This is a genomic window from Pseudomonas sp. Marseille-QA0892 (assembly GCF_054950135.1).
The window spans coordinates 2,733,232-2,789,789 of sequence record NZ_CM143104.1; the positions used below are offsets into that span (position 1 = coordinate 2,733,232).

The following is a 56,558-nucleotide window of genomic DNA, read 5'->3' on the forward strand; positions in this document are numbered from 1 at the left end:
AATCCGCCCGCGGGGCTCCCACCTTTGCGGTCTGTACAGGGGCCGCGGCAGCAGCGACCGGGGGCGCTTCACTGACCTGCGCAAATGGGTTCTTGCGACCGGTCTGGTCGGCAGACTTGGTCATTTGGCGCTCGAGCACATCCGCAAGGCCAATGCCGCCGTTCTCGCGAGAGAGCGAGACGGACATCTGCTGGTCATACATGTCCTGGTATTGCTTGACCGCACCACTGGAGAATGGGCTGTCTTCGTCCGCGAGCGCCTGGTTGGCCTCACGCATGGACTTCATCATCTGGTTCAGGAACAGCGACTCGAATTCCTGGGCAACCTTCTTCACGTTTTCCGGGCTGTCCTTATCCTTCCCTTTCATTTGGGAAAGACGGTTCAGATCGGTGAAGACACCCGAATCGGGTTTAGCGCTGTAAGAACCGCCCAGACGTGAGTCCATGCCGGTCTCTCCCTTCGTTTCTTAAATGACGATCAAGTCGGCCTGCAGTGCGCCTGCCTGTTTCAATGCTTCGAGAATGGCCATCAGGTCACTTGGGGCTGCGCCCACTTGATTGACGGCTCGGACAATTTCATCAAGAGTCGTGCCAGGTCCGAACTTGAACATCGGTTTCATTTCCTGATCCGCCTTGACCTTGGAATTGGGCACAACTGCCGTCTGGCCGCCGGAAAGCGGGTTCGGCTGGCTGACGATCGGGTCCTCGCTGATGCTCACGGTCAGGCTGCCGTGGGTCACTGCAGCAGGCGAAACCTTGACGTTCTGGCCGATCACGATCGTGCCGGTACGCGAGTTGATGATGACCTTGGCAATCGCCTGCCCGACGTCTACATCAAGGTTTTCAAGGATCGAGATGTAGTCCACGCGCTGGCTTGGATCGAGCGGTGCCGTGACACGGACGGAGCCGCCGTCTACTGCCGAAGCCACGCCTGGACCAAGCAATTCGTTGATCTTGTCGACGATGTGCTTGGCGGTTGTGAAGTCTGAACGGTTCAGGTTGAGTGTCAGGGTATTGCCCTGGTCGAACCCACTCGGAACCGGGCGCTCAACCGTTGCACCACCCGGAATACGGCCTGCCGACGGAACATTGACGGTAATCTTCGAACCATCACGGCCTTCAGCGTCAAAACCACCGACAACTAGGTTGCCCTGGGCGACCGCATAAATGTTGCCGTCGATACCTTTCAACGGCGTCATCAGCAGGCTGCCACCCCGCAGGCTCTTCGCGTTACCGATCGAGGAGATGGTCACGTCAATGGTTTGGCCTGGCTTCGCGAACGCTGGCAGGTCGGCATGGATCGCGACCGCCGCTACGTTCTTGAGCTGGATGTTCGTGCCCTGGGGTACGCGAATACCGAATTGCGCCATCATGTTGTTGAAGGTCTGCACGGTGAACGGCGTCTGGGTGGTCTGGTCACCGCTGCCACTAAGCCCGACGACGAGGCCGTAACCAATCAACTGGTTGGAGCGTACGCCCTGGATGCTGGCGATGTCCTTGAGCCGCTCGGCATGAACCGAAGGACTCAGGATCACAGTCACCAGCAGCAGGATAAGCATCAGCCAATCCGTAGACAGACGACGGCCGCGGTAGCCGCGACGGCTGGTCGCGAATTGCTGGCGGCAGGAAACGGTAGTTGCACGCATGGCAAGCGCCTCAGAACGGGAACAGCGGACTGGTAAAGAACTGGCTCAGCCAACCCGGCTGGCTGGTATCGGCAAAAGCGCCGGTACCCGAATACGTGATGCGCGCGTCTGCCACTCGTGTGGAGTTCACGGTGTTGTCGGTGGAAATGTCATCTGCACGTACAAGCCCGGTGATCCGCATCAGCTCGTTGCCGGTATTAAGCGTCAGCCACTTCTCGCCGCGGATCGCCAGGACACCGTTGGGGAGAACGTCAGCGACCGTAACAGTCAGCGAGCCGGTCAGGCTGTTGCCTTGCGCAGCCTTCGATGCCCCGTTGTTGCTACGCGAGCCGCCGAACTCGGCGCCCAGGTCTACAGCGTTTCCAGTCAACGGGTTCGTGCCACTAACTGCGCCACCGAAGAGCGACGTCAATCCGATATTGGCGTTACTGGACTTCGACAGGTCAGAGCTGGCGTTCTTGCTCGCCTGGGTACGCTCCTGCAGCGTGATGGTGATGATGTCACCCACGCGATATGCCTTGCGGTCGGTGTACAGGTTCTGGTCGAACCCCGACTGGAAGATCGCACCGTTTGCCTGCGCTGCCGGCAACGGCGTGCGCGGCAGGACCGGTGCGTAGTAGGGGTCGTTCGGCTTCGGAGCCGGTGCCATGCATCCTGCGAGTACGACCGCTCCGAGCGTAGGGACGAGAGCAAAAAGGCGGTTCATGGAGCGCTACCTCGCAGGGTTACACGTTCTGGTTCAGGAAGCCGAGCATCTGGTCGGCGGTGGAAATCACCTTGGAATTCATTTCGTACGCACGTTGGGTGGTGATCATGTTCACCAGTTCTTCCACGGTGCTGACGTTCGAGTTCTCCAGGGTGTTCTGCAGTACGGTGCCTAAACCGTTAAGGCCCGGCGTGCCCGTGTTGGGCGCACCGCTGGCGCCGGTCTCGACGAACAGGTTCTGGCCGACGGCCTGAAGGCCGGCCGGATTGATGAAGTTGGCCGTCTGAATGTTGCCGATAATCTGCGGCTGCGGGTTGCCGGCAGTCACGACCGAGACCGTACCGTCCTCGCCAACCGTGAATGTACGAGTCTCGGCGGGCACCACGATTGCGGGCTCCAACGGGAAGCCGTTCGCAGTGACGACTTGGCCGTCGGAATTCAAGTGGAACGTGCCGTCGCGGGTATAGGACAGGCTGCCGTCGGGCATCACGATCTGAAAGAAGCCATCGCCATTGATGGCCATGTCGAGCGGCTGCCCGGTCGTCTGCAGGCTGCCTTCGGTGAACTGCTTCTGCGTACCGACAATGCGCACACCGGTACCGAGCTGCAGGCCTGAGGGAAGCTGGCTGTCCTGAGTGCTTTGAGCGCCGGGTTGACGGTGAACCTGGTACAGCAGGTCCTGAAATTCGGCGCGATCACGCTTGAAGCCTGTGGTCGAGACGTTAGCCAGGTTGTTGGAAATGGTGGTCAGGTTGGTGTCTTGAGCCGAGAGACCGGTCTTCGCAACCCAGAGTGCCTGCATCATGGTGGAATTCTCCTCGGGCGCCGGATTCGTGACGCCTTACTTAGTCAATCAGCTGAATTGCAAAACCTTGGCCATCGCGGCCGAACCGTCTTCCGCCGTCTTCATCATCTTCACTTGAAGCTCGAACTGGCGAGACAGCGCGATGATGGACGTCATCTCCTGCGCGGCGTTGACGTTGCTGGACTCGGTAAACCCCGACACCAGCCGAACGTTGGCATCCTCGGGAGGCGGCGGTGTGCCGTCCTTCATGTGAATGAGGCCGTCTTTGCCCTTTTCCATCTGCTTTTCATCCGGGTTCACCAGGCGGATACGGTCCACCTGGGCCAGCACGGAGGCGCTCTGCCCTTCGGCGCGAATGCTGATGGTGCCGTCCTGACCAATCTCGATCTTGCTGGCCGGCGGAATGGCAATGGGGCCGCCGTTGCCGAGCACAGGGAAGCCGCTTGCTGTACGCAGCATGCCGAGCGCATCGACCTGCAGGCTGCCAGTGCGCACATACGCCTCGCCGCCAGTGGGATCCTGCACGGCCATCCAGCCCTTGCCTTCAATGGCCACATCGAGATCCCGACCGGTCTGCTGCAGCGCGCCAGGCGTGAAGTCCGTAGCAGGACGTTCGCTCATCGAATACACGCGAGAAGGGTTGGTCTCACCGAATACCTGCATCGAGCGGGCCTGCTCGAAGTCCCGGCGGAAACCGGTGGTGGAGACGTTCGCCAGGTTGTTGGCGTGGGCCGTCAGCGCCTTCTGGTTTTGACTCGCGCCGGACATGGCGACGAAAAGCATCTTGTCCATGGATAACCTCGAAGTGACGGGCTTTTGCCGTCGTGGCATCGTTTCAAAGGTTATCTAGCAAGCGGCGTGCCAGCGAATTTTTACTCGCTAAGTCATTGAAAATAAAAAGAAAGCCTCGAAAGAGGCTTTAAGGAGGGAATGAAACGGCAGAAAACTGCCGCTTCGAGGAAGCGAGGGCCGCGCCTTATATAAGCTCAGCCGTGGAGCAAGAATAAAATCCAGCAGGATCCGCCTGCTCTGAGTCGAGCGAGTAAAACCGCGCTCGATCAAGAGAACAGGCGGGTTACACCTGCCCTACTGTTTAACGCAAGTTGATGATGGTCTGAGTGACTGCGTTTTCAGTCTCGATCGTCTTCGCGTTGGCCTGGTAGTTACGCTGCGCGACGATGAGATCCACGAGTTCCGTGGAGATATCCACGTTCGACGACTCCAACGCTCCCGCTTGCAAGGCACCCAGTGTTCCCGCGCGTGGCGTACCAATGACCGGCTGACCCGACTCTGCGGATTCGACCCAGGACGTCTTGCCGATCGGCGTCAGCCCCTGCACGTTGGTGAAGTTGGCGAGGATGACCTGGCCCTGTACCTTCGACTGACCATTCGTATAGCGGGCGAAGATCTGGCCGGTGTCACTGATTTCGAGGCCGGACATCATCCCGGTCGTGTAGCCGTCCTGATTCACCGCATTCACTGCGAAGGCGCTGTTGTATTGGGTCGAGCCACGCAGGTCGAGGCCGATGGATGGCGACGCCGCGGCTCCATTCGCTACAAAGGTCGGCGGCGTCTTGCCATCGGACTGCATGGGTGTCCAGCCAGAAAGCGTGAAGGTGCCATCGCCGGTGGCGGTCAGGCCAGCCGGGCCAGAACCCGCCGCATTGGGGATCAACAGGCCTTTGTCGGTGAAGGTCAGCGGCACACTCAATGGGTCCGACCCAGTCGCAGTATTGGTGCTTGCCCCGTTGAGCGGGTTACGGCCATCAACCAACACATGCATCGTCCACTGGTTGGCATCAGACTTGACGAAGTACTGGCTCATCACATGTGAGTTGCCTTCGGCGTCGTAGATGTTAACCGACGTCGACGAGTTGTAAGTCGTCGGATCGCTCGGATTGAACGGTGTATTCAGTGGCGATGTATTGGTGGAGTTCAGGTTCAACGTCTGAGCGATGTTCGTTGTCGCCTTGGGCGCCTGGTTGCCACTCTCCAGCCGCAGGTCACCCCGCACGCCTTCCTGCAGCAAACCGTCAGCGTTCACCGGATAACCCTGCAGCTTGTAGCCGTTGTTATCGACGATGAAGCCTTCCTTGTCGGTGCCGAAGTAACCGGCGCGGGTGTACTGGATCGCGCCGTTGTTGCTCGTCACGAAGAAACCGTTGCCGTTGATACCCATATCCAGAGCGTTCTGGGTGTAGTCGATCGTGCCCTGGTTGAACAGCTGACCGACGTTGCCCAGCAGCACGCCGCTGCCGGTCTGGTTACGGCCCGAGCCGAGCATGGACGCCGCGTACAGGTCCTGGAACTCTGCGCGAGACTGCTTGAAGCCGACGGTGCTGGCGTTGGCGATGTTGTTGCCGGTGATGTTGAGGTCTTGAGATGCAGCCCGAATGCCGCTGAGACCGATATTGAAAGCCATGATGAACTCCTATGCCGGTGACAGCCGGCGTTACTGACCGACTACCTGAACTTTCGAAAGCGCGATGCTGCCCATCCCCGTGAGGTTCAGAAGCATCTCGCCGCCGTTTTGACCCAAGGTCACACTTTCCACATTGGCCGGGAGGCTCGTGGCGAATGCCTTGTTCTCCCCACCCACATTTGCCTGCGCTTCGAAGGTATAGGCCCCCGAAGGCACCTTCTCGCCATTGGAGTCCGTGCCGTCCCACTTGAAGGAAACCAGGCCGGATGACTGCTGCCCGAGATTGATGCGGTTCACCTGCTGCCCCGACCCGTTGTAGACGTTCACCCACACGTTATCGCTGGACTGCGTGAGGTTGATCCCGCCCTTGAACGGTTCGGTTTCCGCTTTTGCCGTATCAACGACCGCGCGATTGGTATCGAGGATCACAGTCCGGCCTACCAGAGACGACGCCTGCAGTGCCTGCGCCGATTGCGCACCGGAGACAATCGAATTCACCGTCGTATTGAGGTTGCTGATCCCTTCGACCGTACTGAACTGAGCGAGCTGAGCGATGAACTCGCCGTTGCCCTGGGGCTCGAGCGGGTTCTGATTGTTCATCTGGGCAACCAGCAACTTGAGGAACTGGTCCTTGCCCAAGTCCTTGGTTTTCGTCGTCTCGGACTCGGGCTTCTTGATCGCATATTGATCAAGGACCGAGCTGGCGGTGTTTGTAGCGTCAATGGTCATGGCGGCGAATTATCCTTACTGACCCAGCGTCAGCACTTTCTGCATCATCTGCTTGGCCGTATTCATGATCTCGGCATTGGTTTGGAACGACCGGCTCGCGGCGATCATGTCGGCCATCTCCTCCACCACGTTGACGTTCGGGTAGTAGACATACCCCTCTTCGTTCGCCATGGGATGGTTGGGCTCGTAGCGGGCCTGAAGCTCGCTCTGGTCCTCGACGATACCGGTCACCTGAACGCCGACGCCGGCCTGCCCCTGATCATTGAACAAGCTCTGGCTTCCGCCACCCTGCGTGTTTTGCATCATGGTCTGGAACACGGCGTGACGCGCCCGGTAGGTCTGGTCCACGCTGGAGGAGACCGATTCGGCGTTGGCAATGTTACTGGCGACCGTGTTGAGGCGAGTGTTCTGGGCGCTCATCCCGGTGCCGGCGATGTTGAACAGGCTACTGAGAGACATCGTCATTCTCCTCGGATGGCCGTGATCAGGCCCTTGAACTTGCTATTGAGTAGCGTGAAGCTCGTCTGGAACTGCAGTGCGTTCTCGGCGTAGTTCGCCTGCTCGACCTGCGCATCGACCGTGTTCTGGTCAAGAGCGGGGTTGGTCGGGATGCGGAAACGCAGCGCAGGGTCCGCAATATTCATCTCGGCCCCGTCCATGGCGATGTGCCTGGCATTGGTGGTAGAGGCGGCAAAGTGGCCGGAACGACCCGACGCCTTGTCGGCCTCCTGAGCAAGCACGGCCTTGAAGTCGAGATCGCGCGCCTTGTAGTGCGGCGTGTCGGCATTGGCGAGGTTGTTGCCGAGTACCTCGGCGCGCTGCGCGCGGAAGTGCAGTGCCTTTTCATGAATGCCGAGTGCGCTATCGAAGCTGATAGTCATGGCGTCAGACCTTTGACTGAACGGGTGGACACCATGGACAGAGCAACGAGCGTGCCAATCCTGGAAACCCATGCTGATCAAGGGTTTAACGTATTAACGACTTTCTGACGGCAAGGCATTACCGCGAATTTGAAACAGAGCGGCAATCCCGTTCCGCCGCAATCCACGCAACACCTCCTGCTCTGCGGGGGATCAGCTTGGGAATGAGGATTGATTCAGGCGGGCACATTGCGTGCCGGCTCGGTTAGGAGCAGATCACTGGACCACGCGCATCGCCGCTACAGCGGTACTCCGGGCACTAGCCCAACGAAAAAGGCCCGCCTGTTTCGAGGCGGGCCTTCATGGAGCGATCTAGCGCTTAGATGTTCGCTTCCTGATATTCCTTCTCGGCTGCATCGAAACGTGCACGTGTCGATGCAGACGCCGGTGCGCCTACCTTGCTGAACAGCACGATGGCAATGCTCGCGAGAATGAAGCCAGGGATGATTTCATACAGGCCAAGCCCGATGAAATTCTTCCAGACGATCACCGTGACGGCGCCTACGACCATACCAGCCAGCGCACCGTTACGAGTCATGTCCTTCCACAGCAGCGAGAAGAGCACAACCGGACCGAACGCCGCGCCAAAGCCTGCCCAGGCGTACGAGACGAGCCCCAGAACCTTGCTTTCCGGGTTCGACGCGATGGCGATCGCAACCAGGGCAATCAGCAGCACCATCAGGCGACCTATCCAGACTAGCTCCTTCTGGGAGGCACCCTTACGCAGGAAGGCCTTGTAGAAATCCTCGGTCAGCGCGCTGGAGCAGACCAGAAGCTGGCAGCTAAGCGTGCTCATGACAGCTGCGAGAACACCGGAAAGGATGATGCCTGCGATCCATGGGTTGAACAGCAACTGGGTCAGCTCCAGAAAGACCCGCTCGCCATTTTCGCGCACCGGACCTGCAACGCCCGGGTTATCGGCAAAGTAGGCAATGCCGAAGAAGCCGGCAGCTACCGCGCCCCCCAGGCACAGGATCATCCAGGTCATGCCGATACGACGTGCAGCCGGGATGGTACGCACAGAGTCGGCCGCCATGAAGCGCACCAGAATATGCGGCTGACCAAAGTAGCCAAGGCCCCACGCCAGTAGCGAAATGATCGCGATGAAGGACAGCCCGTCGAACATGTCGAATGCCGCCGGCACGTTTGTCTGGATCGTGGTGAGTGCCGCGTCGTAGTCACCAATCGAGAGGATGACGAAGACCGGAGTGATCAGCAGCGCGAAAATCATCATGGTCGCCTGGACCGTGTCGGTCCAGCTGACAGCCAGAAAGCCACCGATGAAGACGTAGACGATCGTGGCAAGTGCGCCGACCCATAAGGCGGTGCCGTAGCTCATCTGGAAGGTGCTTTCAAAGAGACGTGCACCGGCCACGACGCCCGAAGCGCAATAGATGGTGAAAAACACCAGGATGACGAGCGCCGAGAAAATGCGCAGCAGGCGGCTGGTATCTTCAAAACGATGGGTGAAGTAGTCAGGAAGCGTCAACGCGTTGTGATTGTGCTCAGTATGCACACGCAGGCGGCCCGCTACGAACAGCCAGTTCAACCAGGCGCCGGCGATCAATCCGATGGCGATCCAGCTCTCGGACAGCCCTGCCGCAAAAATGGCACCCGGCAAGCCCATAAGCAGCCAGCCGCTCATGTCAGAAGCGCCCGCCGACAAGGCCGTCACGTAGCTACCCAAGCTACGGCCGCCAAGAATGTAATCGTCGAAGTTTTTAGTGGCGCGATAGGCGGCGAAGCCAATCAACAGCATCGCTGCGATGTAGATCACAAACGTGACCAGTGTTGGATTGCTCCAGTTCATGGATGACCCTTCCCTTCTTGTTATGAGCTCGGCAAGGCATCGCCGGCCTGATAAATACGGACGCAAAGCCCGAATGTGGCTGTTGCAAGGGCTGGGCACCCTGGCACCACGTTGAATGAAGCGCCGGACTGTAGTGGCAGTTCGCAGCCTCTTTCTTACAAAACCCTATGGAGTTTTTTCTGAAAACTATGCCCGACATCCACGCAGCGCAACCAGCGCGCGCCACGCATCGCGCCAAGGTTGCACCTTTTCGATGTCGCGATCAATACACGGTATCACCCGATCATCGGTAGCTATCATCATGGGTTGCAAGAGGTGCAATCGAACGGATAACCGACCGGTTGAGCTTTCAATAGGCTCTGAATGACGGAGCCGTCATGCAGCTTTCATTCCGCACACGGCTACATGATCGGCTCTGCCGCTACAACGTGCGGCGGGCAAGGGCCACGCATGCGTTTGGGCGTCAGTCCCATGTACCGGCGCATCGCGGTCGTAAGTGCACTCTGGCTGGAGAACCCGCATTCTTCTGCTATTCGCACGAGCGGTAGTGGGCTCTCGCGCAGCATCCTCGACGCTCGGTCCAGACGAAGCTTGAGAAGGTATTGGTGGGGTGTAAGCCCGACGCTGTCCTTGAACTGTGCATGGAAATGGCTCGGGCTCAGGCATACCACCTGCGCCATTTCAGCCACGCTAATACGCCGTGCAAGGTTTCCCTTGATATGCATATCAAGCCGCTCGAGGTCCAGCGCGGCCTGCCGCTGAGGGGCCGGTTGGCCAAAGAGCCGCACATGAATTGCACGCAGCAATACACCCCCGAGCGCTTGGGACAGCAGAGGATCGCTGCCAAAACGAGCCAGTTCGGCGCCTGCATAGCCCAGCAGATTGTGGAAATCAGCATCCAGGTTCGGATATCGCGGTACGTCGAATAGACGTTCCAGTGACGCCAGATCGCTTTGCCCGTGGCCCTCTTCATCGATATCCACGATGAGCATCTGGTTGTCTCCGACACCGGCGAACGCATGCTCCGCATTGCCCGGTACCAGGCAAGCCCGCATGCGGCACACCTCGCCCCCGTGTCCATTCACGTCGAACTCGGCGCGCCCCGCGAGGGAGAGCACCAGTTGATGATAGGGGTGAGCATGTTCGTGGCGTTGCGCGTCAAGGCGCATGAGGCGGGCGTTGAGCATGAGGCGGGAGGGAAAATATTTCGCGCACTCTACTCCACGGCACACTGTTTTTACAGCCTGATACGACGCAACGCGTGCGCCTGAGCGTGGTATCGCTCATGCCCAATATGGCCACCTATCTTCGAGCAGCTGCAACCAATCGACGCTTCCTGCGTTGCAGGATTTGTCAGGTCAACACCAGCGTCCTCGCCCCGCTGTAGCCGCCTGACGCCCTTTCGGCGAAGCATTTGGACGCGACGAAACCCGAAAGAGCCCCTAGGGTGAAAAGGCCGCCATTGAAATCATCACGCGGACGACGCATCTAAGTAGCAACCATGTCGAAAGGTGCCTCCATGAGCGATCAGGACATCAACCCCGAATTCGTTGAAGACGTCATTACCCAGCCCAGCACCGGGCTGGCATTGCCGGGCCAATCCTGGCCGGACAAGCTGTATGTGATCCCGATCCAGAACCGGCCCTTTTTTCCAGCGCAGGTGCTGCCTGTAATCGTGAACGAAGAACCGTGGGCCGAGACCCTGGAGCTGGTGGCCAAGACCGATCACCACTCCCTCGCCCTGTTCTTCATGGAGAACCCACCCGAGGATCCTCGCCATCTCGACATCGATGCGATGCCCGAGCACGGGACGTTGGTGCGCGTGCACCATGCAACCCGGGAAAACGGCAAGCTTCAGTTCGTGGCGCAGGGGCTTTCCCGGGTGCGCATTCGTGGCTGGCTCAAACGGCATCGGCCGCCCTACCTGGTGGAGGTCGACTATCCGAAGCACAACTCCGACGCCAGCGATGAGGTGAAGGCCTACGGCATGGCCCTGATCAACGCGATCAAGGAATTGCTGCCGCTAAACCCACTTTACAGCGAGGAACTCAAGAATTACCTCAACCGGTTCAGCCCTAACGACCCCTCGCCGCTGTCCGACTTCGCCGCTGCGCTGACCAATACGCCCGGCGCCCAGTTGCAGGAAATCCTCGATACCGTTCCGATCCTGCAGCGCATGCAGAAGGTCCTCCCGCTGTTGCGTAAGGAAGTGGAAGTCGCTCGCCTGCAGAAAGAGTTGTCCGCTGAGGTCAATCGGAAAATCGGCGAGCGCCAACGTGAGTTCTTCCTGAAGGAGCAGCTCAAGATCATCCAGCAAGAGCTCGGCATCACCAAGGATGACCGAAGCGCCGACGCCGATGAATTCCGCAGTCGGCTCGAAGGCAAACAGTTGCCGCAGCAGGTCGAGAAGCGCATCGAAGAAGAACTCAACAAGCTCTCCATTCTTGAAACCGGGTCGCCCGAGTATGCGGTGACGCGCAATTACCTGGACTGGGCGACAGCCATGCCATGGGGCGTCTACGGCGAGGACAAGCTCGACCTGAACCATGCGCGCAAGGTGCTGGATTCCCACCACGCCGGGCTTGATGACATCAAGGACCGCATCATTGAATTCCTGGCTGTCGGGGCCTATAAGGGCTCAATCGACGGCTCCATCGTCTTGCTGGTAGGCCCGCCCGGCGTGGGCAAGACGAGCATCGGCAAGTCAGTGGCCGAATCACTGGGACGCCCGTTCTTCCGCTTCAGCGTAGGCGGAATGCGAGACGAAGCCGAGATCAAGGGGCATCGTCGTACGTACATTGGCGCACAGCCTGGCAAGTTGGTGCAGGCACTGCGTGAAGTGGAAGTCATGAACCCGGTGATCATGCTCGACGAGATCGACAAGCTGGGCCAGAGCTATCAGGGCGACCCGGCGTCGGCATTGCTCGAAACGCTCGACCCGGAACAGAACGTCAACTTCCTCGACCATTACCTGGACATGCGCCTTGACCTGTCCAAGGTACTCTTCGTCTGTACCGCCAATACCCTGTACTCGATTCCGGGACCTCTGCTCGACCGTATGGAAATCATCCGCCTCTCCGGGTACATCACCGAAGAGAAGATGGCGATCGCCAAGAAGCACCTATGGCCTCGCCAGCTTGAGAAAGCCGGGGTTCCGAAACGCGTGTTGTCAATTTCGGATAGCGCGCTCAAGGCGCTGATCGAAGGCTATGCGCGCGAAGCGGGTGTGCGGCAGCTGGACAAACAGCTTGGCAAGCTGGTCCGCAAATCGGTCGTACGGCTGCTGGAGAATCCTGAGGACACCAAGCCGATGAAGATCGGTACGCGAGACCTCGAGGATCATCTGGGCATGCCCTTCTGGCGCCCCGAACAGATTCTTTCCGGCATCGGCATCATCACCGGTCTTGCCTGGACGAGCATGGGCGGTGCGATCCTTCCGATCGAGGCCACGCGTATCCACACGTTGAACCGCGGTTTCAAGCTGACCGGCAAGCTCGGCGATGTCATGAGGGAGTCGGCTGAGATTGCGTATGGCTACATCGCCTCGCACCTCAAGCAATTCAAGGGTGACCCGAAGTTCTTCGATCAGGCGTTCGTACACCTGCACGTACCGGAAGGTGCCACACCGAAGGACGGCCCGAGCGCTGGCATTACCATGGCGAGCGCCCTGCTCTCCCTGGCACGCAATCAGGTGCCGAAGAAGAACATTGCCATGACCGGCGAACTCACCCTCACCGGTCAGGTGCTCGCCATCGGCGGCGTTCGGGAAAAAGTCATCGCGGCGCGGCGTCAGAAGATCTACGAGTTGATCATGCCGGACGCCAACCGCGGCGATTTCGAAGAGCTACCTGATTACCTCAAGGAAGGCTTGACGGTTCACTTCGCAAAACGCTTCACGGACGTGGCCAAGGTGGTGTTCGGTTAAACACTCCAGACGCTCACCTGTAGGCGTAGTTGCGTCAATCACGTGCATTCGCGGTTCCGGCGGAAGCCCTTCGGGATTCCGCCCTACTGTTCAGTGCTGCACATGGATCCACACCGTAGGGTGGATTAGCCGTAGGCGTAATCCACCGTTTACCTCGGAAAACGTCGCGACTATGAGAGATGCATAGGTGCGTCCGTCACACGAATCCGCGGTTCGGCCGAAGCCCTTCGGGATTCCGCCCTACTATTCAGTGCTGCACGTGAATCACACCGTAGGGTGGATTAGCCGTAGGCGTAATCCACCGTTTACCTCGGAAAACGTCGTGACTATGAGAGATGCATAGGTGCGTCCGTCACACGAATCCGCGGTTCCGGCCGAAGCCCTTCGGGATTCCGCCCCACTATTCTGTTCAGAACGTAGGGTGGATTGGCCGCAGGCGTAATCCACCGCTTACCTCAAACGTTCGCGACCTCGCCTGCTGGTGCGTTCTCTGTCGTGACCGCTTGCCGCAAGCGCGGCGAGCAGAAACCTGCGGTCACTCATCTGTAAACGTACAAAACGCATCGACATCCATGCGCTGGCTCACCAATGAGTTCACCGCGGCGTCCGGATCGGGATAGCCGATGGCCATGCCGCAATGGAGCCTGTAGCTGGCGGGCACTTTCAGGAAGGCCGACACGGTATGGTGATAGCGCGTCCAGCACGCCTGCGCGCAACTGCCCAGGCCGTTCTCAGCCAGCAGCAGCATAAGACTCTGTTCGAACATCCCCAGATCCGCCCATTGCCCCGGGCCCATACTGCGCTCGACGAAGAAGAATGCCGCGCAGGGCGCATCGAAGAACTGAAAATTTCGGGCAAACCAGGCCCGCCGGGCCGCCTTGTCATCGCGGCTGATGTCCAGCAGACGGTACATGTCTTCCCCGATCGTATACCGATGGGTTCGGTAGGGTTCCTCCAGGGGGGCGGGGTATACGGCGTAGTCCGGCGCATCGGCTTCGCGGTCGGTTTCGATCCGACTGGCGATGACGGACTTGAACCGCTCGAGTGCGTCGCCCGACAGGATATGCACACGCCACGGCTGGAGATTGCCGCTCGATGGCGAACGGGCGGCGCGCCCTAGAAGTTCGCGAATAAGGGTCGTGTCGACAGGCGCTCCAAGAAACACCCGTGTGCTATTGCGGCGCTCGAGCGCTTCGCTGACATCCATTCGTTTGCCTCGCTGGGGCGGCTGACATATTCACGTTCTACCCCCGCTCCCCCAACAATGAAAAGAGCGGACACCGTGCCCGCTCTTTATGCCGTTGCGTGCGTGATCACTGCGCCTGGTTGGATGCCTCAGCCGCCTTGATCAGATCCGCACCAATCTCGCCCTCGAACTTCTGCCACACGGGGCGCATCGCCTCGCGCCATTGATTGCGCTCTTCGGGCGTCAGCTCGATGATCTCGCTGGTTCCGGCCTTGGCGATGGCGTTACGCGCCTCGACGTTCAGCGCGTCGGCTTTCTTGTTCACCTCCACGCTCACCTCCGCCATGATCTTCTCCAACTCACCGCGCACATCATTCGGGAGCCCGTTCCAGAACTTGGTGTTGGTAATGACCATGTAATCGATCAGGCCATGGTTGGACTCGGTGAAGAACGGCTGCACCTCATGCACCTTTTGGCTGAAGTAGTTCGACCAGGTGTTCTCGGTCCCGTTGACGACACCGGTCTGCAAGCCCTGGTAGACCTCGGCGAAGCTCATCTTGCGCGGGTTGGCGCGGACCGCCTTGAATTGCTCTTCCAACACGTTGGACGCCTGCACTCGGAACTTCAGACCGCGCGCATCCTTCGGCTCATGCAGTGCCTTGTTCGCGGACAGGACCTTCAGCCCGTTGTGCCAATAAGCCAGACCGGTGATGTTCTTGTCTTCCATGCTGCGAAGCAGGCCCTTGCCCGCGTCGCTTCCCTGGAAGCGGTCCACGGCAGCCATGTCATCGAACAGAAAAGGCAGGTCGAAAATCTGGATGGGCTTCGAATAGGGTTCGAACTTGGCCAGGGACGGCGCCAGCAACTGGACGTCGCCGAGCAGCAGGGCCTCCATCTCCTTGCCATCACCAAATAGCGACGAGTTCGGGTACACCTCGACTTTTACCCGCCCTGGCAACCGCTCCTCGGCCAACTTCTTGAACATCTCCGCCCCTTGTCCCTTGGGCGTATGCTCCGCAACGACGTGGGCGAACTTGATGACGATGGGGTCTGCCGCGTGAACGAAACCAGCGGCGGACAAGGCCAGCGCACACGCGAACGTGCGAACCAAGGGCTTCAGCATGGGTGGTACCTCATTGTTGTTGTAGTAATCGACACTCACTTCGGGATCGGCGGAAGCAAGCCGATCCCCTGCGTCTTTTCAGAATGCCTACACCACACAGGGCGAGCCATCCGCATTTCGATAAGCAGGCATTCACAGCACGTGAACGCCGAACTGGGTGGCCTAACGCTCCCCCGCCAATGCCAATAGCTGCTGCGCGCGCGCGAGGACGGGTGCGTCGACCATCTGGCCATCGACCGTATACGCCGCTGCTGCGCCCTTGCCGGCATCGATGACGCGTCTGGCCCAGTCGAGCTGTTCAGCATCAGGCGCCAGCGCCTGATGGATGGCATCGACTTGGCGCGGGTGGATACACAGCGCACCGCCGAAACCCATGTCGCGGGCGTGCCGCGTGACAGTCCGCAAGCCTTCCACGTCATCGAATGCCGGATGAACCCCATCGAGCGGCGCCTGCAACCCTGCCGTACGTGAGTGCACGAGAATCTGGTAGCGCGCTTGGTCGAGAATGACGGCCGCTGCGGCGGTACCCGTGTTCAATCCCAGGTCCAGCGCCAGATCAAGCGCACCGAAACTGAGTCGTTCGACCCCTGGGGTGGCCGCGATGTGCGGAAGATTCACAAGGCCCCTGGCGCTTTCTACGATGGGCCACACGGGCTTGCCGCACCCGGCAGCGGTGGCCGCCTGCTCCGATGTTTCCGCCTTCGGGAGCACAACATGGGTAACGCCGGCTTGCTCGCGGCAGAACGCCAGGTCCGCTGCGTGTTCGGCATGGTCCGGTGCATTGACGCGAACAAGGACGCGGACAGCGGGATTGGCCTGTAGGAAGGCACCAAGATCCGTGCGCGCCTGTGCCTTGAGTGACGCTTCGACAGCATCCTCGAAGTCGACGATAACGGCATCTGCACCGCTGGCCAGTGCCTTCGTGAAGCGCTCGGGTCGACTTCCGGGTACGAACAGGGCCGTTCGGATCGTTTTCAGGCTCATGAAGCGTCCTTTTGTCCGGTTGTGCTGGATCGAGATCAACGTCTCCGTCAGATCACGCCGTGGTCTTTTAGTCTTGCGATATCAGCGTCGCCGTAGCCCAGTTCCTTCAACAGCGCCTGACTGTGCTCGCCCAGCGCAGGGACAGGGTCCATACGTGGCGTGAACGCAGCGTTGCGTGCGGGTGGTAGCAACGCCGGAATTGCCCCAATCGGGCTGCCGACCTCCGTCCAGCGTTGACGCGCCTTGAGCTGCGGGTGTGCCCACACGCCGGCCATGTCGTTCACATGCGCGTTCGCAATTTGCGCCTCGTCCAGGCGCGCGATGACTTCATCCGCCGTCAGCGTGGAAAATGTGTCGAGAATGATTGCCTTGAGCGCATCGCGGTTTTCGGAACGTTTGAAGTTGGCCGCGAAGCGCTCGTCTGCCGCGAGCGATGCATCCAGAAGGACCTTCTCGCAGAACAGTTGCCACTCGCGCTCATTCTGCAGGCCCAGCATCACGGTGCCGCCATCCCCCGCCTGGAAGGGTCCGTAGGGGTAGATCGTCGAGTGCGACGCCCCGGCACGGGGCGGCTGCGGTGCGCCTTCGTAGGCGTAATACATCGGGTAGCCCATCCACTCGACGAGCCCTTCGAGCATGGAGACATCTACATGGCTCCCCTCGCCCGTCTTGCCGCGGAGCAGGAGTGCCGAAAGAATGCCACTGTACGCGTACATCCCAGCGGCAATGTCGGCGATCGAGCAACCGGCCTTGGCCATTTCGTCTTCGCCAGGCCCACCGGTTACTGATAAAAAACCGCCTTCACTTTGAATCAGCAGGTCGTAGGCCTTCTTCTTCTCGTACGGGCCGCCCTCCCCGTAGCCGGAAATGTCGCAAACGATCAGGCGCGGGTAGCGGGCGTGCAGGTCGTCGAACGAAAGGCCCATTCGCGCCGCTGCACCCGGCGCCAGGTTCTGCACCAGCACGTCTGCATCGCCCAGGAGGCTGTCGAGAATCTTTCTGGCCTCGTCCTGCTTGAGGTCCAGGCTCAAGCTTTCCTTGGACCGGTTGGTCCAGACGAAATGGGAGGCCAGCCCATCGACGCGCTCATCGTAGCCACGCGCGAAATCGCCTACACCGGGTCGCTCGACCTTGATGACCCGTGCACCAAGATCGGCAAGCTGACGGGTACAGAAAGGCGCGGCGATCGCATGTTCGAGGCTCACGACGGTAATGCCGTCCAGTGGGCGCGGGCTGAGCGAATGGTTCATGTGTTCTACCTCTGCTCCGGCTGGCTCGGTATGCGAGCCAGCGTGAGATCTGTTTGGGTCGATCAAGCGATCGCGTCAAGGTTTGCGCTTTGGCGCAGCTGCCAGACGCGCTGGATCAGCTCACCGGCCTCATCGCCGCTACGGGCACCTGAAAACGCCACCAGGCGGCGGAACTTGTCCTCCAGCTCAGCGCGACTCAGGGTATTGCCGGGATCGCCCTTGGGGTCATCAATGCGCCCAACCAGCGTTCGTCCATCGGTGGTGGTTACCGTGACCCGCCCCAGCCAACGCGCTGGATAAGCACCATCGACCTCCGGATCAAGCTCCATCACGACCTTCTGCCGGAAGGCCGCCACGCGTGGATCGGTCAGTGACTGGTCGCGGAATTCAGTGAGCTGAGCGCTACCATGCACGGCAATCAGGCCCAGCACGGTACCCATCGAAAACTTCGCCTGATGCACCGTTTGCGGCTCGACAACTCGGCCCAGCACGTCAATGGCCCCCTGATGGACACGCGTCACGACGCGTTCGATATCGCCCGCCCGCAAGCCCTCTCGCCCCATGAGGTCGAGCAGTGCATCAGCAGCCGGATGCGTATGGCGGCACGATGCGTGGTATTTGAACGACGTTTCCGGAAGCGCCCAGCGAACGCCCAGGCGATCGGACAACTTGCGTGGATCGGCATCGCTGGACATACCCGCAGCCATGCCCTGGTCACCTTCCAGGATGTTGCGTGCACCAGTCAGCCCTTCCTCGGTCATGTAAGCCGAAAGGAGCCCATCCGCCGCGGCCTTCGCCGTGTGCAGCTGCTTGGAGTCGGCAGCATCGCGGAGGAACTCCCAAAGCCCGGCGGCTTGAGTCCCGGCATTGCCGAGCAAGTTGATGAACTGCTCTCGGTCGAAGTCGAGCAACTTGCCAACCGCAACGGCCGCGGCCAGCGTGCCGACAGTCGCCGTGGTGTGGAAGGTGCGGTAGTGCGATCTGCCAAGGAATTCTCCGATCCGGATGCCTGCCTCATAACCTGCAACAGATGCCAGCAGCAGATCCGGTCCGCTCTTGCCGAGGTCTTGCGCAGCTGCGAGGGCCGCGGGGAACACGACCGTGGCCGGGTGTAGCACCGAGCTGTTGTGCAGGTCATCCTGCTCAACGAGGTGGGAACTTGCGCCATTGACGAGTGCAGCGAAGTAGGCGCTACTGCTCTTGCCATTGACCAGGATGCGCGCGCGGCCCTCGGCAGGCCCCATCTTCCGGGCGTAACGCTCGAACAATGGAATCGGATGAGCCCCCTGGCTGGCCAGCGCCGACCCCAGCCAATCCAGAAACAGATCTTCAGCACGCGCCAACACGGTGTCGGGGATCTGCTCGAACGTAAGGTCCGCCAGAAATGCGGCCAGCTGTTCAGTGTGTTCGCTCATTGTTCTTATCACTCGGCGATGAGATTGGAGAGTTCGATGAGGTTCAGGTCAGGGTCACGCAGATAGACCGAGAGGATCGGCCCGGTGGCGCCGGTGCGCTGGACCGGCCCTTCAAGTACAGCCACACCTTCGTTCTGCAGGTGCTCGATCACCGCCTCGATCGGCGTGGAGGTAATGAAGCAAAGATCAGCCGAGCCGGGTTGAGGTGTCGCAGCCTTGGGCTCGAACTCGCGCCCTGCCTCATGCAGATTGATCTTCTGCTGGCCAAAGACGAGCGACTTGCGGCCCGCGCCAAAGGTAACGGCCTGCATGCCCAGCACGCGTGCGTAGAAGTCGACCGTGGTATCGATGTCCGCGACGGTCAGGACAAGGTGATCCAGATGGCTGATCTTCATGGGCACGTTTGACTCCGGGATTCGCGCAAGACGAAGCAATCAGAACGAGCGTGGCAGCTCGAGCAGATGCTCGGCCACGTACGAAAGGATCAGGTTGGTGGAAATGGGCGCGACCTGGTAAAGACGCGTTTCCCGGAATTTGCGCTCCACGTCATATTCGCAGGCGAAGCCAAAGCCACCGTGCGTTTGCAGACAGGCATTGGCCGCCTCCCAGGACGCCTTGGCTGCCAGGTATTTAGCCATATTGGCGCTCGCCCCGGCGTTCTGGCCGCTGTCATACTCAGCGCAGGCACGCCAACGCATCAGATCCGCCGCTTCAATTTCGATGTGGGACTCGGCGATAGGGAACTGCACCCCCTGGTTCTGGCCTATGGGCCGCCCGAACACTTGGCGGTCACGGGCGTAGGCGCTGGCCTTGTCGACGAACCAGCGGCCATCGCCGATGCATTCCGCCGCGATCAGCGTCCGTTCGGCATTCAGGCCATCGAGGATGTAGCGAAAGCCCTTGCCTTCTTCACCAATCAGACTTTCTGCTGGAATCTCCAGATTGTCGAAGAACAGCTCATTGGTTTCGTGGTTGACCATGTTGGCGATGGGCTGGACGGTTAGTCCGTTGCCGATGGCCTCACGCAGATCGACGAGGAAGATCGACATGCCGTCTACCTTCTTCTTCACCTCCGGCAGCGGCGTGGTGCGCGCCAGAAGGATCATGAGGTCCGAATGCTGGATGCGGGAAATCCAGACTTTCTGTCCATTGATGACGTATTTGTCACCCTTCCTGACCGCCGTGGTCTTGATCTTCGTGGTATCGGTTCCTGTCGTGGGCTCCGTTACGCCCATCGACTGGAGCCGCAACTCACCGCTGGCGAGCTTGGGCAGGTAGAACTGCTTCTGCGCGTCGGTCCCGTTACGCAGCAGCGTGAACATGTTGTACATCTGCCCGTGAATGGTGCCCGAGTTGCCACCGCAACGGTTCACCTCCTCCAGAATCACCGAAGCCTCGGCCAGGCCCAGGCCGGAGCCACCGTATTCCTCAGGGATCATTGCCGACAACCAACCGGCTTCCGTCATCGCGGTCACGAATGCTTCAGGGAAACCTTTTTCCTCGTCGATGCGGCGCCAGTATTCGGCTGGAAACTGAGCGCACAGGCCACGCACGCCCTCGCGAATCGCGCTGATTTCATCATTGTTGTAATCGAACATCGGCCTTGCCTCGCATACGTAGGAAGCCCCGCTTCGCGTGGGCGCTTCAGGATTATTCGAACTCGACTTCGGCCTTCTGCGCGATGCCTGAAGCGTTACCTGCCCAGAGCTCCGCCTTGCCGGGCGAAACGACGCGCCCCGATACGTCGAACGGCGTCGGCGCGATAAGCGGCCGAACGCCACGGTAGGCGAAGCGCAGGACGCGAACCTCGGGATGCGCGCGGCAGAAGGCACGCAGGTTCAGCGTGGCGATCATCGGCCCATGGACGACAAGCCCTGGGTAGCCTTCGGTCTCAGTTACGTAGGGGTAGTCGTAGTGAATTCGGTGACCGTTGAAGGTCACCGCGGAATACCGAAAAAGCAGCGTCGACGACGGCTCGATCGCCTCGCGCCACTCGACGTCGGGCATCGGGTCGGTACCGGAGAGCTTCGGCGGGCTCGGCTCGCGGTAGACAATGTCCTGTTCCTCACGCACGCACAGCTCACCATTCTGGCGATACTCATGCCGTACGGTGACGAACAGCAGCGCACCCGTCCGGCCATGCTTCTCCTCGACGTTCTGGATCGTCGATGTGCAGGTTGCCTCTGAGCCCGCGGTCAGCGGCGATAGAAACTCGACTCGGCCGCCCGCCCACATACGGTTTCGGTTGTCCGCCGGCGGAAGGAACCCGCCTCGCGCCGGGTGACCATCAGCCCCCAGGCCCGATTCTGCAATCGGCTCCTGAAAGAAACACCATTGCCAAAGCGGCGGCAGCGCGCTGCCGTGTTCCGGCGTCGGTTCGCCGAAGGTGGCGGCGATGCGCTTGAGCAGATTGACGCTGAACTGGTCATGCGCCTCGACGGATTTACCAAGCCAGGGCGCGTAGGAAGAATCGGTCATTCGAAGTGTCCGTCGTCTTGTTCTAAGCGGATCATGCAACCCACCGGCCGTTCCGTGAATTTGCAATTTCTTATCCCAGCGTTCATAAGGGACGAACGCTAACGGCTGTCATCAGGCAGTCCGCGGTCAGCGCTGACACGCATGGCCACGCGCCGCATCCATGCCATCGTATCTAATGGACACTCTTGGCCAAGGAGCCTGCATGCATTTCGATCTGGCTGATCTGCGCCTCTTCATCCACATTGCTGAATCGCCGAGCCTGACACAGGGTGCTCGCAAGGCATTCCTGTCTCCGGCAGCGGCGAGTGCGCGCATCAAGGCCCTTGAAGGCCAGTTGGGCACGCGTCTGCTTTATCGCGATAGCCGTGGCATCGAGCTCACCGCGGCCGGGCAGGCCCTGCTTACTCATGCGCGACGAATCATGCGGCAGGTCGATTATCTCAAGGCCGAGTTCACGAATTACGGGGGCGACGACGTCGGCCGCATTCGCATCTTCGCGAACACCACCGCGGTGACCGAGTTTCTACCGGAGGTGCTGTCCGGCTTCCTGGCCGAACGCCCCGGCGTCACGGTGGACCTGCAGGAACGACTGAGCCGGGATATCGTGCGCGGCGTATTGGAGGGGTCCACGGACATCGGGATTATTGCCGGGCCGGTCAATGCTGCGGGTCTGGAGGTTCTGCACTTCAGCACGGATTATCTGGTGCTCGCCGTTCCTGAAGGCCATCCATTGGCAAGCAAGGACAAGGTGAAGTTGGGCGAGACGCTCGATTACCAACACATCTGCTTGCACGAAGGCAGCACCCTTCTCACCTTCCTGCGCGACCATGTGGAGAAGATCGGCCGCGAGCTGCACATGCGTATCCAGCTGTCGAGCTTCGAAGCCATCTGCCGGATGATCGAGGGCGGCGTGGGCATCGGTATCATCCCCGAATCCGCCGCTCGCCGGCACAGCCGGACGATGAATCTGGTGACGGTTCAGCTCGATGAAGAATGGGCATTACGCGAGCGCAGCGTGCTTGTACGTGAACTGGAGGCACTGCCGGGAGTGGTTCGCGCGTTGATCGATACGTTGCGTCGTGGGGAAACTCAATCGAGGTAAACGGTGGAAGCCCTCCGGGATTCCACCCTACGACGCTACGACGCCCACCGAAACGCAGCCTCAGACAGGTAGGGTGGGTTAGCGACGCGTAACCCACCGCAATGATCGACACCGCAACGGGTTGCCATCGGATGTAAGCAACGTTGGCACAGGCGAAGCGCTTCGCGACCTGGCAAATGCGGACGGAGCCGCTCCAGTCGAATATGATGGTTGCGCCGGCACTATCAATACCCAACCGCCGGATCCGCCTGGTTCTGCAAGGGCTCACCCCGCTCCAGTCGACGGACGTTCGCGATGATCTGTGCCGCCACCGCTTCCCGGCTCGCACAAGAGGCGATGTGCGGCGTGACGATGACGCCCGGTGTCGTCCAGAGTGCGTCGTCAGAAGACAACGGCTCCTGTTCGAACACGTCCAGCAATGCACCCCGAACCTGGCCGCTCTCGAGTGCCTGTCGCAAATCCTGTAGCACGACATGCTCCCCTCGGCCGCAGTTGATGATCACCGCACCTCGCACCAGCCTTGCGAAGGCTCGCGCGTCGAGCACGCCGCGGGTCTGCTCCGTCATCGGCAACAGGCACACGACCATGTCCAAGCCTGTCAGGAAATCCGCGAGCGACCGCTCGCCAGCATAGGTTTCCACGCCGTCCAGCTTTTTTGCGGAGCGAGCCCAACCGCGCACGTGGAAGCCCCTTTCTGCGAGCGTCTGCGCTACGTGGCCACCCAGCGCGCCAAGCCCCATTACACCGATGGTGCGGGCCGAGGCGGGCTGCTGTGCCGGCATGTCCCAGATACGGCGCACCTGATTGGCCAATATCCGGTCCATATGACGGTGAAAATGCAGCACGCCCCAAAGCACGTATTCGGCCATACCCTGCCGGTGCTCGGGATCCACGATCCGGCAGACGGGAACATCCGGCAGCGTTGGATCACGGCGCAGGTTATCGATGCCGGCGGCAATCGAATGCACCAAGCGAAGGTTCGGCATCCTCGCGAAGCTGCCGGCCGGGGGGTTCCAGCAGGCGGCCACTTCCGCCTCGAACGCGCCGGGCTCACCCTGGAGACTGACCTGCAGATCGGGTGCCTGCGCCCTGAGCGCATCCCTCACGTCGATCATGTCGATGTCTTCACTGAGCAATACGATCCGGGTCATGGGTAACGGCTCCCTTCTGGTATCCAATTCAGTTCGGCCGCGCTGAGCGTGCGGCTTCGGAAAAGGATCCGTTATCCCTGAGATGTGCGCTGTAGACAAATCCGACGCCGTTATGCCGCGAATAAGCCCTGCTTATGGTGTGAGGGAACCCCGGGCAGGCGAAGCGGGCCAAAGGCTCATGATGCACGCATACGCGAGCCATGAATCGACATCTCCCGGCACGACGCGCCAGGACTCCTGCGGAGTAGCCATGCAGCAACTCGACCTCAAGGTCATCGAACAGGCCCTGAGCTGGGCACGCGACGGGCAGCCCATCTGGCTATGCACGGTGTTGTCCACCTACGGTTCAGCGCCGCGCGCACCGGGTGCTCTTTTGGTCGCGAAGGCAGACGGAGCCCACGTTGGCTCCCTGTCAGGCGGATGCGTGGAAGAAGCGTTCCTGGACAGCCTCGCCGACGGCGCCTTCCGGGCGACCGCTCAAATCGTCCGCTACGGCGAAACCGATGAGGACCGCCAGCGGCTGCGGCTGCCCTGCGGCGGCGTACTGCAAGTGCTCGTCGAGCACCGCGCCGCAACCGATGAATGGCTAACGCATCTGGAAGTGCTTCACGCCACCCTGCTTGGGCAGCGCCGATTGCGTCGCCGTATCGACCTAACAACCGGCGCCATGCGCCTGCTGGAGGATGCAGGCCAGAGCGAGCCGGTCACGCTTGCAGACGAGACGGTGACCATTTCGGTCGGCCCATCCCTGCGTCTCATATTGGCCGGGCTCTCGCCTGTCGCCGAAGCCTGCGCCGGCTTCGCCAAGGCGATTGGATGCGAAGTCATCGCCTGTGATCCGCGGGAAGAGATGCAGAACGTGAAGCTGGAGGGCGTAGAGATGCAGCGCGTCCTGCCGTCCCTGTTCATTTCATCCGGATGTTGCCATGAAGCGACGGCCGTCGTGGCGCTGACCCATGATCCACGTATCGATGACCTCGCCCTGATGGAAGCAGTCCGGACGCCAGCCTTCTATATTGGCGCGATGGGCTCGCGTCAAACGTCGGCCAAACGCGCCGAACGGCTCGCGCGCGTTGGCGGGCTAACGCCCGAGGAGATTGCCCGGATCCACATGCCGATCGGCCTGGATCTCGGCAGCAAATCCCCCGCCGAGATCGCACTCGCCGTAGTGGCTGACGTGCTCCGCGTATACCGAGGACGGGCCCGTGATGCGCTCTGAAGGGACACACCGAGTCGTCGCGCTGGTTCTGGCTGCTGGCCACGGGACGCGGTTCGGCAGCGATAAACGTATCGCTCGATTGCCGAACGGCAAGACCGTACTCGAAGCCACACTGGATCAGCTCAGCGACGCGTTTGACCATGCGTACGTCGTCGTGCGGGAAGGAGACGGTGTTGTGCAACCCGGTCCGGGTGTCACACCCATCGTTTCGCCTCGAGCGGCGCACGGCATGGGCGCGTCGCTGGCTGATGGGACCGCCCACGTCTTCGCGCAGCAGGGTGTCGAAGCGCTTGCCGTGATCCTCGGTGACATGCCATGGACCCGACCGGACACCTATCAAGCGGTGATCGACGCCTCGTCAGCCGACGCAATCGTGGTCCCGTGCTTTCAGGGCCAGCCCGGCCATCCGGTCAGCTTCGGCCGATCCGTATGGCCGGATCTCATGCAACTCGACGGCGATCAGGGCGCCCGCGCTTTGCTGCAGCAACATGCATCGCGCATACGGCGGCTCGCCGTCGATGACGAAGGCATCCTCCAGGATATCGATGAACCGTCGAATATGGCGAAACCTGCCGCGCGTCAACCTTCATTGGCGGACCAGGCCTGCGAGCCGTGCCGATCCGACAGCCCTGCACTGGACACGACCGCACAGCACACATTGCTGGCGTATTTGCCGGGTTGGCAAATACTGCCAGGCGCCCTACCCAAGCTCCAGCGCCGATACCGCTTCGATAACTTTCGCGACGCGCTGGCGTTCACCAACGCGATAGGTGAGCTGGCCGAAGCGGAGAATCATCATCCCAGTCTACTGACCGAGTGGGGCAGCGTAACGGTCACTTGGTGGACTCACGCCATCGCCGGTCTGCACCGTAACGATTTCATTCTCGCGGCCCGTACGGACGCGATTGCTACTCAAGCCAACCTACCGTGATAGGCAGGTGTGAAGGAGACGACCATGACTGAAGCTTCAATTGATTACCAACGCCTGATCGACGATGCACAGGCCACTGTCGATCATATTCACGATGCGGGCCGATCCGTTCCGGAGTGGGCGCTGACCGAGGTTACGTTGGCGAAAAACGTACTGGAAGCCCATGAACGCGGGGAAGACCCTTCCCCTGCACTTGGGGTGCTACGGACGTTCCAAGAGGGCAATCGCGAGGAAAAGGAAGCCTTCCTTGAAGACCCCGCGCTGTAAACGCGACGCTGGCATCAACTGCATGCAGACAATAATCCCGTTTAGGGCGTCTTAATCAACTGATCCGTACTGCATAGACTTTCCCTCACCCGCAGACACATGGTCGGCCTCCGAAGGAAGGATCTTTCATGCGTACCGACACGAATGTACCGCTGCTGGCGGCCGCGTCCTGCCTGCAACACTGATCCTGCTCAGCATATCGGGAAGCGGGCCGCACCGGCGGCCACGCAAGCCTGCATCGCCGCGGTTGGTCTGCCCTTCCCGGTCGTAGCTTGCTGGGGTGCCGTATTCATCGAAGTGGTCTTGGCGTCTTCCTGTTGATCGGTTTCCAGACCCGCCTAATCGCCTGGGCGATGGCAGCGTTTACCTTGATGACCGTGGTCTTTCATAACGACCTTGCAGACCAGAATCAGCGGGTCCATTTTCTGAAGAACCTCTCCATCGCTGCCGGCCTACTTTAGGTAGCAGCGTTCGACGGTGGTGCGCTTGCAGCCGATCGCTTTCGTACTCGCCTGCCGCTTCAAAAGATAAAAACCCGGCGCGCGCTCAGGCGGCCGGGTTTTTTGCGTCTCATGACGCTAGCGGGTTACGACACCTTGAAGCGCCGAACCAGGGTGTTGAGCTGGACCGCGAGGTTGGAGAGCTCGTGGCTTGCCGCCGAGGTCTGGTTCGCACCGGCAGCCGTCTGGATCGAAAGATCCCTGATCCGCACGAGATTACGGTCGACTTCGCGCGCCACGTGAGCCTGCTCTTCTGATGCGGTCGCGATCTGGGAATTTCGCTCGTCGATCTGGCTCACGGATTCAGTAATCTCGATCAATGCCTGACCGGCCTGATCGGCTGCGCGGGACGTTGCGCCCGCTTTCGCGCGGCTTTGCTCCATGGAAGTTGCCGCATCCTGCGTGCCCTTCTGAATGGTCAGGATCATGTGCTCGATCTCCGACGTAGAACTTTGAGTGCGCTGTGCCAGCGCCCGCACTTCGTCAGCGACTACGGCAAAGCCCCTGCCCTGCTCACCGGCACGCGCGGCCTCGATAGCGGCGTTGAGCGCCAGCAGGTTGGTCTGCTCGGCGATGGCGTTGATGACGCCCAGCACTTTGCTGATGTCACGAGATTGCTCTGAAAGCCCGTGAATCTGAGCGGTCGTCTGATCGACCTGAGCATTCAATTCACGGATGGCGGTCAGGGTCTCATCCACGCGGCGCTTACCGACCGACGCCGCTTGCGTCGACTGCCGGGCGGCCTCGGAAGCCGACACCGCGTTGCGGGCCACTTCGTCTACCGCTGCACTCATCTCGTTCACCGCTGTAGCGGCTTGCTCGACCTCTCCGTTCTGCGCCTGCAGCCCGCGGCTGCTTTCCTCCGTTACCGCACTCATCTCCTCCGCAGCGGAGGCGAGTTGTGTCGACGAATCAGAAATCGCATGGAGCGTGTCACGCAGATTCGCTTGCATCGTGCGCAGCGCAACCATCAGACGCGTCGCTTCATCGTTGCCCGACGGCTCCACGGGCTGCGTCAGATCGCCAGCTGCGATGGCTTCGGCCGCCTTGAGCGAAGCGTTAATTGGCGCAACGAGGCTGCGAGTGAGCAACCAGGCCAAGACGACCGTCAGCGCGACCGCGATAGCCATCACCGCGCCCAGAATCGTAAGGCTTTGGCTGTAGGTGGCCTTCGCCTCGAGCCCTGACGCGTGCGCGCCTTCCCGGTTCATGTCACGCAAGGTGGTGAGTTGCTGCTGGAACGCATCGGCGTAGTCATGCAGTCGATGGTTGGCCCAGTCCAGCGCCTCATCGTCGCGCCCCGCATTGTCGAGTGCAAGTAGCGTGTCGAGGCCAGTGAGATAATCACTCATCGCTCGATACGAGGCATCCGCCATCCGGGCTTCAGTCTCGAAACTGACCAGCTCGTCACGATAGCGGTTGGCCTCGGCGACCAGTTGCTGACGCAACGTGGCGATGCGGGCCAAGGTCTGATCCTGCTCGGGACCATTGGGAGATGCCAACACACGGAGGCTTTCGATACGAAGCGCCTGGAGCAGAAGATTGATATTCGCGGACGATTCGATGCTGGGCAGCCAATTTGTCTCGACCTCTTGCTCAGCATCTCGGAGCGCGCCCATTTGCACGAACGAGAATACACCTACCACTATCAAAAGGACGGTGATCAGGGCGAAGAAGAGCGATGCGCGCTGAGCGATGCGAAGGTTGCGTATGGACATGGAAGGAGGCCCAGGAAAGTCGTGATGGCCATTTGACTTATACGGACTTTCCCAACGCCTAGGGAGTCAATCATTACTATCGTGAAGGTTGAATTTCCCTACTCAAGAAAAGACGCGGCATGTCGATGACGCGCATGGATGATCGAGGATGCTATGGATAAGCTGCTGGCAATGCGCTGGTTCGTTGAAGTGACAGACAGTCAGGGGTTCTCTGCGGCCGCACGCAAGCTTGGAGTGGCTACCTCGTCGGTAACGCGCCTGATGGACGCACTTGAGGCCGACTTGCAAACGCCACTCATGAACCGTTCTACAAGGCAGGTGTCGCTCACTGAAGCAGGCCTTCTCTACGTCGAACAGGCTCGCGCGATTCTCGAGTCGGTCGACGCCATGGACCGCCATGTACGTGACCAAACCGGCGAGCCAACCGGCCCGCTGCATGTCTCGATCGCATCTGCGTTGGGTCGAGTGCACTTGGCGCCATATCTGGCCGCCTTTCTCTCCCAATACCCGCACATCGATCTGAGGGTCGAACTGTCTGACGATCTGTCGGACCTGTTCAATGAGCGTGTGGACGTGGCGGTTCGACTGGGATCGCCTTCGGTGCTCGACGCCCTCATTTGCCAGCCATTAGGCAATTTCAAACGGGTAGTTGTGGCAAGTCCTGCGTATCTTGCCGAATCCGGCTCACCCATGACACCGGACGACCTGTTGCGGCATGCGTGCCTGACCTATCGATACGGCGATAGTGTCTCGCCCTGGAATTTCTCCAGGGACGGTCACACACAGCGCGTGGACGTACAAAGTCGGCTGAAGAGCAACAGTGCTGAACTCCTCAAGACCGTTGCACTGGGCGGCGGCGGCATCGCGCTACTGGCCGACTGGCTCGTACGCGACGCGCTGGCGTCTGGATCGCTCGTTCAACTGCTGACCCCATACGAGGCCCAGCCGGGCCAGGCCAGCTCCGCCATTTCCGCGCTGTACCTGCCAAACCGACGTGGCTCACGTCGCGTCAAAGCGTTTCTTGATTTCTGGCGGGCCCATGTTTCGTCGTCGGATACCATCCGTGCAGCCAGCGGGAAAGCGGCGAGCGAACGCTGAATAGCCTAAGTGCTCCACGGTAGTCCTGCGCTTTTCTGGCGCGGCTGGCCATGAGCGAGCGCTGTCGAGCCCTGTACCGCCGCGTTTCTGCAGCGGAATAATTGCTGGCGGCGCAACGCCGTATTGCGGCGCCGGCGGATTCTGAACAACGTCTTACTTCCCTAGCCTATCCGTGCAAGCCGGTCAGCCTACCTGCCGGCATCACGGTCCATTGTCGCCTGGGAGTTTTTCATGAACACATCATCGTCGGGGCCCACGCCCCTTTCCTCAAAGCTCGTGCTCTTTCTAGCGTTCTGTTGTGGCGCGATCGTTGCCAACATCTACTATGCGCAACCCATCATCGAGCTCATTGCACCCTCGATCGCGCTCAGCGATGGCAGCGCCAGCCTCATCGTGTCACTGACCCAGATTGGCTACGCCCTGGGTCTCCTGCTGCTCGTCCCTTTGGCAGACCTGCTTGAGAATCGGCGTCTGGTGATCGCCACGACGCTAGGCACCGCTGTGGCACTGGCTGCTGCCGGATGGGTCGAGCAGCCAGCCGCGTTTCTATTGCTGTCACTGCTGATCGGCGTGACCTCGGTGTCGGTCCAGATACTGGTACCGTTGGCGGCACACCTGGCGCCGGAAGCGTCACGCGGGCGCGTCGTCGGCAACATCATGAGCGGGCTCCTGTTGGGCATACTGCTGGCCCGCCCGCTTTCCGGCGTGATCGCCGACCACTTCGGCTGGCGTGCCGTATTTCTTTCGGCGGCGCTGTTGATGGCACTGATAGCGCTTGCCGTGCGCTGCGTCATGCCAGTGCGGCAGCCTGACCACCGGGCATCCTATGGCGCCCTGTTGCTTTCGCTTGTATCGCTGATCCGGCGCGAACCCGTACTTCGCAAGCGAGCGCTCTACCAGGCACTTTTATTCGGGGCTTTCAGTCTTTTCTGGACGGCGGTGCCGTTTGAGCTGACGCGAAACCACGGCCTGAGTCAGAGTGAGATTGCCCTGTTCGCATTGGTCGGCGCAGTGGGAGCACTTTCCGCCCCCTTGGCGGGACGCCTGGCAGATGCCGGTCACACACAGCGCGCGACGATGTTCGCCATGACGCTGGCAGCTGTGAGCTTCGTGCCACCCCTTCTCGGGACTGACCACGCCATTATCGCCTTGGCAATGACCGGAGTCGTGCTGGACTTCGCGGTCCAGATGAACATGGTGCTGGGTCAACGCGCCATCTATGCACTCGACCCTCAGAGCCGAGGCCGGCTAAACGCCCTCTACATGAGCAGCATCTTCATTGGCGGAGCGATCGGCTCGGCGGCAGCGAGCGCCCTGTATGCCACTTATGGATGGCCCGTGGTGGCCCTGTTTGGCGGCGCATTGGGGATTTTCGCGCTCTTGCTGTTCGTTGTGCACAGCAACCGGCAAGCAGCGGTAGAAATGGCCTGAGCGCGCCCCGTCATGAGCGGCTCGGCCGCTGCGCTGGGTTGCCTGGGACATCCCTGCCCTCCTTCGGCCGCCTGCCTCACCCCGAAGCGCTAGGTATGGCTGTTGCGATCAATCCGGTGGCAGCCATCCTTTACTTCACTCGGGCCAGGGATGCTGTCGCTGCGCAGACGTCCGTCTGACCCCGACCGCCTCTTGCCGCGCAAGGCGGTGACATTGCAGGTCCGTTCTATGTTTGCCTCGCATTCACGTCGGGCTCGGCATGTGTCGGCTGGTCGCGGCATACTGAAGGGCCCGGTATGGAGACAATTACAATGACACCGCCTCGAACGCTGCCTCTTCGACTGACCCGGGGCAAGCCATGAGTATCGCCGGCTTGCTCATTCTGATTGGCGCTTTCCTGCTGGGTGCAGGCATCAATCATTATGCGGTGCCCGGCATTCCAGCCGCGGTCATTGGCATCCTGTTGCTGACCTTCCTGTTGATCGCGCTCGGCGAAGTGCCGGATTATCTGTCCCGCACAGCAACTGCCCTGCTCCCTTACCTACCGCTCATGCTCGTGGTGCCGGCTGCGGGTATCGCGAGCGCAGACCATCTCCCGGCAAACGAGTGGCTGGCATTGCTCACTGCGATTGGCCTCTCGCTGCTCGTCACGGTTCCATTCTGCGGTTGGTTGCTGCAACGGCTCATTCGAAAGCGGACGTCTCGATGAATCAGTTGGCTTCGACCTACCCACTCGCCGCACTTTGGCTAACGCTTGCGGCGTTCCAGCTGGCGCTGGTACTGCAGCGACGGACCGGGGTGCTCGCGCTGCAACCGGTACTGGTGGCGACTGCATTGATCGTCGCCACCCTCTACGTATTCGATATCGACTACGTAACCTATCGGGAATCCAACACGGTACTCGCCGCGCTGCTCGGGCCCACTACAGTCGCCCTGGCCGTGCCGCTTTGCCAGAACCTGGCGCGCGTAAGGCAGCTGTTCGGGCCGCTGATGATCACATTACTGGTAGGCGGCAGTCTGGGTGCTGTACTGACATTGGTATTCGGCTGGTTGCTAGGGCTGCGCCCCGAACTGCTGATGAGCCTGATCCCGAAATCCGTAACCATGCCTATCGCGCTTCCCTTGGCGGACAGCCTGGGCGGCATTGCATCGCTTGCGGCCGTCATGGTCATGTTCACCGGTGTGATCGGCACCGCTTTGGCGCCGCCGCTACTCAACCGACTGGGGGTGTCCGATCCGGCCGCGCGGGGCTTCACGCTGGGGATGAATGCGCACGCTATCGGCACCGCGCACGCGCTTCAGGAAGGCCAGGAGTGCGCTGCCTTCTCGGCGCTGGGCATGATCCTACTGGGACTGGCAACGGCCATTGTGCTGCCCTACGTACTCGGTTGAAGCGATTCGGGCTCGGCGCTGGTCGCGCCCGCCCTTACGTCACCGCCCGGATCGAGTCTGCTCTGCTGCCAGTTTCAATGCCCTTCACGTTTCGGCTTCATGGCAAGGCTGTATCGGCAGCGATGCTACGACCGTAACGGGATGCGAGGATCTGGACGCCGCATTGTGCACTTCGCTTCGATACCGCCCAGTTGCTCACGGCTACCTCCATATTGGGGACAGATTTGAGCTTCATTGCCTTCGCTACACCTAGGACTGGACACGTCAGCACACTTTCGTTGCCATGAAGGAGGTCGTTCGCCTCCATGACCGCCACCTCTTTATCCGTACGGCTCAGGCAGGAAGCTTTTCAGCCACTGCGCGTTAGCTGAATGTATTGCCCGCATACGCGGGTGGTGCGACTCGGCATCTGGAGCGGGGCCGCGGCTTTTCATTCGTTCAACGCGTCGGTTGCGGCGTTCTGATGGCGGCTCGCTTACACCCCCGATCCAGCACCTGCGCCAGTACCTTGTGGAATACTGCGAGGCGTGGTTGAACCAGGGCTAAACCGGCGGACGCCGTCTCCGAATGGACGATACCGCAGGGCCTACCACCCGATCCCCTGTGGCGGGAGTGATCAACCGTAGCCGCGCGGCTTATGCCCGCGGCTATCGCTCATCATCAACAATCGGCTAAGTAGGCTCGTGCAAAAGCATGTCCTATAACGGCGGCACCAGCGCTTGGCCAGCCATCAGATCCACTGATCGTTCCGCTTGCGGCGAACGCGCAGCATCGTTGGAAGTATCAGCCCAGCCACCAGGCCAGCACCCGCGATGCTGCCTCCGTAGACCATATAGCGCATGAGCACTTGCTGCTGCTCCTCGCCGAGCTGTGCCTTGGTTTCGCGCAATTCAGCATTGGCCTGGCTCAACTGGGAATCAAGGGAGGACCGAGCAGCTTCGAGTTCATCGATCAGTGCCTTGCGTGAGTCGAGTGTCTCCTGCATCCCCTGAACGCGTGTTTTCCAGGACTCATTGATGCCTTCCAGCTCGGCGCTCAAATTTGCAGCCCGTTGCTCGAGCGACTCGAGTCGCTCCGCCTTTCCGGGCATCGTCTGCAAGTCACTTGTCGGTATCCAGACAGTGTCACCACTGTCGCCACGTACCTGGCTGTAATCTCCCTGTGTGCGCACAAGCTCTACCTTGGTGCCGGACGTTAGGGTCCCCACAATCCGGTACCCGTCCGTTGGGCCGCTACGGACGTAGGTGCTGAGGCTATCACTGACCCACCGCTCGCTGCTGTCAGCCGCTTGTTGAGCCACCGCACCTACGCTGAATAGCCCGGTGAGCAGAAGCGCGGAGGCGGTACGGATCTTTGGAAACGAAATCGTGGGGAGTAAGCGAAATACGGACATGTGTGATCTTCAAATTCTGGTGAAAGACGGCCAGCGATTGGCGCGAGATGACGGGGCACGTGCTAAGAATGATTAGATGACTTACGCACCCGAGGTGGAACGGACGTTAGCCGAACGGTCCAACAGCGGAGAGACCGCCCTATCGATGCAGAGTTCCCCTACCGCACTGCGTTTCCCGCCTATTTGGGAAGCAGATTCGGCTCCGGCTTTGCGCCTACCGGTAAGGACTTTAGATAAGTTCACAATAGGCAGGCGTAACTGCCCATGGACACGGGCAGGTACCCGTAGCGGGTGAGTCGTACTCAAATCTACGCAGTCGACTGATCCGCTACATTCGAAGTGCATAGATATCAAGAACAAACGAGGCGCCTCGTGGGCACACTCGCCAGTGCTCGACATCGCTTCGTATACGCCGCGTTTTTCCGTACAGGAGTCAGCTGTAAGCAACTAATGGCTTCTGTCGGTTAGTTGATCGGCGAGTGCACACCAACAATATCGGCTCTCTGGGTTCAGCTACACTTGGCCGTAGGGTTGTCGCCGCAGAGACGTTTTCAGCAAAAGACTGATCATCTATCGTCACAGCCCGTACCTGCACCGTGCGATGGCTAATGAAGTCCCAGATACCCGTGACGGCAAGAAAAGTAGAAAAGTCGCCCTCTACTCTTCCGGCTGCCACCTTATAGCGTCGAATGTTCGTGCCCTTTTATTGGGCCCAGCCTTCAACGGCCTCGCTACCGTGTTCGGCCTTCCACTGCTTCAACAGCTTATGGTTGCCGCCTTTGGTCTCGATGACCTCGCCTGAATCGGGATGCACATAACGCTTCACGGCGCGGGGCGCACGGGTTTTCCGGACGTTGTTTGCCGGCGGCTGTTCGAACTTGGAAGCGTCCGGATCAAGAATGCTGATAATGTCCCACAGCTGCATATCATAGGAAGACATCAACCCCTTTAGCTTTTCTTCGAATTCAAGCTCTTTCTTCAATGAGTCACTGCGCTTCATCTCTTCGAGCGCTTGTAGCTGTTCGGCGAGCTGGCGCTCGAGCTCACGGTATTTGGTCAGTTCAGTCATGACTACTCCCATCAATAACAAAAAAGGAAATCTAATTATGAGCGCTTAATAGTCGCTTATTTTTAGTTTTAGTTCCCACTTTTTAGCCGGATCTTTAAGAAATTTGATACTACCAACCGCCGCATCTACGTATAGCGAATGTTCAGGTAGAAATTCTTCGCCGGCCCGCCGCACGAAAGCGGTGCCAATAGCGACAGCGGCAGCGTCCGTCACAGGCTCAGCACCGAGCCGTGTACAGCGATCTCAGACCTCACGGACCCGCCGAAAAACAAACTACAGCCAACGCGCTGAAGCGAGCGAAAAGCGGGGCCTGAACAATACCACCGATACCGTTGATCGCATATGGCCACCACAGACAGATCTGCGCTGGCGTTTCGAGGCGAAACGGACGACCATAGCGGCCCGCACAACACATTGCATTTGTAGGGTGACGTGCACTCACCTTTCCGCTTGGCCGCGGCAAACAGTAGTCGCCATAACGTGCCAAACGCGTATAGATGCCCCGTGACGCTTTTTTCGCACCCGATTTACCGTTAAGGGGCGGCCACTCTTGGGGTCGCTCTGGCTAGCCATTTGGAAGAACACCGCTGCGCCATAGTCATCGTATACGAAACCGCTACTAACTCGGGTCAGCGAATGATAGATGCGGAAACGCTGCTAACCCCGGTTTTCGCAGATCATCCGTGCTTGGCCCTATTCAGCCGTCGAGTTGACTACCAGGACGATCGCAGTGGCCAACCATTACTATGATCGTATGTCTGGCTAGCCGTACGACTTGGAGACGTACCACTTCCTTTCGCGTTATCTGTCTCACGCTCAGGTCGATAGAACGGCTCGGGCAAGCCGTATGGCACTTTGGATCCGCCCGCATTTCTGTGCTTATAAAGGAACGAAGATGACCCAAGTGACGATGCGGGCCGGTCAAATCCAAGACGCTGACGTACCTGTAAGCAAGCAGGACCGTGCGAAGTAGGCTCTGGAGCGCGGGCGCGTCAGGACTGCTCAGACCGACGGCACGCGCTGGTAGCCGCTTGGCTAAAACCTGTAGGTCGCGTCCGCGATCTGAGGGAAAAGCTTGTAAGAGCGCACGTTATGGTTGTGGTGATTGTGGACGATGACAAAGACATCCGGCAGTTGATCTGTGATGCCTTGGAAATACGTAACTATGAATCGACAACGTTTGAAACCGCAGATGATGCGTGGCGCTACCTTACCTCTGGTCGCGTACCGGTTGATCTGCTTATCACGGATGTTCGAATGCCTGGGGAGCTTGATGGCTTCGACTTGGCAAGGCTGGCAACAGAGCAGCTCGGCCTGCCAACCATAGTAGCTTCAGGGTATTGCGACGAAACAAAATACAGCAGCCACACTCCAGAAGTTTTCCTGCACAAACCCTGGTCCTTGGATGCATTGCTCACAGCCTGCGACGTAGCACTGGGGCAAGCCCCCAACCGAACGCAGTAGCGAAACGCTGTTCCAAATACTCGCATGCCCGCAAGACACTGAGTATCGAGCCGTTGAACAGATGAATGTTGCTGCGACTCATGATGCATTACACCCCGAGCGAAAATGGCATAACGCTCGCTACACTTCCTATCTGCTTGGTTTCCAGATCTGAATGCCCGACCTTGAATTTGCAGCCGACTTAGCGGCTGTCGCCCGTATCAAATCGATTCCTACCATTCTCAGAATGATGAGAGAGCTCACCGGCATGCGCGTCGCGACCGTTGCCAGGGTGACAGACCATCGCTGGATCGCATGCGCTGTGGATGATGGTTTGGAGTCAGGCATTTGCCCCGGTTACGAGATTCCGATCGAAAGTACGATTTGTCATGAGATCCGGCAGCACCGAGAGCCAGTGCTGTTTACACACGCAAGCGAAGACCCGGTTTATTCAACTCATCACATACCGAAGAATCACCAACTGGAGAGTTACGTTTCGATTCCCATTGTGCTTTCGAACGGAGACTTCTTTGGCACGCTTTGCGCGCTTGATCGGGTACCTGCAGAGCTCGATGCGGACAAGGTGCTGACGTCGTTCACGCTGTTTGCTGAACTGATCGCCACAAGTCTCGATATGCAGCGAGCCCTTACCACCAGCGAAAATGAACTAGCGGGCGCAAACGAAGCGGTGCGTCTGCAGAATGAATTCGTGGCAGTACTTAGCCATGACCTACGTACCCCGCTTAGTGCAATTCAGATGTCCGCTCAGTTGCTTGAGAAGAAGGTTTCGGATCGGCAGGAACGAAGGTTCGCCTCTACGATCTTGAAGAGCACTCGCCGCATGGGTGCGCTGATTGAAGATGTCCTCGACTTTGCACGCGGCCGGCTGGGCGGTGGAATACCTGTCAACAGAGCCAAGGTGAGCGACCTTCAGGCCTTACTGCAGGGCGTGATCAGCGAGATACGGATATCGCACCCGTCGGTCCTCATCGAGCAATCCCTGGTCATCAAGGGGGACGTCTATTGCGATCCCTCACGGATCGGCCAGCTGCTCGCCAACCTGCTGACAAACGCCGTCACGCATGGTGCGAAAGATCAGGCGGTGAACGTAAATGTTCTTAGGGACGGCGAGTGCATACGGGTAGAGGTACATAACTACGGCTCGCCCATTTCTCCTGAATTGATGCCGCTTCTTTTCCAGCCGTTCACACGATCAGCCGTTGGCAGTCGTGCTGAAGGGCTGGGCCTCGGCCTCTACATCGCGGCGCAGATTGTCTCCGCGCACAAAGGCACATTGACGGTGAGTTCTGCCGAAGATGAGGGGACGCGTTTTGTTGCGAAGTTCCCGTCTCGACCACTGGACTAACAGCGGTAGGTCCGCGCTAGGCGGCAGGCCACTCACGTATCTGAAATCGCCCGCCATAAGCGCGCACAGCATCAGGAAAAGCCCCTTTTACCTGAGGCTTCGCCACTGCTTTAGTCCTAGGCTGATCCGTATCCATTGCCTTGAAGCAATACAGGCGCTACTGCCAGTTTCCCCCAGGATCGGAAAATATCGGGTCGGAAGATAAGAACAAATTCCTCCCGGGCTCTAGCCGCTTTTTTATCATCGGCCTACACGACCGTCGCCTGCGATGCGGTGCGATGCATTGCTGCAGGCGCGTTCAGGGCCGAGCAGAATTGCTCGGCAGTGGTTAGCGTCCGGGCGCGATATCAGAGGCTTCCCTAATCAAAGACAGCGAAGTGAGCTGACCAGCTGGCGTACGCGCTCGCTGAAATCATTCAAGGTAAACGGCTTGGAAAGCAGCAGAGCGTTAGTCGGTAGGCCTTCATCGAACAGATTGCCTGCAAAACCGCTGACGAACAGGACACGCAGGTTGGGATGCAGGGTGGCCAACCTGTCGTATAGCACCTTTCCGGTCATCCCACCGGTCAATCCGATGTCGGTCACCAACAGCTGAATGCCAGGCACGCGTTCGAATGTCGCCAACGCAGAAGCGCCATCTGCAGCCTCGAACACCTGATAACCCAATTCGTTCAGCACCCCAGCCATGGTCTTACGAACGACCATCTCGTCGTCGACCACTAGCACCTTCTCTCCGTTTCCCATGGGGTAGGCGACCGGATCAGGCTGGCCTGTCTTTTCAGCATGCTTGATACCGTTACTCAGCCGAGGGAAAAAGAGACTCACGGTAGAGCCTATACCGACCTGACTGTAAATGCGGATCTGCCCACCCGATTGCTCTACGAAACCAAAGACCATGGATAGGCCCAAGCCAGTACCCTGACCCAGTGGTTTCGTGGTGTAGAACGGCTCGAAGACCCGCTCCAGGACGTCAGGGGACATACCCGTACCGGTGTCGGTCAGGCTAATCTTGAGAAAGTCTCCAACCGGTAGATCTATGGAGTCGCCATCGTGTGGCTCGCTAATCACTCGAGCGATATCGAGCGTCAACTCGCCACCGTCCGGCATGGCATCACGTGCGTTGATGGCAAGGTTCAAGAGTGCATTTTCGAGCTGGTTGGGATCGCAATGAATCAAGCCCGTATCGCCAATAAGCGCTTCGAACCGAATGCCGGGCCCCACCGTACGCTTGATCAGATCTTCCAGCTCACTGACCAAGGCACTCGCTTGCAGATCGCTAGGATCGAGTCGCTGCTGCCGGGAAAAGGCCAAGAGCCGATGGGTCAGACCGGCCGCCCGATTGGCGGACGTCAGAGCCAGGACAACGTAGCGCTCGAGGTCATCCGTTCGGCCTTTGGTTATCCGTAGTTGAAGCAGCTCCAGACTCGAGATCACACCTGCCAACATGTTGTTGAAGTCATGAGCGATACCCCCCGTAAGCTGGCCCACAGCCTCCATCTTCTGGCTCTGTCTCAGCTTCTCTTCCGTGAACGCGCGCCCTATCTGCTCTTGCTCCAAGGCCGAGGTGCGATCTCGCACCCGTTCTTCCAACGTCTCATTCCAGTCCAGCAGAGCCGATTCAAGATCCATGCGCTCCTGGATATCTTCCACTGTGCCGTACCAACGTATGCGCTGTCCGTGCTCACCCGTCTGCGCAAATGCCCTCACTCGGTACCAACCATAGCCACCACTGGCCGTCTGGAGGCGAACACGGATGTCGTAGGCTGCTCCGGTTGTTACGGACTCGGTCCACACTCGCTGCATTTGCTCGAGATCGTCTGGATGCGGAACTCGCGTCCAGCCTTCGCCCATCAGTTCTTGATGGGTCAAGCCGGTAAGCGCCAACCAGCGGTCATCGAAGGAATCCACAAGCCCTTGTGCATCCGCCGTCCAGGGGATTTGTGGATTGAGCACGGTCGCTGCGCGGTAATGAGCATTGAGCTTGCGCAGTTCTGCTTCGGAGCGTTCGAGTTCCTGCTCTTTGCGCAAACGATCCACCGTTGCGCCGAGCAGATTGGCGTAAGTGCGCAGGAAATCGATGTCTGCGCTGGAAAACTCGCGCTCCAAGGTGCTATCGACTTCAAGTAGGCCGAAGGGCGGAGAGCCTTCAGGGCCCAGAATGATGACATTCACTAGGGCCCGTACACCGTGCTCTTTCAGGAAGTCAGGATAGTCGAAGCGGGACTCGGCATTGATATCCTTCGAAATCACCGGTTCACCGGTTTGCAATGCGAAGCCTTCGGAGGACCGTTTCACCGCCCGAACCTTGACCTGCCCCACAATCCCGGGTCGCCAACCGACGCCGTTACGAACGAGCAAAGTGATGCCATCGGCCTGCAGCTCCATGACCTTGGCTAATGGCGTATCAAGCGCTTCGCTGACCAGTCGGCAGGCCTGGTCGAGAATTTCATCGAGGCTTTTACCCTTGAGAGCTAACTCCCCGAATTTCGCCAGGACGGTTTGATGACGAAGCAGCGTCTGCGTAGAGAACATCAATGAATGGCCCTTGCCTGGCAAGGTCGCTGATCGAACATCGGTGTGCTGAGCGCCAGGCATAATGTGTAGGTATACAGGCACGGTTTTTGCCGCGGTAGTTCCCTGGCCGCCACAATTTCGCGACCTATACCCAGGCCAGCCCGGCTTCGTTGACTTTGCAAAGAGTGCGTCTTCGTTATGCCGAGGGCCCTCGTTCGATTGAACGCGAGTCGTATGATCCAGTCATCCAAAGATACGTTGTCTAATAAATGCCTGCACTTCAGCCGCACTGAGCTGCACCTCTACTTAGCCAGCCCAGCAACTATCTACCTGGCTTCCACAGCTATCTAGGGGGAACTCCTACAGCCTGCTGGCCGCATAAACGTAATGAGACTCCCTGGCTGCACACCCTCCACATTCGCCACGAGCCTCGCAGCCCCATATCCTACCGGTTGTGTCTGTTCAAGCTTCCACTTGCTTAATGCCCGCCGAACGTCACTTATTCATGGAGGGCCATTAACGCAGCGACATCGTGGTATCGGCTTGGTCCCGTCTCGAAGGTAATAACGGGGAATGTTCTGCTAGAGCGCGCGCAATTTTCCGGCGACTGCAGCGGCATAGCGGATCGTCTTTCCCGACGTTTGGCCCTGCTTCGCCGGCTTTTTTCTGCTCGAAACTCTGGCGCTCGGTGTAGACTTGCGCGCCATTTTTCTTGATGCGGTTCTGAGTCGTATATACCGTCCCGCCATACGCACGCTACGCGTTCTACAGTTGCCAGGTGGAGTGCCCGCTTCCGGCAGTACAGCTGAACTTCGGGGGTACCGCGTATCCCGCAGCTTTCAGATATCGCCGGAACACTCGTAACACTCGTAACACTCGGAACCCTCGGCGACACTCGCTGGAGACCTCATGCTAGAAGCCCCAAAATCAGAACTTGCGGGAGCTACGCTCTCTCGCCGCTTCTCGGTTGCTCCCATGATGGATTGGACTGACAGGCATTGCCGCTTTTTCATGCGTCTGCTCTCGCGCCACGCGCTGCTTTATACAGAGATGGTTACGACGGGTGCGCTACTGCACGGAGACACGGCTCGCTTTCTTGCATTCGACGAGACGGAGCATCCGATCGCGCTGCAACTTGGCGGAAGTACGCCTGCCGACCTCGCCAGATGCGCCCAATCGGCTGAGCAATGGGGCTATGACGAAGTCAACCTTAACGTGGGATGTCCGAGCGATCGCGTCCAGAACAATATGATCGGCGCTTGCCTGATGGGGCACCCCTCGCTTGTCGCCGATTGCGTCCGGGCCATGCGCGATGTTGTCGGCATACCCGTAACCGTGAAGCATCGGATCGGCATTGACGGCCGGGAAGAGTATGCGCAGCTTCGAGACTTCGTTGGGCAGGTGAGCGAGGCCGGCTGCACGAGCTTCACCGTCCACGCGCGTATCGCAATACTCGCAGGGCTTTCTCCCAAGGAGAATCGCGAGATTCCACCACTGCGTTACGACGTCGCCGCGCAACTGGTCCAGGACTTCCCTCACCTTGAGTTCATCTTGAATGGTGGCATCAAGACACTCGATGAGTGCAGGTCGCACCTGGAAACCTTTCATGGCGTCATGCTGGGTCGGGAGGCCTACCAAAACCCTTATGTACTCGCCGACGTCGACGGAACACTGTTTGGCGATGACCATGGGAGACCGACCCGGACTGACGTATTAGGCGCGCTCAGGCCGTACATTGAGCGCCATCTTGCACAAGGTGGCGCAGCACATCACGTGACCCGCCATGTCCTCGGCCTCGCGCAAGGCTTTCCAGGCGCCCGCCGCTTCAGGCAGATCCTGTCAGTGGATATTCACAAAGCGGACGACCCGATGGAGGTCTTCGATCAGGCCGTGGGAGTGCTCGACGGCCGGTGATTCCGTCGAGGCCAAATACGGTGAACAGCGAGTGTGCGAAGAGTGTATGCGTGGACTGGGGACTCAACTGCGCTCGAGCGCGTTGACGAGATCATGGAAGGCTTCGCGATTGGACTCGTTCAGCCCCATTAGTATGCGGTGGGCCTCCAGCACCTTGCGACGGACAATGTCCTCCGTCTGATCCTGCGGCGGCAAGTCTTCAAGACATTCAGGGCACGGCAACGGCTTTCCCACGATATTGAACACTTGATCGAAGCCCATGGACTCGAGCAAGCGTGTGATATCAGGATTCGTCGTTACCACGGTCGGCAATAGGCCCACCTTTTGACGCGACAAGATAGAGAGCTTGGCTAGCAGCCCGAGCGTTGTGCTATCGATGCTCCGCGCCTCAGTCAGGTCAATGACGATGGTAGAAAAGTTGATCGACGAGAAAATGTTCTCGATCGTGGCATCCAGCGCAGAGCACAACGTCAGGCGGATTTCGCCCACGAATTTGAGGACAAACGTGCCATCCTGCTCGGCGAACTGGATTTTACCAGTACTCATGCAAGGTTCCTGCTCAATACCAACAAGGCGATGTCATCCGGCATTTCGCCCAGCTCAGCCAATCCGAATATGCGGCTCAACCCTTCCAGGCGGCCACCCGCTTCGCCGACGAGGCGAGGCAACACTTGCTCTTTGTCTTTGAGCGTATCGCCTGGCAAAAGGTCCAGAATGCCATCTGACAGCAGCGTCAGGCTGAAAGATGAAGGCAAGGCCAATTCCTGATCCTGATAGGTCGCATCCTGGAACAGGCCGACTGGCAGCCCGCCCCCTTGCAAGTAGCGCCCTTCTCCTTCGCTGAACAGCACCGGCAGCGGAAGATGTCCGCCGATGCTGTACGTAAGGGTATCCGTTGTTTCGTCTATTACGCCGCCGAGCATGGTGACATGCTTTCCCAGACGACAGTTGATCAATCCGCGATTGATATGGCCCAGAACGTCCGACGGCTTGAACTCGGGAAGGCTTCCGCCCCGACGATATTCATACAACAGCCGCGTCGTCATGAACTTCAATAGCACCGTGACGAATGCCGACGAGGCGCCGTGCCCTGATACATCGGCGAGGTAGAACGCTACCCGGTGATCATCGACCCGAAAGTAGTCGACGAAATCGCCCGATAGATACAGTGAAGGCAGAATGTGATGCGCGAAGTGCAGCTCGCCTTCCTGCCACGGCGTCACGGGAAGCATGTTCATCTGTACATGCCGACCCGCATTTTGATCTTCCTGGAGGAGATTCAAACTGGCCTGCAGCTCGCGATTGGCCTTCTCGAGCTTTTCCCGATACCGGGTATTCTCCTTCCGCAACCGCGCCCTGTCCAACGCCCGCTTGACGGAATGTTCGAGGACGGCGAGATCTTCGAGCGGCTTGATCAGGTAGTCAGACGCGCCCAGACGGAGCGCTTCGACCGCGTCGTTCATCACACCCGCACCAGAGAGGACGATCACAGGCGTTTCGACATCGAGCTTTGAGATTCGACGAATCAGCTCCAGTCCATCGACTTGCGGCATACGCAGGTCGCAAATGACCAGATCGGGCTGATTGCTCTCGAAGACTTGCAAACCTTGCAGCCCATTGCTGGCCTGCAATACGTTAAATCCGCTGTCTTCCAGGTAGTCGGCAATGCTTGCACGCACCACCTCGTCATCATCGATTATCAGTAGCGTAGCGCTGGGGGTAGGCATGTATTTTCCAGGCAGACGGCGTCACGTTTCGGAACTTTAGCATCAGGCAAAGTGCCATAAAGCGCCGTACGGGTTCGCTTCAGGCGCAGACGGTACTCCCATCCGACAGCCGATTCAAGCATGCTCCGACACTCGCAGGGCGCCTTTACCCCCGTTAGAAACGGAGGTTATAAGCGCCGTATTCGCCCTTCCACCACGAGGCATTCCAATGAGCCAGAGCGATCGTTCCTACAGTGAAAAACGTGATTTTATTCGTATGCGCCTGGAAGCGCAGGTGACGCTTCGGCACGCCGGTGAGGATATCCCGGCGACATGCATCGACCTTTCCAGCACCGGCATGCAGCTGGAAGCCGATACCAGCCTTCAGATCGGTGAGAAGGTCAGCGTTTTGATCGAGTCTTCCCACGCCGAACTGGAAAGCCTTCACGCGGAAGCCGAAGTGGTACGGGTGGCATCAACCGCATCGGGCAAGCAGTCTTTAGGGCTGGCGATCATCTCGATGAAATGATCCGTAACAAAAGGGAGGCGGTTAGCCGCCTCCCCCTCCGATTCAGAAGTCGTCTTCGACTTCCCCATCCTTCACGCGAAACTCCCGGCTCTGTAGATAGGCGTTGCGGAGAAAGATGTACTTGTCGCCAGTAATGAGCCTTTCCGCTGAAAGAAGGCTGGCACGTGTATCGACGATGCCCGTACCAAACATGACATTCCGGACGGGTACGTCATCTATATAAGGATAGACGCTGGTGTAGGCATCCGGCACCCGCCCGAACGCGTCACGGACGGTGCTTGGCCCGAAGAACGGAAGCACAACGTATGGACCGCTATCAACTCCCCATTTGCCCAGCGTGATGCCGAAATCCTGATCGTTGCGCTGAAGACCCATATGGCTGGCTACATCAACAAATCCCAGGACACCAAAGGTGGTGTTGAACAGGAATCGGCTCGTATCGACACCGGCGTCGTGGAAGTTGGCCTGCAGCAGGTTGTTGATCAGATTCCGCGCTTCACCGAGGTTGCCGAAGAAATTATGCACGCCCTCTTCGACAAACTGCGGGGTCACTGTCTGATAGCCCTGGGCGATTGGCTTCAGTGCATAGGTATCCAGCGTATCGTTGAACGTGAAGATGGGTCGATTGATCGATTCCCAGGGGTCTTCTTCTGCCGCGGAGGCGAAAGCCGGTAGCAGGATTAGGCTTGCCTTCAGGCAAAGGCAAGCGATGCGGGCAGGCCAAGAGGCGCCGTGGGACATGTCCAGTCTCCTTGGATAACGAGATCGGCTGGTATCAGCCGGCAACAGCGCGGAGTTTAACCGCTGCTGGTTTATGAGTGTATTAGACCGTCCAAATTCCGCACCGCCAGGCTGTTGCCTGCGCACATGACTCAAGCTATCGCGCCATGCAATGGCGCGAAACGCAAACGAAGCGACCTTTCCCAAGCGGATACGGTCGAACAGACAGGTTTGACAGAAGGAAACGCCACCATGGCCGAAGATCTGCACCAGCAATTACAGGCCCTTCGGGACCACCTGGATAGCAACCCGCCCATTACCGCCGAAGAGCGTGAGGAGCTCGACAACCTCATTGCGGATGTAGAGCTCAAGCTACGTGCCGAGAATGCAGGACTGAGCGATCCGAACCTCATGGACGGGGTTCGACTGGCCGTCGAGCGATTCGAAGTGGCCCATCCTACAACGGCCGGCACGCTTCGCAACATCATGCAGAGCCTGGCCAACATGGGTATCTGATACACCGGTAATGGGGGCTACTGGCGCACCAGCCGCTGACTCGATGGCCAAGTGCGCTCAGTTGTCCTGTACGGATTGATGTCCAAGCCACCTCGCCTGACATAACGCGCGTAGACGGTGAGATGCCGAGGCGAAAGTAACGCTTTCAGGTCCAGAAAGATTCGCTCGACGCACTGTTCGTGAAAGTCGGCATGCCTACGGAAGCTCACGATATAGGCCAGCAACGCCGCTCGATCCAGCCGTGCTCCTTCATATTCGATACACAGACTGCCCCAGTCCGGCTGGCCCGTTACGGGGCAATTCGAACGCAAAAGATGGCTATGAAGCGACTCACGAACAGCCTCATCGGCCGTACATTTCAATAAATCCGCACAAGGCTGATCGTAGTTATCGATCCGCACATCCACATCATCAATGCAGACGCCCGGCAACGTGGCTACACCCTGCTCCGTCACCGCGGCCAGGCTCTGTACCGCTACTTTGACAGACGAACCGGCGGCGGCCGAAAGATCCTGGACCAACGTTGCTTCCAACGCCTGGATGCTTTCGAACGGGGTCTGATTCAGTGAGTTCAGATAGAGCTTGAATGACTTTGATTCGATGATGCTTGGCGAATCCGCGGGTATCTCGAACTCAGCGATGGCCACCCGCGGTTTACCGGAAGGCTCCAGCCAGGACAGCTCATAGCACGTCCAGTAGTCCACACCGTTGTAGGGCAACGCATGCGGGTCGAGCCCTAGTTCCGTCCACTTGGTAAGCCGGGATATGGGGAACAACAACGACGGGCTGTATTGGTCGAGATATTCGGTCGACTTGCCGAGCGAGGAATGCTCGGCTGGATGAAGGGACATGATGGGTATCCGGTAAAGCGATTGGGTCATTATACCTGCCACAGCAAGCGCATGCGGTTAATGCTGGCGGCGGCCTCGGGCCGACCACCAGATGTCGACCGGCGCCGCGCGCCGTTCTCTGGAAGCGAGACAACCCGCTTCCCTTCAGCCGCGCTGCAGTTTCCGATTGACCATAACGATAGCGAGAGCCTAGCCGCTCGCTACCGTCATGATTGGCACTCACTCGACCCACGCTATCAGTGACGCATGCCGCGGCCGCTGGTGAGTAGCCTCACGCATACAACATACAGCACGACGGCAGCTACCAGCATGAAGCTGATCGCGACGCCAATATGGATATCCGAGACGCCCAGGATCCCGTAGCGGAACGAATTCACCATGTGCAGAATCGGGTTGACCAGCGACACCGTCTGCCAGAATGGCGGTAGCAGGTGAATCGAATAAAACACCCCACCCAGATAGGTCAGCGGCGTCAAGACGAAGGTCGGCACGATGGAAATGTCGTCGAAGTTACGTGCGAACACCGCGTTGATGAAACCGCCGAGCGCGAAGATTGTTGCCGTCAGGAAGACAACCAGAACGGTAACGCCCAAATGGTGAACCTGCATCTGGGTGAAGAAGAAGGACAAGACCGTTACGATCAGCCCTACGGCCAACCCGCGTAATACCCCCCCCGCGACATATCCCAGAAGAATGGTGTGCGGCGACACAGGCGAAACCAGCAACTCTTCAATATTGCGCTGAAACTTGCTCCCGAAGAAGCTGGATACCACGTTGCTATAGGAGTTCGTGATCACGGACATCATGATCAACCCGGGCACGATGTATTCCATATAGGTGAAGCCGCCCATCTCGCCGATACGCTGACCAATCAGCGTGCCGAAGATCACGAAATACAGCACCATGGTGATTGCTGGCGGCAGCAAGGTTTGTGGCCAGATGCGCGTGAAACGGCGGACCTCGCGCTTGACGATGGTCTCGAGCGCGACCAGGTTGGATTTCAGCTCGGTGCTCATTTCGCCACCTTCGCCAGATTCTTTTCCACCAGAGACACGAACAGCTCCTCGAGTCGGTTGGATTTGTTACGCAGGCTCACCACCTCGATATTCTGCTCGGCCAGCTGACGGAACAGATCGGTAACGCCCACGCTCTTGTCGACCTGCACCTCGAGGGTATGGTGATCCACCATCGTGGCAGGGTAGCCCCGAAGCTGGGGTACTGCGGGCCTGGATTCCTTCAGATCGAGCAGGAACGTCTCAACGTGAAGCTGCATCAGAAGTGCCTTCATGCTGGTGTTCTCGACAATCGTGCCGTGGTCGATGATTCCGATATTCCGGCACAGCTGCTCTGCCTCTTCGAGATAATGCGTCGTGAGGATGATGGTGATTCCCTGTTGGTTCAGACCAGACAGGAAACTCCACATTGAACGGCGAAGCTCGATATCCACGCCCGCGGTCGGCTCGTCCAGAATCAGCAAACGGGGTTCATGGACCAGGGCCCGCGCAATCATCAGCCGGCGTTTCATTCCGCCAGACAGCTCCCGGGAAGCCGCATCGCGCTTATCCCAAAGACCCAGCTGATTCAAATAGCGCTCAGCACGCTCGGCGGCGATACGGCGCGGGATACCGTAGTAGCCCGCCTGGGTGACGACGATATCGAAGACTTTCTCGAACTGGTTGAAGTTGAACTCCTGAGGCACGACGCCCAGGCATCGCTTCAAACCGGCAGGGTCCTTGTCCAGATCATGGCCAAACACATTGACCGTTCCGGAGGACTTGTTGACCAGGGTCGACAGGATCCCAATCGTGGTGGATTTACCGGCGCCATTAGGGCCGAGCAATGCAAAGAAATCGCCTTCCTTGACGTCCAGATCGATGCCCTTGAGGGCCTGAAAGCCGTTTCCATATGTTTTGGTCAACTGCCGGATGGCCAGCGCAGAACTCATAAAAATGGCTCGTAAAGTAGTAAGAAAAGAGAGGACCGCCCCGTGTCCGAGCGCTGCGTCAGATGAAAGCACGCCAAACGCAAGCAGCCGATCAGGAGCGACGTACTTAGATAGGGGTGTATCTGAAAATTGCAACGGTAAACGTCAGACCGTTACGCATGTTCGAGGATTCAGTTCAGGTCAGCTCTGTCATGACAGCACACTGGTACGCCGGCCTGGAGCGAAGCGCCTGATACCAGCGCTCCACGTTTGGCAGCGTTTGCCGGTTAATCGGCAAGCCGAACCAGGCATATATAAAGGTGCCCATTGGGATATCACCGATACCCAACGCATCCCCTGACAGGAAAGGGCGACGCGCCAGCTCTGCATCGAGCAAAAGGAGTGCGGCCTCGCACTGGCGGAGCGCAACTTCGATGTGCGCTTCGTCGCGCTGGCTGGCAGGCGTTCGCACCAGTCCAACGAATGCCGGTGTGAATACAGGGACGAAGGTACTGCTTGCCCAGTCCATCCAACGGTCCGCCGATGCACGCTCCGCCGGATCCTCCTGCCATAGCTCACCACGCGAATAGCGCGCAGCGAGGTAGCGCACAATAGCGTTGGATTCCCACAGCACCTGTTCGCCGTCCTCAAGCACCGGGATGCGGGCATTAGGGTTCATTGCCAGGAAGCCCGGCTCATTCACTCTGCCGAATGCACCACCAGCGTCAATTCGCTCATAAGCCAGGCCCAGCTCTTCAGCGCACCAGAGTGCCTTTCGGACGTTGTTTGAGTTTGGTCTGCCCCAGATTTTCAGCATCGATACCCCCCGTGCCAGCTTGCAGCTTAGTCGATCCGACCGCCCGGCGCCCAACCGTTATCGGACTTCATTTTCGGGAACGCCCCGCCCGGATCGTGTACGAATACTGTATGGAGGTGAGCGACCGACCGCAGACAGCCATAGGCCAAGCCTGTGATTGCCGTCGTTCGATCCCTATACTTCGCCCCCCCAACTCGATAGGCATCTCAATGGTCAGCAAGAACTACTTTGATCACAATCTCGCCCTCCTCGCCCATCTGCGCGGCCTGCTCGTGAGTATGGGTGAGCGCGAGCAAATTCCGGACGACAGCCATACGCAATTCGTTCAGCGCCTGGACGAACTCATCATGGCCCTTCCTGACATCCCGGAGGACCGGCATCTGGGCCAGGACATGATCTGCCAGGTTTTCCATCGCTATCCGCAAATTGCTCATCAAGTCCCGCGGGATCTGCTGTGGTTCTTTGGCGGTGACTGCCTGCACTACATGCCGGATGACGAGATCTCCATGTATCAGCAGCTCGATGAGCGCCGTCATGAGGCAGAGACACGTGGTGAGTCGTTTGACTGGAATCAGGAGCGACAGCTGCTGGGCGTACCGCAGGAGAGCAGTCGTCATTGACGATTGCCTTTCAGCGAAGCTCGACCAAATGGCGTAAAACGCACGCAAACAAAAACGCCACTCGACTGAGTGGCGTTTTTGTCAATTTGGAGCGGGAAACGAGACTCGAACTCGCGACCCCGACCTTGGCAAGGTCGTGCTCTACCAACTGAGCTATTCCCGCATGGCGTCCCCTAGGGGACTCGAACCCCTGTTACCGCCGTGAAAGGGCGGTGTCCTAGGCCACTAGACGAAGGGGACGTGGCCCGGAACTTCAACAGCTTTTCCGGCTTCCTTCGTTTCCGCTTTCGCGTTCTCGCTGGAAGTGGCGCGCATTTTATGGACGCCTTATAGCGTCGTCAACCCTTCTGTGAAAATTTTTTTAAATCAACGACTTCAGCGTCTGGGACGGCAATCGCAGCCATCCATTAACCTTGTGTCTATAGTGTCTTCAAACGACAGAGCTGGCGGATATCCGGTCGATCGTCCAGCTACAGAATGCGTACACCGTGCCGACACCCTGTATAAGGTTTTGCGGTATCCAACGCGGCGGCGGCCGCGTAGACTCTGGCCAAGCGCCATCATCCCAGAAGGAATTCGGACAGATGTCCTCCGTCCTCATCGTCTCATTCATCGTGGCGGGGCTGTTCGTCCTGATGATGATCGTCTACGCCAATCACATGCTCGAAGCGAGCAAACTAGAGAAGGCGCGACAGCGTGCGGACCTCTCCGACCGCATCAAGCGGTGCGGCAGCCTGGCGGAAACCCTACCCGGCCAGTTTGCGCCGCCATCGCTCAAACTGTTGCTGATCAGGATTCGTCTTGGTTTGGCTCAGCGGCTGCTCCCACTGGAGAAACAGAATGACGAACTATCAAAGCTCGTTGCCGAACTGAAAACGATTGTAGAGGCAGGCGAGTCGGCAATCGCCAGCAATCCACCTCAACCGATGGCGAGCGAAGCCAAGGTCAAGGATCTGCGTTTCCAGTTCGAAGCACTGCATGGGCAGCTCGGGCGCGCCGCGCAGGATGGCGTCATTACACAAGCCGAGGCCAAGCGTTGGGTCCAGGAAATAAAGAAGATGCTCGTGCTTTCTCATGGCGAACTCTTCGAGAACGCAGGTCGTTTAGCGCTGCAACAGAAACAGCCTCGGCAGGCACGACTGGCATTCGAGCGGGGGCTTCAATACCTGCGCAAGCAGCCTGACCAGACGCAATACAAACCGCAGCTTGAACGCCTGCAGCAAATGCTCGAAAGCACCGAACAAATGGTAAAGGCGCTGGACGCACCACAGACGGACGCCGCAAGCGAGCTCAATGACGGCCTCGATGCGATCAACGAGGACGGATGGAAAAAGAAGAACATGTACGACTGAACGAGGGCGGCTCATTGAAGCCGCCCTGTTTGTTTCAGCAATCCGTTGCCGCGAGAAACGCTGCCACCAGCCGCTCAATGCCTTTCTGGTCATCTTCCGTGAAGCGACCTATGTGCGGACTGTCCAAATCCAGGACGCCGATCAGCAGCCCGTCCTTTATAAGCGGCACGACCAGCTCGCTGTTCGACGCACTGTCGCAAGCGATATGGCCAGGGAACGCATGGACATCCTCTACACGCTGCGTTTCGCGCGACTGCGCTGCGGCACCACAGACCCCGCGCCCGAAGGGAATCCGCACGCAAGCGACCTTACCCTGAAACGGTCCTAGTACGAGCTCGCCGTCTTTCACAAGGTAAAAGCCTGCCCAGTTCAGGCCTTCAACTTCGTGAAAGAGCAACGCAGCGAACTGAGCCGCATTGGCGATGAAATCACGCTCTCCATGCAGCAAGGCGACCGTCTGTGCCTCGAGCAGGTCGTAGCCGGACTTGCCGGCCCCCGTCGCATTCAGGTCAATCATGAGTTTCGCTCCAACAATGTACGGCCTACCCATTGGCGCGCGAACTGGTAGGCGCACCGACCATTGCGGTTGCCTCGTCCCGTCGCCCAGCGGATTGCTTCTTTTTCCAGGGACTCATCCCAGGTCCATTCCAAATGGGCCTGCTCCGCCAGAACCGTGATCCAATGCTTCACAACGTCGAGGAATTGCTCCTGACTGAACGGATAGAACGACAGCCAGAGCCCGAATCGGTCCGACAGGGCAATCTTGTCCTCGACGGCTTCACTCGGATGCAATTCGCCGTTGCTGCCGTGCTGCCAATTCGCGTTGTCGCTTTCCTTTTCAGGTAACAGGTGACGCCTGTTGGATGTCGCGTACAGCAGTACATTATCCGGGGCGCGCTCCAACGAGCCATCGAGAACGCTTTTAAGCACCCGGTAATCGCCTTCTCCGGATTCGAAGGACAAGTCGTCACAGAACAGAACGAATCGATGCTGGAGCCCGGCCAGGGATTCGACGACACGAGGCAGATCGGCCAGATGGTCGCGCTCGATCTCGATCAGCCTTAGCCCGGCGCCAGCATGCTCAGCCAATAGCGCCCGTACCAGGGATGACTTACCGGTGCCGCGCGCGCCCCAGAGCAGGACATGGTTTGCAGGCATGCCTTCGACGAACTGGCGTGTATTGGCCGCCATCTGCCGTCTTTGGGTATCGATGCCATGAAGGTCGTCCAGCTTCAGATCGAGATTGACCCTCACAGGGTTCAAATAGCCGCTGCGGCCTTCACGGACCCAGCGTGCGGCAACCTCTACGTTCCAGTCGATGGTCTCCCGCACGGCAGGCAGCAAAGGCTCCAACCGCGTAAGAACGGCCTGGGCCTGCTGAAGGAACGCGCTCAACTGATGATCCAAAATGTGTGCTCCTCGAAGTTCGATGGTCGCGCGGTGGCTAGCGGACGAACAGCCATGACGACTATGCTTGCCTCGCTCAGCCAGGGATGCTCACGACGAATGGAAATACCACGCCGCCAACGGCTGTCTTTCAAACAAGCCGGCCTCACCGTACTGGTGGCGTTCCTGCTTGGAATGTCGTTGAGCCTGGTTCAGGTGGGCATTGATTATGCCAGCGAAGACGCGGCCATCAACCGCGAAATCGAGGCGCTCCTCAAAGTGACCCATACGCCTGCCGCTCGCATCGCCTACAACATCGACGACGAACTGGCACAGGAACTGGTCCTTGGGCTGATCCGCTCGCCGGCCATCTTCAAGGCGGAGATGCTCGACCATAACGGAACGGCGTTAGCGACCACTTCTCGTTCGCTGATGCATAGCAACTACCGCTTTATCAGTGATCGCCTTTTCGGCGCTACGCGGGTATTCGAGGAGCCACTGAGAGTGGCCCACGCCCCAGCCGAGCACCTAGGCACACTGAGGCTTGAGGTTGACACGTTCGCCTTCGGCAACCATTTTCTGAATCGCGCGGTGCTGACGATCGCCAGCGGTTTCGTTCGAAGCCTTCTGCTTTCGCTCATTCTGTTGGTGCTGTTTCATTTCATGCTCACCAAACCCCTGGTGGCATTGGCCCGGACCGTCGACCGCAAGGACCCGCGCCGCGGACTCCTCGAGCCGGTACCGTGCCCGCCGGGACATGAACGCGATGAGATCGGCGTCCTGATCGACGCGATCAACCGCCAGCGCCATAGCATCGGTATCGAGATGGCCCAGCGCCAGGCCGCAGAGGAACGGGTAGCCCATAACCTTTCGCAACTTGAAGAGATCGTGTCAGCGCGCACGCAGGAGCTCGAAACGGCTAATCGCCAGCTCAGTGAGTCCAACCGCAACCTGGACAAGGCGCGGCGCACGGCGCTCGACATGGCTCAACAACGAGCGGCCTTTCTGGCGCACATGAGTCATGAAATCCGCACGCCGCTCAACGGACTGCTCGGGATGATCGCCCTATCTCTGGATGGCGAGCTCAACGTACAACAGCGGCAGCAACTCGAAATTGCGCATGACTCAGGCAAGGTGCTCGTTGGTCTGCTCAATGACTTCCTCGACCTCTCCAAATTCGAAGCGGGTGAATACGAACTCGAACGTATTCCATTCGACCTGGGAGGGCTGGTCGAAGACACAGCCAATCTGCTCTCTCAAAACGCTGCGGCGGCTGTCGAACTGACTTGCCACATCGCACCCGACCTACCGGCAACGTTACTGGGCGACCCGACGCGTATCCGCCAGATAGTCAGCAATCTGCTGTTCAATGCATTGAAGTTCACTCACGCCGGTCGGGTCGACGTTTTCGTGGCCCCTGTTGATACCGGAGTGCAGGTCTCGATACGCGATACGGGCATCGGAATCGCTGAAGACGCACTGCCTAGATTGTTCCAGCCGTTCCGCCAGGCCTCGACGGGCACAACGCGGCAATTCGGCGGCACCGGACTGGGTCTTGCCCTGACGCGAACCCTTTGCGACGCCATGAACGGTACGCTCAACGTCGTTTCCCAGGAAGGTCGCGGCAGCGAGTTCTCCGTCGTGTTGCCGCTCGCGGCCTGTTCGCCTCCCAAGGCTAACTCGGCTCTGGATGGACATGCCGTATTCGTGGGCCCGGTCGGTAGTGGGCTGGCGGAGATGCTCGAAACCTGGGCGCGACAGTGGGGCCTTATATACCAGATCGAGCCCGAGGTGCTCCGGGCATCTGGATGCGGATCTGTATGTGGCAGCCGATGCTCGCACGGCTCGAACGCTCAGGCAGCAAACGCCTCGCCCGATCCTTCTCGTTACCACCTATGGACGCTTGCTCAGGGCCGATGCAGCCGGAGCGCTGCAGCCGTTCGAGCAGCTTGCCCGCCCCGTCTCACGGGACGCGCTTCATGAAACGCTCGGCCGCTTATTGAGCGGCGAAACACCTAAAGCGAGGGCGCGTGTCGATCAACTGCTACCCCTAACGACACAGTGCTGCGTGCTGCTGGTCGAGGACAACCCCGTGAATCAGCTTGTCGCCAAGACGATGCTGACACGCCTCGGCTACCAGGTTGCACTGGCGAACCATGGCGGCGAAGCACTGGCTTATCTGGACAAGCACGAGGTCGACATCGTGCTGATGGACTGCAACATGCCGGTCATGGACGGCTACGAAGCCAGTCGTCGCATCCGGGAGCAATCAAGGTGGGCGCACCTGCCCATCATTGCGCTGACCGCCAATGCGATGCCAGACGAACGGGATCGATGCAGAGCGGCAGGCATGGACGATTATCTCGCCAAACCCTTCAACCGCGAGGATCTTCGTCAAAGGCTTGAAGCGTGGCAGCCGGAGCCCGGCAGCGAGCCCTCCGGCGATCAGAGCTGATCGCCGAGAATACGCTCTATATCGGCCTTTAACGTATGCGGCTTGGTCGTGGGCGAATAACGCTGCACTACGCCACTGCGCGTGTCGACGAGAAACTTGGTGAAATTCCACTTGATACGACTACCTAGCAGTCCTGGTGCGCGCTTCCTCAACGCATGAAAGAGCGGATGGGCCGCTGGGCCGTTCACCTGGACCTTCTCGAACAGCGGGAAACTCACGCCGAAGCGCGCCTCGCAGAACGCCAAAATTTCCTCGGCACTGCCCGGTTCCTGTTTGCCGAATTGGTTACAAGGGAAGCCCAGCACGGTGAGGCCCTGGTCGCCATACGACTGCCAGAGCGATTCAAGCCCCTCGTATTGCGGTGTGAATCCGCATCGGCTTGCCGTATTAACAATCAACAACGCCCGGGCGCCGAACGCCCCAAGCGTTGTGTCCTGACCACTCATCAAACGGCAGGGGATGGCCAGTAGAGAATCGGTCGGGGAGGAGGTTCCCTCCTCCCGATCAACCACGCGGCTCAAGCCTTAACGAGGCCGAGTTGATGCAATAGCGCAGTCCTGTCGGATTGGGGCCATCCGGAAACAGGTGGCCAAGATGGGCATCGCACTGTGCACATAGCACTTCGATACGATGCATGTTGTGGCTGAAGTCATCACGTTGGGCAATCGCATCTTCGCTCACGGGCTGAAAGTAGCTTGGCCAGCCGCTCCCCGAGTCGTATTTGGCATCAGAGTCAAACAAGGCCGCGTCGCAGCATTTGCATCGGTAGATTCCTGGCGTTTTAGTTGCGTAATACTCGCCTGTGAACGCCCGCTCCGTTCCGCCCAGTCGACAAATATGGAAGTCCTGCTCGCTCAGCTCTTCGCGCCAGTCGGCGACGTCTTTTTCCACTCGGGACATGGGGAAACCTCTCGAATCTATCTATGGACCGTTCGTGGGGGGAATACACGCTGCGCTGCCAGATACTGGCATGCCGCTCCGCTGGGATATGAGGGCATTGGTGCAGGTAAAAAGCCCGCCCCACCCTTTTCCGACGGTTGGCTCGAACGTATGATGCACCCTCTGTGGGATTGAGTCTGTCACTCCCGCCCTCCCCCTGCCAAGTGCTCGTCCGGCCGTCATTCCCCCGCACGAGGCGCCCTGCACTCTGTTCGGAAACTCCGCCATGCAGCTCAGCAAGTCCAATAAGCTCGCTAACGTCTGTTACGACATTCGCGGCCCGGTGCTTCGTCATGCCAAGCGTCTCGAGGAAGAAGGCCACCGTGTCCTCAAGCTCAATATTGGCAACCCTGCGCCGTTTGGCTTCGAGGCACCCGAAGAGATCCTTCAGGACGTCATTCGTAATCTGCCGACGGCCCAGGGCTACAGCGATTCCAAAGGGTTGTTCAGTGCTCGCAAGGCGGTCATGCAGTACTACCAGCAGAAGCAGGTAGAAGGCATCGGTATCGAGGACATCTATCTGGGTAACGGCGTCTCCGAGCTCATCGTGATGTGCATGCAAGCGTTGCTCAACAACGGTGACGACGTCCTCATTCCAGCGCCGGACTATCCGCTCTGGACAGCCGCGGTGGCACTTTCAGGCGGCAATCCAGTTCACTACATCTGCGACGAGCAGGCCAACTGGTGGCCGGACCTGAGCGACATCGAAGCCAAGATCACGCCGAACACCAAGGCTATGGTGATCATCAACCCAAACAACCCGACCGGCGCCGTCTATTCACGCGAAGTGCTGCAAGGCATGGTCGAGCTGGCACGCAAGCACAATCTGGTGATCTT

General features: G+C 59.2%; 53 protein-coding genes, 2 tRNA genes and 3 pseudogenes (2 of these 58 only partly in view). 20 read left to right on the forward strand and 38 right to left on the reverse strand.

What is annotated here, in order from left to right:
- The 11 genes from flgJ to ACY8D3_RS12750 form a co-directional block, all read right to left on the reverse strand.
- Positions 1-445 carry the 5' end (the start) of a flagellar assembly peptidoglycan hydrolase FlgJ gene (gene flgJ, locus ACY8D3_RS12700; protein WP_462379138.1) on the reverse strand. 845 nt of this gene lie to the left of the window's left edge, so the window shows 445 of its 1,290 coding nt (coding positions 1-445); it begins with the start codon at positions 443-445; its stop codon lies off the left edge, out of view.
- 21 nt (positions 446-466) lie between these two features.
- A complete protein-coding gene (locus ACY8D3_RS12705) occupies positions 467-1,558 on the reverse strand; it encodes a flagellar basal body P-ring protein FlgI (protein WP_462384363.1) in 1,092 nt (363 codons plus the stop codon).
- A gap of 97 nt (positions 1,559-1,655) precedes the next feature.
- Positions 1,656-2,351: a flagellar basal body L-ring protein FlgH gene (flgH, locus tag ACY8D3_RS12710; protein WP_462379139.1), complete on the reverse strand. Its 696-nt coding sequence runs from the start codon at positions 2,349-2,351 to the stop codon at positions 1,656-1,658.
- A 19-nt stretch (positions 2,352-2,370) separates the two neighbouring features.
- On the reverse strand, positions 2,371-3,156 hold the full coding sequence (gene flgG / locus ACY8D3_RS12715) for a flagellar basal-body rod protein FlgG (RefSeq protein WP_462379140.1): 786 nt from the start codon (positions 3,154-3,156) through the stop codon (positions 2,371-2,373).
- A gap of 48 nt (positions 3,157-3,204) precedes the next feature.
- Entirely contained in the window at positions 3,205-3,948 is a 744-nt protein-coding gene (gene flgF / locus ACY8D3_RS12720) for a flagellar basal-body rod protein FlgF (RefSeq protein ID WP_462379141.1), read from the reverse strand.
- A 301-nt stretch (positions 3,949-4,249) separates the two neighbouring features.
- Positions 4,250-5,578: a flagellar hook protein FlgE gene (gene flgE / locus ACY8D3_RS12725; RefSeq protein WP_462379142.1), complete on the reverse strand. Its 1,329-nt coding sequence runs from the start codon at positions 5,576-5,578 to the stop codon at positions 4,250-4,252.
- A 30-nt stretch (positions 5,579-5,608) separates the two neighbouring features.
- Positions 5,609-6,307 (reverse strand): flagellar hook assembly protein FlgD, encoded by a 699-nt coding sequence (gene flgD, locus ACY8D3_RS12730; protein ID WP_462379143.1) that lies wholly within the window; start codon positions 6,305-6,307, stop codon positions 5,609-5,611.
- A gap of 15 nt (positions 6,308-6,322) precedes the next feature.
- Positions 6,323-6,766 (reverse strand): flagellar basal body rod protein FlgC, encoded by a 444-nt coding sequence (flgC, locus tag ACY8D3_RS12735; protein WP_462379144.1) that lies wholly within the window; start codon positions 6,764-6,766, stop codon positions 6,323-6,325.
- A 2-nt stretch (positions 6,767-6,768) separates the two neighbouring features.
- On the reverse strand, positions 6,769-7,188 hold the full coding sequence (flgB, locus tag ACY8D3_RS12740) for a flagellar basal body rod protein FlgB (protein WP_462379145.1): 420 nt from the start codon (positions 7,186-7,188) through the stop codon (positions 6,769-6,771).
- A 358-nt stretch (positions 7,189-7,546) separates the two neighbouring features.
- Entirely contained in the window at positions 7,547-9,037 is a 1,491-nt protein-coding gene (gene putP, locus ACY8D3_RS12745; protein WP_462379146.1) for a sodium/proline symporter PutP, read from the reverse strand.
- A gap of 401 nt (positions 9,038-9,438) precedes the next feature.
- Complete coding sequence (locus ACY8D3_RS12750) at positions 9,439-10,224, reverse strand: helix-turn-helix domain-containing protein (protein WP_462379147.1); 786 nt, start codon at positions 10,222-10,224, stop codon at positions 9,439-9,441.
- A gap of 332 nt (positions 10,225-10,556) precedes the next feature.
- Between ACY8D3_RS12750 and lon the strand changes: the two genes are divergently transcribed.
- Positions 10,557-12,962 (forward strand): endopeptidase La, encoded by a 2,406-nt coding sequence (gene lon / locus ACY8D3_RS12755; protein WP_462379148.1) that lies wholly within the window; start codon positions 10,557-10,559, stop codon positions 12,960-12,962.
- Between the two features lie 535 nt (positions 12,963-13,497).
- On the opposite strand, the gene ACY8D3_RS12760 is transcribed toward lon, so the two are convergent.
- The 8 genes from ACY8D3_RS12760 to ACY8D3_RS12795 form a co-directional block, all read right to left on the reverse strand.
- Positions 13,498-14,169, reverse strand: a complete 672-nt coding sequence (locus ACY8D3_RS12760; RefSeq protein ID WP_462379149.1) for a nitroreductase — start codon at positions 14,167-14,169, stop codon at positions 13,498-13,500.
- A gap of 106 nt (positions 14,170-14,275) precedes the next feature.
- Positions 14,276-15,271, reverse strand: a complete 996-nt coding sequence (locus ACY8D3_RS12765; RefSeq protein WP_462384365.1) for a TRAP transporter substrate-binding protein — start codon at positions 15,269-15,271, stop codon at positions 14,276-14,278.
- A gap of 162 nt (positions 15,272-15,433) precedes the next feature.
- Entirely contained in the window at positions 15,434-16,255 is an 822-nt protein-coding gene (locus ACY8D3_RS12770; RefSeq protein ID WP_462379150.1) for an HpcH/HpaI aldolase/citrate lyase family protein, read from the reverse strand.
- A gap of 47 nt (positions 16,256-16,302) precedes the next feature.
- Positions 16,303-17,505, reverse strand: coding sequence for a CaiB/BaiF CoA transferase family protein (locus tag ACY8D3_RS12775; protein WP_462379151.1), 1,203 nt, complete (start codon positions 17,503-17,505; stop codon positions 16,303-16,305).
- Between the two features lie 62 nt (positions 17,506-17,567).
- Positions 17,568-18,920: an MmgE/PrpD family protein gene (locus ACY8D3_RS12780; protein WP_462379152.1), complete on the reverse strand. Its 1,353-nt coding sequence runs from the start codon at positions 18,918-18,920 to the stop codon at positions 17,568-17,570.
- An 8-nt stretch (positions 18,921-18,928) separates the two neighbouring features.
- Positions 18,929-19,315 carry a VOC family protein gene (locus ACY8D3_RS12785; RefSeq protein WP_462384366.1) on the reverse strand — a complete coding sequence of 129 codons (387 nt, stop codon included), beginning with the start codon at positions 19,313-19,315 and terminating at the stop codon, positions 18,929-18,931.
- Positions 19,316-19,354: 39 nt separating this feature from the next.
- Positions 19,355-20,518, reverse strand: a complete 1,164-nt coding sequence (locus tag ACY8D3_RS12790) for an acyl-CoA dehydrogenase family protein (RefSeq protein WP_462379153.1) — start codon at positions 20,516-20,518, stop codon at positions 19,355-19,357.
- A 52-nt stretch (positions 20,519-20,570) separates the two neighbouring features.
- A complete protein-coding gene (locus ACY8D3_RS12795; protein ID WP_462379154.1) occupies positions 20,571-21,398 on the reverse strand; it encodes an HTD2 family dehydratase in 828 nt (275 codons plus the stop codon).
- A 202-nt stretch (positions 21,399-21,600) separates the two neighbouring features.
- Between ACY8D3_RS12795 and ACY8D3_RS12800 the strand changes: the two genes are divergently transcribed.
- A complete protein-coding gene (locus tag ACY8D3_RS12800) occupies positions 21,601-22,500 on the forward strand; it encodes a LysR family transcriptional regulator (RefSeq protein ID WP_462379155.1) in 900 nt (299 codons plus the stop codon).
- A 224-nt stretch (positions 22,501-22,724) separates the two neighbouring features.
- On the opposite strand, the gene ACY8D3_RS12805 is transcribed toward ACY8D3_RS12800, so the two are convergent.
- Positions 22,725-23,651 carry a 2-hydroxyacid dehydrogenase gene (locus tag ACY8D3_RS12805; RefSeq protein WP_462379156.1) on the reverse strand — a complete coding sequence of 309 codons (927 nt, stop codon included), beginning with the start codon at positions 23,649-23,651 and terminating at the stop codon, positions 22,725-22,727.
- A gap of 250 nt (positions 23,652-23,901) precedes the next feature.
- Here ACY8D3_RS12805 and ACY8D3_RS12810 point away from each other — a divergent pair, with 250 nt between their 5' ends.
- The 5 genes and pseudogenes from ACY8D3_RS12810 to ACY8D3_RS12830 all read left to right on the forward strand — a co-directional run bounded on the left by ACY8D3_RS12810 (position 23,902) and on the right by ACY8D3_RS12830 (position 26,529).
- Positions 23,902-24,870, forward strand: coding sequence for an XdhC family protein (locus ACY8D3_RS12810; RefSeq protein WP_462379157.1), 969 nt, complete (start codon positions 23,902-23,904; stop codon positions 24,868-24,870).
- Positions 24,860-25,303 (forward strand): annotated as a pseudogene (locus ACY8D3_RS12815) (nucleotidyltransferase family protein); the annotation flags it as partial. The gene ACY8D3_RS12810 and the pseudogene ACY8D3_RS12815, both read left to right, overlap by 11 nt.
- Positions 25,304-25,429: 126 nt before the next feature.
- Positions 25,430-25,801: a 4a-hydroxytetrahydrobiopterin dehydratase gene (locus tag ACY8D3_RS12820; RefSeq protein WP_462384368.1), complete on the forward strand. Its 372-nt coding sequence runs from the start codon at positions 25,430-25,432 to the stop codon at positions 25,799-25,801.
- A 24-nt stretch (positions 25,802-25,825) separates the two neighbouring features.
- Positions 25,826-26,068: a hypothetical protein gene (locus tag ACY8D3_RS12825; RefSeq protein ID WP_462379158.1), complete on the forward strand. Its 243-nt coding sequence runs from the start codon at positions 25,826-25,828 to the stop codon at positions 26,066-26,068.
- A 317-nt stretch (positions 26,069-26,385) separates the two neighbouring features.
- Entirely contained in the window at positions 26,386-26,529 is a 144-nt protein-coding gene (locus ACY8D3_RS12830) for a hypothetical protein (RefSeq protein ID WP_462379159.1), read from the forward strand.
- 125 nt (positions 26,530-26,654) lie between these two features.
- Here the strand turns inward: ACY8D3_RS12830 and ACY8D3_RS12835 are convergent, their stop codons facing one another.
- Together ACY8D3_RS12835 and ACY8D3_RS12840 are read right to left on the reverse strand one after the other, a co-directional pair.
- Positions 26,655-27,539, reverse strand: a complete 885-nt coding sequence (locus ACY8D3_RS12835) for a methyl-accepting chemotaxis protein (protein ID WP_462384370.1) — start codon at positions 27,537-27,539, stop codon at positions 26,655-26,657.
- Positions 27,540-27,560: 21 nt separating this feature from the next.
- Positions 27,561-28,286, reverse strand: a pseudogene (locus ACY8D3_RS12840) (MCP four helix bundle domain-containing protein); the annotation flags it as partial.
- 153 nt (positions 28,287-28,439) lie between these two features.
- Here ACY8D3_RS12840 and ACY8D3_RS12845 point away from each other — a divergent pair.
- From ACY8D3_RS12845 to ACY8D3_RS12860, 4 genes are all read left to right on the forward strand, one after another.
- Complete coding sequence (locus ACY8D3_RS12845; protein WP_462379160.1) at positions 28,440-29,384, forward strand: LysR family transcriptional regulator; 945 nt, start codon at positions 28,440-28,442, stop codon at positions 29,382-29,384.
- Between the two features lie 231 nt (positions 29,385-29,615).
- Complete coding sequence (locus ACY8D3_RS12850) at positions 29,616-30,815, forward strand: MFS transporter (protein WP_462379161.1); 1,200 nt, start codon at positions 29,616-29,618, stop codon at positions 30,813-30,815.
- A 358-nt stretch (positions 30,816-31,173) separates the two neighbouring features.
- On the forward strand, positions 31,174-31,524 hold the full coding sequence (locus ACY8D3_RS12855; RefSeq protein ID WP_462379162.1) for a CidA/LrgA family protein: 351 nt from the start codon (positions 31,174-31,176) through the stop codon (positions 31,522-31,524).
- Positions 31,521-32,207 (forward strand): LrgB family protein, encoded by a 687-nt coding sequence (locus ACY8D3_RS12860; protein WP_462379163.1) that lies wholly within the window; start codon positions 31,521-31,523, stop codon positions 32,205-32,207. The genes ACY8D3_RS12855 and ACY8D3_RS12860 overlap by 4 nt, the downstream gene beginning before the upstream one ends.
- A 730-nt stretch (positions 32,208-32,937) precedes the next feature.
- Here ACY8D3_RS12860 and ACY8D3_RS12865 read toward each other — a convergent pair.
- Together ACY8D3_RS12865 and ACY8D3_RS12870 are read right to left on the reverse strand one after the other, a co-directional pair.
- Complete coding sequence (locus tag ACY8D3_RS12865) at positions 32,938-33,600, reverse strand: TIGR04211 family SH3 domain-containing protein (RefSeq protein ID WP_462379164.1); 663 nt, start codon at positions 33,598-33,600, stop codon at positions 32,938-32,940.
- 703 nt (positions 33,601-34,303) lie between these two features.
- A complete protein-coding gene (locus tag ACY8D3_RS12870) occupies positions 34,304-34,669 on the reverse strand; it encodes a histone-like nucleoid-structuring protein, MvaT/MvaU family (RefSeq protein WP_462379165.1) in 366 nt (121 codons plus the stop codon).
- Positions 34,670-35,761: 1,092 nt separating this feature from the next.
- Here ACY8D3_RS12870 and ACY8D3_RS12875 point away from each other — a divergent pair.
- Together ACY8D3_RS12875 and ACY8D3_RS12880 are read left to right on the forward strand one after the other, a co-directional pair.
- Complete coding sequence (locus tag ACY8D3_RS12875) at positions 35,762-36,133, forward strand: response regulator (protein ID WP_462379166.1); 372 nt, start codon at positions 35,762-35,764, stop codon at positions 36,131-36,133.
- Positions 36,134-36,287: 154 nt separating this feature from the next.
- Complete coding sequence (locus tag ACY8D3_RS12880) at positions 36,288-37,478, forward strand: GAF domain-containing sensor histidine kinase (protein WP_462379167.1); 1,191 nt, start codon at positions 36,288-36,290, stop codon at positions 37,476-37,478.
- Positions 37,479-37,841: 363 nt separating this feature from the next.
- On the opposite strand, the gene ACY8D3_RS12885 is transcribed toward ACY8D3_RS12880, so the two are convergent.
- A complete protein-coding gene (locus tag ACY8D3_RS12885; RefSeq protein WP_462379168.1) occupies positions 37,842-40,010 on the reverse strand; it encodes an ATP-binding protein in 2,169 nt (722 codons plus the stop codon).
- Positions 40,011-40,901: 891 nt separating this feature from the next.
- On the opposite strand from ACY8D3_RS12885, the gene dusA reads away from it, so the two are divergent.
- The gene (gene dusA, locus ACY8D3_RS12890) at positions 40,902-41,906 is read left to right on the forward strand and encodes a tRNA dihydrouridine(20/20a) synthase DusA (protein ID WP_462379169.1); all 1,005 of its coding nucleotides are present in this window, start codon (positions 40,902-40,904) and stop codon (positions 41,904-41,906) included.
- Positions 41,907-41,969: 63 nt separating this feature from the next.
- Here the strand turns inward: dusA and rssC are convergent, their stop codons facing one another.
- Both rssC and rssB read right to left on the reverse strand, forming a co-directional pair.
- Positions 41,970-42,452 (reverse strand): anti-sigma factor antagonist RssC, encoded by a 483-nt coding sequence (rssC, locus tag ACY8D3_RS12895; protein WP_462379170.1) that lies wholly within the window; start codon positions 42,450-42,452, stop codon positions 41,970-41,972.
- Positions 42,449-43,633, reverse strand: a complete 1,185-nt coding sequence (gene rssB, locus ACY8D3_RS12900; RefSeq protein WP_462379171.1) for a two-component system response regulator RssB — start codon at positions 43,631-43,633, stop codon at positions 42,449-42,451. Before rssB ends, rssC begins: the two co-directional genes overlap by 4 nt.
- A gap of 208 nt (positions 43,634-43,841) precedes the next feature.
- Here rssB and ACY8D3_RS12905 point away from each other — a divergent pair, with 208 nt between their 5' ends.
- Entirely contained in the window at positions 43,842-44,141 is a 300-nt protein-coding gene (locus ACY8D3_RS12905) for a PilZ domain-containing protein (RefSeq protein WP_462379172.1), read from the forward strand.
- Positions 44,142-44,183: 42 nt separating this feature from the next.
- Here the strand turns inward: ACY8D3_RS12905 and ACY8D3_RS12910 are convergent, their stop codons facing one another.
- Positions 44,184-44,882 (reverse strand): MlaA family lipoprotein, encoded by a 699-nt coding sequence (locus tag ACY8D3_RS12910; protein WP_462379173.1) that lies wholly within the window; start codon positions 44,880-44,882, stop codon positions 44,184-44,186.
- Positions 44,883-45,113: 231 nt separating this feature from the next.
- Between ACY8D3_RS12910 and ACY8D3_RS12915 the strand changes: the two genes are divergently transcribed.
- Positions 45,114-45,377, forward strand: a complete 264-nt coding sequence (locus ACY8D3_RS12915) for a DUF4404 family protein (protein ID WP_462379174.1) — start codon at positions 45,114-45,116, stop codon at positions 45,375-45,377.
- A gap of 17 nt (positions 45,378-45,394) precedes the next feature.
- Here the strand turns inward: ACY8D3_RS12915 and queF are convergent, their stop codons facing one another.
- The 4 genes from queF to ACY8D3_RS12935 form a co-directional block, all read right to left on the reverse strand.
- Positions 45,395-46,228 (reverse strand): NADPH-dependent 7-cyano-7-deazaguanine reductase QueF, encoded by an 834-nt coding sequence (gene queF, locus ACY8D3_RS12920; protein WP_462379175.1) that lies wholly within the window; start codon positions 46,226-46,228, stop codon positions 45,395-45,397.
- A gap of 236 nt (positions 46,229-46,464) precedes the next feature.
- Positions 46,465-47,244: an ABC transporter permease gene (locus ACY8D3_RS12925; protein ID WP_462379176.1), complete on the reverse strand. Its 780-nt coding sequence runs from the start codon at positions 47,242-47,244 to the stop codon at positions 46,465-46,467.
- The gene (locus tag ACY8D3_RS12930; RefSeq protein WP_462379177.1) at positions 47,241-48,173 is read right to left on the reverse strand and encodes an ABC transporter ATP-binding protein; all 933 of its coding nucleotides are present in this window, start codon (positions 48,171-48,173) and stop codon (positions 47,241-47,243) included. Before ACY8D3_RS12930 ends, ACY8D3_RS12925 begins: the two co-directional genes overlap by 4 nt.
- A 175-nt stretch (positions 48,174-48,348) precedes the next feature.
- Entirely contained in the window at positions 48,349-48,969 is a 621-nt protein-coding gene (locus ACY8D3_RS12935; RefSeq protein WP_462379178.1) for a glutathione S-transferase family protein, read from the reverse strand.
- A gap of 209 nt (positions 48,970-49,178) precedes the next feature.
- On the opposite strand from ACY8D3_RS12935, the gene ACY8D3_RS12940 reads away from it, so the two are divergent.
- On the forward strand, positions 49,179-49,589 hold the full coding sequence (locus ACY8D3_RS12940; protein WP_462379179.1) for a PA2817 family protein: 411 nt from the start codon (positions 49,179-49,181) through the stop codon (positions 49,587-49,589).
- Between the two features lie 87 nt (positions 49,590-49,676).
- On the opposite strand, the gene ACY8D3_RS12945 is transcribed toward ACY8D3_RS12940, so the two are convergent.
- Together ACY8D3_RS12945 and ACY8D3_RS12950 are read right to left on the reverse strand one after the other, a co-directional pair.
- A tRNA-Gly gene (locus tag ACY8D3_RS12945) sits at positions 49,677-49,752 on the reverse strand.
- A gap of 1 nt (position 49,753) precedes the next feature.
- A tRNA-Glu gene (locus tag ACY8D3_RS12950) sits at positions 49,754-49,829 on the reverse strand.
- A 344-nt stretch (positions 49,830-50,173) separates the two neighbouring features.
- On the opposite strand from ACY8D3_RS12950, the gene ACY8D3_RS12955 reads away from it, so the two are divergent.
- The gene (locus ACY8D3_RS12955; protein WP_462379180.1) at positions 50,174-50,941 is read left to right on the forward strand and encodes a hypothetical protein; all 768 of its coding nucleotides are present in this window, start codon (positions 50,174-50,176) and stop codon (positions 50,939-50,941) included.
- Between the two features lie 34 nt (positions 50,942-50,975).
- Here the strand turns inward: ACY8D3_RS12955 and ACY8D3_RS12960 are convergent, their stop codons facing one another.
- Complete coding sequence (locus ACY8D3_RS12960; protein WP_462379181.1) at positions 50,976-51,458, reverse strand: GAF domain-containing protein; 483 nt, start codon at positions 51,456-51,458, stop codon at positions 50,976-50,978.
- Positions 51,455-52,348 (reverse strand): ATP-binding protein, encoded by an 894-nt coding sequence (locus tag ACY8D3_RS12965; protein ID WP_462379182.1) that lies wholly within the window; start codon positions 52,346-52,348, stop codon positions 51,455-51,457. Before ACY8D3_RS12965 ends, ACY8D3_RS12960 begins: the two co-directional genes overlap by 4 nt.
- Before the next feature lie 99 nt (positions 52,349-52,447).
- On the opposite strand from ACY8D3_RS12965, the pseudogene ACY8D3_RS12970 reads away from it, so the two are divergent.
- Positions 52,448-54,782: pseudogene (locus tag ACY8D3_RS12970) on the forward strand (response regulator).
- On the opposite strand, the gene ACY8D3_RS12975 reads toward ACY8D3_RS12970, so the two are convergent.
- The gene (locus ACY8D3_RS12975; RefSeq protein WP_462379184.1) at positions 54,773-55,228 is read right to left on the reverse strand and encodes a glutathione peroxidase; all 456 of its coding nucleotides are present in this window, start codon (positions 55,226-55,228) and stop codon (positions 54,773-54,775) included. The pseudogene ACY8D3_RS12970 and the gene ACY8D3_RS12975 overlap by 10 nt on opposite strands.
- 58 nt (positions 55,229-55,286) lie before the next feature.
- On the reverse strand, positions 55,287-55,682 hold the full coding sequence (gene msrB, locus ACY8D3_RS12980) for a peptide-methionine (R)-S-oxide reductase MsrB (protein ID WP_462379185.1): 396 nt from the start codon (positions 55,680-55,682) through the stop codon (positions 55,287-55,289).
- Positions 55,683-55,947: 265 nt separating this feature from the next.
- Here msrB and ACY8D3_RS12985 point away from each other — a divergent pair, with 265 nt between their 5' ends.
- Positions 55,948-56,558, forward strand: partial view of a pyridoxal phosphate-dependent aminotransferase gene (locus tag ACY8D3_RS12985; protein WP_462379186.1) — the 5' portion only. Its footprint extends 601 nt past the window's final position; 611 of the gene's 1,212 nt are visible here — the first part of the coding sequence; it begins with the start codon at positions 55,948-55,950; its stop codon lies off the right edge, out of view.

Coding starts and splice junctions, on each gene's coding strand:
- ACY8D3_RS12705 (WP_462384363.1), bottom strand. CDS start 1,558: ATGCTTATCCTGCTGCTGGTGACTGTGATCCTGAGTCCTTCGGTTCAT.
- flgH (WP_462379139.1), bottom strand. CDS start 2,351: ATGAACCGCCTTTTTGCTCTCGTCCCTACGCTCGGAGCGGTCGTACTC.
- flgG (WP_462379140.1), bottom strand. CDS start 3,156: ATGATGCAGGCACTCTGGGTTGCGAAGACCGGTCTCTCGGCTCAAGAC.
- flgF (WP_462379141.1), bottom strand. CDS start 3,948: ATGGACAAGATGCTTTTCGTCGCCATGTCCGGCGCGAGTCAAAACCAG.
- flgE (WP_462379142.1), bottom strand. CDS start 5,578: ATGGCTTTCAATATCGGTCTCAGCGGCATTCGGGCTGCATCTCAAGAC.
- flgD (WP_462379143.1), bottom strand. CDS start 6,307: ATGACCATTGACGCTACAAACACCGCCAGCTCGGTCCTTGATCAATAT.
- flgC (WP_462379144.1), bottom strand. CDS start 6,766: ATGTCTCTCAGTAGCCTGTTCAACATCGCCGGCACCGGGATGAGCGCC.
- flgB (WP_462379145.1), bottom strand. CDS start 7,188: ATGACTATCAGCTTCGATAGCGCACTCGGCATTCATGAAAAGGCACTG.
- putP (WP_462379146.1), bottom strand. CDS start 9,037: ATGAACTGGAGCAATCCAACACTGGTCACGTTTGTGATCTACATCGCA.
- ACY8D3_RS12750 (WP_462379147.1), bottom strand. CDS start 10,224: ATGCTCAACGCCCGCCTCATGCGCCTTGACGCGCAACGCCACGAACAT.
- lon (WP_462379148.1), top strand. CDS start 10,557: ATGAGCGATCAGGACATCAACCCCGAATTCGTTGAAGACGTCATTACC.
- ACY8D3_RS12760 (WP_462379149.1), bottom strand. CDS start 14,169: ATGGATGTCAGCGAAGCGCTCGAGCGCCGCAATAGCACACGGGTGTTT.
- ACY8D3_RS12765 (WP_462384365.1), bottom strand. CDS start 15,271: ATGCTGAAGCCCTTGGTTCGCACGTTCGCGTGTGCGCTGGCCTTGTCC.
- ACY8D3_RS12770 (WP_462379150.1), bottom strand. CDS start 16,255: ATGAGCCTGAAAACGATCCGAACGGCCCTGTTCGTACCCGGAAGTCGA.
- ACY8D3_RS12775 (WP_462379151.1), bottom strand. CDS start 17,505: ATGAACCATTCGCTCAGCCCGCGCCCACTGGACGGCATTACCGTCGTG.
- ACY8D3_RS12780 (WP_462379152.1), bottom strand. CDS start 18,920: ATGAGCGAACACACTGAACAGCTGGCCGCATTTCTGGCGGACCTTACG.
- ACY8D3_RS12785 (WP_462384366.1), bottom strand. CDS start 19,315: ATGAAGATCAGCCATCTGGATCACCTTGTCCTGACCGTCGCGGACATC.
- ACY8D3_RS12790 (WP_462379153.1), bottom strand. CDS start 20,518: ATGTTCGATTACAACAATGATGAAATCAGCGCGATTCGCGAGGGCGTG.
- ACY8D3_RS12795 (WP_462379154.1), bottom strand. CDS start 21,398: ATGACCGATTCTTCCTACGCGCCCTGGCTTGGTAAATCCGTCGAGGCG.
- ACY8D3_RS12800 (WP_462379155.1), top strand. CDS start 21,601: ATGCATTTCGATCTGGCTGATCTGCGCCTCTTCATCCACATTGCTGAA.
- ACY8D3_RS12805 (WP_462379156.1), bottom strand. CDS start 23,651: ATGACCCGGATCGTATTGCTCAGTGAAGACATCGACATGATCGACGTG.
- ACY8D3_RS12810 (WP_462379157.1), top strand. CDS start 23,902: ATGCAGCAACTCGACCTCAAGGTCATCGAACAGGCCCTGAGCTGGGCA.
- ACY8D3_RS12820 (WP_462384368.1), top strand. CDS start 25,430: ATGGCGAAACCTGCCGCGCGTCAACCTTCATTGGCGGACCAGGCCTGC.
- ACY8D3_RS12825 (WP_462379158.1), top strand. CDS start 25,826: ATGACTGAAGCTTCAATTGATTACCAACGCCTGATCGACGATGCACAG.
- ACY8D3_RS12835 (WP_462384370.1), bottom strand. CDS start 27,539: ATGGTTGCGCTGCGCACGATGCAAGCGAATCTGCGTGACACGCTCCAT.
- ACY8D3_RS12845 (WP_462379160.1), top strand. CDS start 28,440: ATGGATAAGCTGCTGGCAATGCGCTGGTTCGTTGAAGTGACAGACAGT.
- ACY8D3_RS12850 (WP_462379161.1), top strand. CDS start 29,616: ATGAACACATCATCGTCGGGGCCCACGCCCCTTTCCTCAAAGCTCGTG.
- ACY8D3_RS12855 (WP_462379162.1), top strand. CDS start 31,174: ATGAGTATCGCCGGCTTGCTCATTCTGATTGGCGCTTTCCTGCTGGGT.
- ACY8D3_RS12860 (WP_462379163.1), top strand. CDS start 31,521: ATGAATCAGTTGGCTTCGACCTACCCACTCGCCGCACTTTGGCTAACG.
- ACY8D3_RS12865 (WP_462379164.1), bottom strand. CDS start 33,600: ATGTCCGTATTTCGCTTACTCCCCACGATTTCGTTTCCAAAGATCCGT.
- ACY8D3_RS12870 (WP_462379165.1), bottom strand. CDS start 34,669: ATGACTGAACTGACCAAATACCGTGAGCTCGAGCGCCAGCTCGCCGAA.
- ACY8D3_RS12875 (WP_462379166.1), top strand. CDS start 35,762: ATGGTTGTGGTGATTGTGGACGATGACAAAGACATCCGGCAGTTGATC.
- ACY8D3_RS12880 (WP_462379167.1), top strand. CDS start 36,288: ATGCCCGACCTTGAATTTGCAGCCGACTTAGCGGCTGTCGCCCGTATC.
- ACY8D3_RS12885 (WP_462379168.1), bottom strand. CDS start 40,010: ATGTTCTCTACGCAGACGCTGCTTCGTCATCAAACCGTCCTGGCGAAA.
- dusA (WP_462379169.1), top strand. CDS start 40,902: ATGCTAGAAGCCCCAAAATCAGAACTTGCGGGAGCTACGCTCTCTCGC.
- rssC (WP_462379170.1), bottom strand. CDS start 42,452: ATGAGTACTGGTAAAATCCAGTTCGCCGAGCAGGATGGCACGTTTGTC.
- rssB (WP_462379171.1), bottom strand. CDS start 43,633: ATGCCTACCCCCAGCGCTACGCTACTGATAATCGATGATGACGAGGTG.
- ACY8D3_RS12905 (WP_462379172.1), top strand. CDS start 43,842: ATGAGCCAGAGCGATCGTTCCTACAGTGAAAAACGTGATTTTATTCGT.
- ACY8D3_RS12910 (WP_462379173.1), bottom strand. CDS start 44,882: ATGTCCCACGGCGCCTCTTGGCCTGCCCGCATCGCTTGCCTTTGCCTG.
- ACY8D3_RS12915 (WP_462379174.1), top strand. CDS start 45,114: ATGGCCGAAGATCTGCACCAGCAATTACAGGCCCTTCGGGACCACCTG.
- queF (WP_462379175.1), bottom strand. CDS start 46,228: ATGTCCCTTCATCCAGCCGAGCATTCCTCGCTCGGCAAGTCGACCGAA.
- ACY8D3_RS12925 (WP_462379176.1), bottom strand. CDS start 47,244: ATGAGCACCGAGCTGAAATCCAACCTGGTCGCGCTCGAGACCATCGTC.
- ACY8D3_RS12930 (WP_462379177.1), bottom strand. CDS start 48,173: ATGAGTTCTGCGCTGGCCATCCGGCAGTTGACCAAAACATATGGAAAC.
- ACY8D3_RS12935 (WP_462379178.1), bottom strand. CDS start 48,969: ATGCTGAAAATCTGGGGCAGACCAAACTCAAACAACGTCCGAAAGGCA.
- ACY8D3_RS12940 (WP_462379179.1), top strand. CDS start 49,179: ATGGTCAGCAAGAACTACTTTGATCACAATCTCGCCCTCCTCGCCCAT.
- ACY8D3_RS12955 (WP_462379180.1), top strand. CDS start 50,174: ATGTCCTCCGTCCTCATCGTCTCATTCATCGTGGCGGGGCTGTTCGTC.
- ACY8D3_RS12960 (WP_462379181.1), bottom strand. CDS start 51,458: ATGATTGACCTGAATGCGACGGGGGCCGGCAAGTCCGGCTACGACCTG.
- ACY8D3_RS12975 (WP_462379184.1), bottom strand. CDS start 55,228: ATGAGTGGTCAGGACACAACGCTTGGGGCGTTCGGCGCCCGGGCGTTG.
- msrB (WP_462379185.1), bottom strand. CDS start 55,682: ATGTCCCGAGTGGAAAAAGACGTCGCCGACTGGCGCGAAGAGCTGAGC.